The organism is Ruegeria sp. C8 (assembly GCF_056537565.1).
The window spans coordinates 394244-449157 of the sequence record NZ_JBQFRV010000001.1; the positions used below are offsets into that span (position 1 = coordinate 394244).

61 protein-coding genes and 1 tRNA gene (2 of these 62 running past the window's edge) are annotated in these 54914 nt (G+C 58.9%); 26 read left to right on the forward strand and 36 right to left on the reverse strand.

Annotation, left to right across the window (positions count from 1 at the left end; genetic code table 11):
• From ACR0KL_RS01965 to prfA, 3 genes are all read right to left on the reverse strand, one after another.
• Positions 1-504: the 5' portion of a DUF4167 domain-containing protein gene (locus ACR0KL_RS01965; RefSeq protein ID WP_170466528.1), read on the reverse strand. It extends 78 nt beyond the left edge of the window; only the first 504 of its 582 coding nucleotides appear in the window; the start codon lies at positions 502-504; the stop codon falls past the left edge of the window.
• A 241-nt stretch (positions 505-745) separates the two neighbouring features.
• A complete protein-coding gene (gene prmC / locus ACR0KL_RS01970; protein ID WP_170676218.1) occupies positions 746-1591 on the reverse strand; it encodes a peptide chain release factor N(5)-glutamine methyltransferase in 846 nt (281 codons plus the stop codon).
• On the reverse strand, positions 1588-2643 hold the full coding sequence (gene prfA / locus ACR0KL_RS01975; protein WP_170373916.1) for a peptide chain release factor 1: 1056 nt from the start codon (positions 2641-2643) through the stop codon (positions 1588-1590). The genes prmC and prfA overlap by 4 nt, the downstream gene beginning before the upstream one ends.
• 63 nt (positions 2644-2706) lie before the next feature.
• Between prfA and ACR0KL_RS01980 the strand changes: the two genes are divergently transcribed.
• Positions 2707-2988 carry a hypothetical protein gene (locus ACR0KL_RS01980; protein ID WP_170676219.1) on the forward strand — a complete coding sequence of 94 codons (282 nt, stop codon included), beginning with the start codon at positions 2707-2709 and terminating at the stop codon, positions 2986-2988.
• 7 nt (positions 2989-2995) lie between these two features.
• On the opposite strand, the gene ACR0KL_RS01985 is transcribed toward ACR0KL_RS01980, so the two are convergent.
• The 4 genes from ACR0KL_RS01985 to ACR0KL_RS02000 form a co-directional block, all read right to left on the reverse strand.
• The gene (locus tag ACR0KL_RS01985) at positions 2996-3397 is read right to left on the reverse strand and encodes a DUF1499 domain-containing protein (RefSeq protein WP_480776592.1); all 402 of its coding nucleotides are present in this window, start codon (positions 3395-3397) and stop codon (positions 2996-2998) included.
• 65 nt (positions 3398-3462) lie between these two features.
• A complete protein-coding gene (gene speB, locus ACR0KL_RS01990) occupies positions 3463-4410 on the reverse strand; it encodes an agmatinase (protein WP_170676221.1) in 948 nt (315 codons plus the stop codon).
• An 89-nt stretch (positions 4411-4499) separates the two neighbouring features.
• Positions 4500-5474 carry an agmatinase gene (gene speB / locus ACR0KL_RS01995; RefSeq protein ID WP_170466516.1) on the reverse strand — a complete coding sequence of 325 codons (975 nt, stop codon included), beginning with the start codon at positions 5472-5474 and terminating at the stop codon, positions 4500-4502.
• A gap of 11 nt (positions 5475-5485) precedes the next feature.
• Entirely contained in the window at positions 5486-6649 is a 1164-nt protein-coding gene (locus tag ACR0KL_RS02000; RefSeq protein WP_480776593.1) for a M20 aminoacylase family protein, read from the reverse strand.
• Between the two features lie 66 nt (positions 6650-6715).
• Between ACR0KL_RS02000 and mazG the strand changes: the two genes are divergently transcribed.
• The 3 genes from mazG (at position 6716) to ACR0KL_RS02015 (ending at position 9009) form a co-directional block, all read left to right on the forward strand.
• A complete protein-coding gene (mazG, locus tag ACR0KL_RS02005) occupies positions 6716-7561 on the forward strand; it encodes a nucleoside triphosphate pyrophosphohydrolase (RefSeq protein ID WP_170526728.1) in 846 nt (281 codons plus the stop codon).
• Positions 7562-7624: 63 nt separating this feature from the next.
• Positions 7625-8563 carry a nucleoside hydrolase gene (locus ACR0KL_RS02010; RefSeq protein WP_170676226.1) on the forward strand — a complete coding sequence of 313 codons (939 nt, stop codon included), beginning with the start codon at positions 7625-7627 and terminating at the stop codon, positions 8561-8563.
• Complete coding sequence (locus ACR0KL_RS02015; protein WP_170676229.1) at positions 8560-9009, forward strand: GNAT family N-acetyltransferase; 450 nt, start codon at positions 8560-8562, stop codon at positions 9007-9009. Before ACR0KL_RS02010 ends, ACR0KL_RS02015 begins: the two co-directional genes overlap by 4 nt.
• On the opposite strand, the gene ACR0KL_RS02020 is transcribed toward ACR0KL_RS02015, so the two are convergent.
• The 5 genes from ACR0KL_RS02020 to ACR0KL_RS02040 all read right to left on the reverse strand — a co-directional run bounded on the left by ACR0KL_RS02020 (position 9006) and on the right by ACR0KL_RS02040 (position 13037).
• Positions 9006-9176, reverse strand: coding sequence for a hypothetical protein (locus tag ACR0KL_RS02020; protein ID WP_170638520.1), 171 nt, complete (start codon positions 9174-9176; stop codon positions 9006-9008). The genes ACR0KL_RS02015 and ACR0KL_RS02020 overlap by 4 nt on opposite strands.
• A 220-nt stretch (positions 9177-9396) precedes the next feature.
• The gene (gene eno / locus ACR0KL_RS02025) at positions 9397-10674 is read right to left on the reverse strand and encodes a phosphopyruvate hydratase (protein WP_170676231.1); all 1278 of its coding nucleotides are present in this window, start codon (positions 10672-10674) and stop codon (positions 9397-9399) included.
• 136 nt (positions 10675-10810) lie between these two features.
• Positions 10811-11695, reverse strand: coding sequence for a DMT family transporter (locus ACR0KL_RS02030; RefSeq protein ID WP_170676233.1), 885 nt, complete (start codon positions 11693-11695; stop codon positions 10811-10813).
• A gap of 140 nt (positions 11696-11835) precedes the next feature.
• Positions 11836-12249, reverse strand: a complete 414-nt coding sequence (locus tag ACR0KL_RS02035) for a Fur family transcriptional regulator (protein ID WP_170373928.1) — start codon at positions 12247-12249, stop codon at positions 11836-11838.
• Positions 12250-12332: 83 nt separating this feature from the next.
• Positions 12333-13037 carry an endonuclease/exonuclease/phosphatase family protein gene (locus ACR0KL_RS02040; RefSeq protein WP_170676235.1) on the reverse strand — a complete coding sequence of 235 codons (705 nt, stop codon included), beginning with the start codon at positions 13035-13037 and terminating at the stop codon, positions 12333-12335.
• 157 nt (positions 13038-13194) lie between these two features.
• Here ACR0KL_RS02040 and ACR0KL_RS02045 point away from each other — a divergent pair, with 157 nt between their 5' ends.
• Positions 13195-14112: an adenylate/guanylate cyclase domain-containing protein gene (locus ACR0KL_RS02045; protein ID WP_170373929.1), complete on the forward strand. Its 918-nt coding sequence runs from the start codon at positions 13195-13197 to the stop codon at positions 14110-14112.
• Here the strand turns inward: ACR0KL_RS02045 and ACR0KL_RS02050 are convergent.
• The gene (locus tag ACR0KL_RS02050; RefSeq protein ID WP_170676237.1) at positions 14088-15506 is read right to left on the reverse strand and encodes a protein adenylyltransferase SelO; all 1419 of its coding nucleotides are present in this window, start codon (positions 15504-15506) and stop codon (positions 14088-14090) included. The two genes, ACR0KL_RS02045 and ACR0KL_RS02050, sit on opposite strands and share 25 nt — an antisense overlap.
• A gap of 87 nt (positions 15507-15593) precedes the next feature.
• Here ACR0KL_RS02050 and ACR0KL_RS02055 point away from each other — a divergent pair, with 87 nt between their 5' ends.
• The 3 genes from ACR0KL_RS02055 to ACR0KL_RS02065 all read left to right on the forward strand — a co-directional run bounded on the left by ACR0KL_RS02055 (position 15594) and on the right by ACR0KL_RS02065 (position 16802).
• Positions 15594-16016, forward strand: coding sequence for a cupin domain-containing protein (locus ACR0KL_RS02055; RefSeq protein WP_170676239.1), 423 nt, complete (start codon positions 15594-15596; stop codon positions 16014-16016).
• A 117-nt stretch (positions 16017-16133) separates the two neighbouring features.
• Positions 16134-16406, forward strand: a complete 273-nt coding sequence (locus tag ACR0KL_RS02060) for a hypothetical protein (RefSeq protein WP_170676241.1) — start codon at positions 16134-16136, stop codon at positions 16404-16406.
• A 42-nt stretch (positions 16407-16448) separates the two neighbouring features.
• Positions 16449-16802 (forward strand): hypothetical protein, encoded by a 354-nt coding sequence (locus ACR0KL_RS02065; protein WP_480776594.1) that lies wholly within the window; start codon positions 16449-16451, stop codon positions 16800-16802.
• A 59-nt stretch (positions 16803-16861) separates the two neighbouring features.
• On the opposite strand, the gene ACR0KL_RS02070 is transcribed toward ACR0KL_RS02065, so the two are convergent.
• The 10 genes from ACR0KL_RS02070 to ACR0KL_RS02115 all read right to left on the reverse strand — a co-directional run bounded on the left by ACR0KL_RS02070 (position 16862) and on the right by ACR0KL_RS02115 (position 28608).
• On the reverse strand, positions 16862-18403 hold the full coding sequence (locus tag ACR0KL_RS02070; protein WP_480776595.1) for a phospholipase D family protein: 1542 nt from the start codon (positions 18401-18403) through the stop codon (positions 16862-16864).
• Positions 18404-19167: 764 nt separating this feature from the next.
• Positions 19168-20109, reverse strand: coding sequence for an ABC transporter permease (locus ACR0KL_RS02075; RefSeq protein WP_170377319.1), 942 nt, complete (start codon positions 20107-20109; stop codon positions 19168-19170).
• Positions 20106-21149, reverse strand: a complete 1044-nt coding sequence (locus tag ACR0KL_RS02080) for an ABC transporter permease (protein ID WP_170676246.1) — start codon at positions 21147-21149, stop codon at positions 20106-20108. Before ACR0KL_RS02080 ends, ACR0KL_RS02075 begins: the two co-directional genes overlap by 4 nt.
• Positions 21139-22659 (reverse strand): ABC transporter ATP-binding protein, encoded by a 1521-nt coding sequence (locus ACR0KL_RS02085; RefSeq protein WP_170638498.1) that lies wholly within the window; start codon positions 22657-22659, stop codon positions 21139-21141. Before ACR0KL_RS02085 ends, ACR0KL_RS02080 begins: the two co-directional genes overlap by 11 nt.
• The gene (locus ACR0KL_RS02090) at positions 22656-24050 is read right to left on the reverse strand and encodes an amidase (protein WP_170676251.1); all 1395 of its coding nucleotides are present in this window, start codon (positions 24048-24050) and stop codon (positions 22656-22658) included. Before ACR0KL_RS02090 ends, ACR0KL_RS02085 begins: the two co-directional genes overlap by 4 nt.
• Entirely contained in the window at positions 24031-25014 is a 984-nt protein-coding gene (locus ACR0KL_RS02095; RefSeq protein WP_170676253.1) for a BMP family protein, read from the reverse strand. Before ACR0KL_RS02095 ends, ACR0KL_RS02090 begins: the two co-directional genes overlap by 20 nt.
• A gap of 36 nt (positions 25015-25050) precedes the next feature.
• Complete coding sequence (locus ACR0KL_RS02100) at positions 25051-26355, reverse strand: amidohydrolase family protein (protein WP_480776596.1); 1305 nt, start codon at positions 26353-26355, stop codon at positions 25051-25053.
• A gap of 341 nt (positions 26356-26696) precedes the next feature.
• Positions 26697-27158, reverse strand: a complete 462-nt coding sequence (locus ACR0KL_RS02105; protein ID WP_170676257.1) for a hypothetical protein — start codon at positions 27156-27158, stop codon at positions 26697-26699.
• A gap of 10 nt (positions 27159-27168) precedes the next feature.
• Positions 27169-27450: a hypothetical protein gene (locus tag ACR0KL_RS02110; protein WP_170676259.1), complete on the reverse strand. Its 282-nt coding sequence runs from the start codon at positions 27448-27450 to the stop codon at positions 27169-27171.
• Positions 27451-27534: 84 nt separating this feature from the next.
• On the reverse strand, positions 27535-28608 hold the full coding sequence (locus tag ACR0KL_RS02115; RefSeq protein ID WP_480554533.1) for an anhydro-N-acetylmuramic acid kinase: 1074 nt from the start codon (positions 28606-28608) through the stop codon (positions 27535-27537).
• Between the two features lie 293 nt (positions 28609-28901).
• On the opposite strand from ACR0KL_RS02115, the gene tyrS reads away from it, so the two are divergent.
• Together tyrS and ACR0KL_RS02125 are read left to right on the forward strand one after the other, a co-directional pair.
• Positions 28902-30152 (forward strand): tyrosine--tRNA ligase, encoded by a 1251-nt coding sequence (gene tyrS / locus ACR0KL_RS02120; RefSeq protein WP_170676261.1) that lies wholly within the window; start codon positions 28902-28904, stop codon positions 30150-30152.
• A gap of 109 nt (positions 30153-30261) precedes the next feature.
• Positions 30262-31023 (forward strand): DNA/RNA non-specific endonuclease, encoded by a 762-nt coding sequence (locus ACR0KL_RS02125; RefSeq protein WP_170664970.1) that lies wholly within the window; start codon positions 30262-30264, stop codon positions 31021-31023.
• A 100-nt stretch (positions 31024-31123) separates the two neighbouring features.
• Here the strand turns inward: ACR0KL_RS02125 and ACR0KL_RS02130 are convergent, their stop codons facing one another.
• Positions 31124-31873 carry a hypothetical protein gene (locus ACR0KL_RS02130; protein ID WP_170676263.1) on the reverse strand — a complete coding sequence of 250 codons (750 nt, stop codon included), beginning with the start codon at positions 31871-31873 and terminating at the stop codon, positions 31124-31126.
• Positions 31874-32072: 199 nt separating this feature from the next.
• Here ACR0KL_RS02130 and ACR0KL_RS02135 point away from each other — a divergent pair, with 199 nt between their 5' ends.
• On the forward strand, positions 32073-32828 hold the full coding sequence (locus ACR0KL_RS02135; protein ID WP_170676265.1) for a 3-hydroxyacyl-CoA dehydrogenase: 756 nt from the start codon (positions 32073-32075) through the stop codon (positions 32826-32828).
• Between the two features lie 28 nt (positions 32829-32856).
• On the forward strand, positions 32857-33393 hold the full coding sequence (locus tag ACR0KL_RS02140) for a sugar O-acetyltransferase (protein WP_480554449.1): 537 nt from the start codon (positions 32857-32859) through the stop codon (positions 33391-33393).
• 42 nt (positions 33394-33435) lie between these two features.
• Here the strand turns inward: ACR0KL_RS02140 and ACR0KL_RS02145 are convergent, their stop codons facing one another.
• From ACR0KL_RS02145 to ACR0KL_RS02155, 3 genes are all read right to left on the reverse strand, one after another.
• A complete protein-coding gene (locus ACR0KL_RS02145; protein WP_480554451.1) occupies positions 33436-35244 on the reverse strand; it encodes an ABC-F family ATP-binding cassette domain-containing protein in 1809 nt (602 codons plus the stop codon).
• Positions 35245-35312: 68 nt separating this feature from the next.
• Positions 35313-36047, reverse strand: coding sequence for a GNAT family N-acyltransferase (locus ACR0KL_RS02150; protein ID WP_170676269.1), 735 nt, complete (start codon positions 36045-36047; stop codon positions 35313-35315).
• 100 nt (positions 36048-36147) lie between these two features.
• Entirely contained in the window at positions 36148-36624 is a 477-nt protein-coding gene (locus ACR0KL_RS02155; protein WP_170466431.1) for an outer membrane protein assembly factor BamE domain-containing protein, read from the reverse strand.
• 84 nt (positions 36625-36708) lie between these two features.
• Here ACR0KL_RS02155 and ACR0KL_RS02160 point away from each other — a divergent pair, with 84 nt between their 5' ends.
• From ACR0KL_RS02160 to ACR0KL_RS02195, 8 genes are all read left to right on the forward strand, one after another.
• Positions 36709-37245, forward strand: coding sequence for a DUF177 domain-containing protein (locus ACR0KL_RS02160; RefSeq protein WP_170676271.1), 537 nt, complete (start codon positions 36709-36711; stop codon positions 37243-37245).
• 204 nt (positions 37246-37449) lie between these two features.
• Complete coding sequence (rpmF, locus tag ACR0KL_RS02165) at positions 37450-37656, forward strand: 50S ribosomal protein L32 (protein ID WP_008756996.1); 207 nt, start codon at positions 37450-37452, stop codon at positions 37654-37656.
• 24 nt (positions 37657-37680) lie between these two features.
• The gene (gene plsX / locus ACR0KL_RS02170; RefSeq protein ID WP_170548168.1) at positions 37681-38769 is read left to right on the forward strand and encodes a phosphate acyltransferase PlsX; all 1089 of its coding nucleotides are present in this window, start codon (positions 37681-37683) and stop codon (positions 38767-38769) included.
• A gap of 21 nt (positions 38770-38790) precedes the next feature.
• On the forward strand, positions 38791-39762 hold the full coding sequence (locus ACR0KL_RS02175; protein ID WP_170676273.1) for a beta-ketoacyl-ACP synthase III: 972 nt from the start codon (positions 38791-38793) through the stop codon (positions 39760-39762).
• A 96-nt stretch (positions 39763-39858) separates the two neighbouring features.
• Positions 39859-40161, forward strand: a complete 303-nt coding sequence (gene ihfA, locus ACR0KL_RS02180) for an integration host factor subunit alpha (RefSeq protein ID WP_037316145.1) — start codon at positions 39859-39861, stop codon at positions 40159-40161.
• Positions 40162-40179: 18 nt separating this feature from the next.
• On the forward strand, positions 40180-40740 hold the full coding sequence (locus ACR0KL_RS02185; RefSeq protein WP_170676274.1) for a MerR family transcriptional regulator: 561 nt from the start codon (positions 40180-40182) through the stop codon (positions 40738-40740).
• A 60-nt stretch (positions 40741-40800) separates the two neighbouring features.
• A tRNA-Pro gene (locus tag ACR0KL_RS02190) sits at positions 40801-40877 on the forward strand.
• Between the two features lie 61 nt (positions 40878-40938).
• On the forward strand, positions 40939-42018 hold the full coding sequence (locus tag ACR0KL_RS02195) for a 2'-deoxycytidine 5'-triphosphate deaminase (RefSeq protein WP_170676276.1): 1080 nt from the start codon (positions 40939-40941) through the stop codon (positions 42016-42018).
• Here the strand turns inward: ACR0KL_RS02195 and ACR0KL_RS02200 are convergent.
• From ACR0KL_RS02200 to argS, 6 genes are all read right to left on the reverse strand, one after another.
• The gene (locus ACR0KL_RS02200; protein WP_170483409.1) at positions 42015-42233 is read right to left on the reverse strand and encodes a hypothetical protein; all 219 of its coding nucleotides are present in this window, start codon (positions 42231-42233) and stop codon (positions 42015-42017) included. The two genes, ACR0KL_RS02195 and ACR0KL_RS02200, sit on opposite strands and share 4 nt — an antisense overlap.
• Positions 42234-42297: 64 nt before the next feature.
• Positions 42298-42948, reverse strand: a complete 651-nt coding sequence (gene scpB / locus ACR0KL_RS02205; RefSeq protein ID WP_170676278.1) for an SMC-Scp complex subunit ScpB — start codon at positions 42946-42948, stop codon at positions 42298-42300.
• Positions 42941-43735, reverse strand: coding sequence for a segregation and condensation protein A (locus ACR0KL_RS02210; RefSeq protein ID WP_170483405.1), 795 nt, complete (start codon positions 43733-43735; stop codon positions 42941-42943). Before ACR0KL_RS02210 ends, scpB begins: the two co-directional genes overlap by 8 nt.
• On the reverse strand, positions 43725-44732 hold the full coding sequence (nagZ, locus tag ACR0KL_RS02215; RefSeq protein ID WP_170676280.1) for a beta-N-acetylhexosaminidase: 1008 nt from the start codon (positions 44730-44732) through the stop codon (positions 43725-43727). Before nagZ ends, ACR0KL_RS02210 begins: the two co-directional genes overlap by 11 nt.
• Positions 44729-45784, reverse strand: coding sequence for an SPOR domain-containing protein (locus ACR0KL_RS02220; RefSeq protein WP_170676282.1), 1056 nt, complete (start codon positions 45782-45784; stop codon positions 44729-44731). Before ACR0KL_RS02220 ends, nagZ begins: the two co-directional genes overlap by 4 nt.
• Before the next feature lie 87 nt (positions 45785-45871).
• Positions 45872-47617 carry an arginine--tRNA ligase gene (argS, locus tag ACR0KL_RS02225; protein WP_480776597.1) on the reverse strand — a complete coding sequence of 582 codons (1746 nt, stop codon included), beginning with the start codon at positions 47615-47617 and terminating at the stop codon, positions 45872-45874.
• Positions 47618-47748: 131 nt separating this feature from the next.
• Between argS and ACR0KL_RS02230 the strand changes: the two genes are divergently transcribed.
• Positions 47749-48294, forward strand: coding sequence for a molybdopterin-binding protein (locus tag ACR0KL_RS02230; RefSeq protein WP_170676286.1), 546 nt, complete (start codon positions 47749-47751; stop codon positions 48292-48294).
• Here the strand turns inward: ACR0KL_RS02230 and ACR0KL_RS02235 are convergent, their stop codons facing one another.
• Positions 48295-49437, reverse strand: a complete 1143-nt coding sequence (locus ACR0KL_RS02235; RefSeq protein WP_170676288.1) for a deoxyguanosinetriphosphate triphosphohydrolase — start codon at positions 49435-49437, stop codon at positions 48295-48297.
• 76 nt (positions 49438-49513) lie between these two features.
• Here ACR0KL_RS02235 and ACR0KL_RS02240 point away from each other — a divergent pair, with 76 nt between their 5' ends.
• Positions 49514-49837 (forward strand): HesB/IscA family protein, encoded by a 324-nt coding sequence (locus ACR0KL_RS02240; RefSeq protein ID WP_170676290.1) that lies wholly within the window; start codon positions 49514-49516, stop codon positions 49835-49837.
• Positions 49838-50118: 281 nt separating this feature from the next.
• Entirely contained in the window at positions 50119-50898 is a 780-nt protein-coding gene (gene xth, locus ACR0KL_RS02245; RefSeq protein ID WP_170676292.1) for an exodeoxyribonuclease III, read from the forward strand.
• A 2-nt stretch (positions 50899-50900) separates the two neighbouring features.
• Here the strand turns inward: xth and ACR0KL_RS02250 are convergent, their stop codons facing one another.
• Both ACR0KL_RS02250 and dksA read right to left on the reverse strand, forming a co-directional pair.
• Entirely contained in the window at positions 50901-52052 is a 1152-nt protein-coding gene (locus tag ACR0KL_RS02250) for an FAD-dependent monooxygenase (RefSeq protein WP_170676294.1), read from the reverse strand.
• Positions 52053-52123: 71 nt separating this feature from the next.
• The gene (gene dksA / locus ACR0KL_RS02255; RefSeq protein WP_170374347.1) at positions 52124-52546 is read right to left on the reverse strand and encodes an RNA polymerase-binding protein DksA; all 423 of its coding nucleotides are present in this window, start codon (positions 52544-52546) and stop codon (positions 52124-52126) included.
• A 371-nt stretch (positions 52547-52917) separates the two neighbouring features.
• Here dksA and ACR0KL_RS02260 point away from each other — a divergent pair, with 371 nt between their 5' ends.
• The 3 genes from ACR0KL_RS02260 to ACR0KL_RS02270 all read left to right on the forward strand — a co-directional run.
• Positions 52918-53763 (forward strand): AAA family ATPase, encoded by an 846-nt coding sequence (locus ACR0KL_RS02260; RefSeq protein WP_170466382.1) that lies wholly within the window; start codon positions 52918-52920, stop codon positions 53761-53763.
• Positions 53764-53840: 77 nt separating this feature from the next.
• Positions 53841-54290: an N-acetyltransferase family protein gene (locus ACR0KL_RS02265; protein ID WP_480554456.1), complete on the forward strand. Its 450-nt coding sequence runs from the start codon at positions 53841-53843 to the stop codon at positions 54288-54290.
• Positions 54287-54914 carry the start of a DUF2927 domain-containing protein gene (locus tag ACR0KL_RS02270; protein ID WP_170676296.1) on the forward strand. The gene runs 737 nt beyond the window's last position, so only the first 628 of its 1365 coding nucleotides appear in the window; it begins with the start codon at positions 54287-54289; the stop codon falls past the right edge of the window. The genes ACR0KL_RS02265 and ACR0KL_RS02270 overlap by 4 nt, the downstream gene beginning before the upstream one ends.

Sequence of the window (54914 nt, forward strand, 5' to 3'; positions counted from 1 at the left end):
CGCGCGCGGTTTACGCGGCGGCTTTTCCTTCTTCTCAGGGGCCTGAGCACCTTTGTCTTTGCTCTCAGGGGTCTCGACCAACCCGCTTTCCGGCGCAGGCTCGGGCGCGCTGAAATCCATTACATCAGGCTGGGGCGCCTCGGCCGGGTCGGCCTGACGGGCGGCTTCACGCTCCTGACGTTCGGCGCGTTCACGGTCGCGCTCGGCCTGCCGTTCACGGTTCTGGCGCTCCTGCTCTTCGCGGCGCGCTTCAATCTCACGCTGCGCCTCGCTCAGCATCCGCAAATAGTGTTCGGCATGCTGCTGAAAGTTCTCAGCCGCGACACGGTCGTTGGACAGCTGTGCATCGCGCGCAAGCTGGTTGTATTTGTCAATGATCTGCTGCGGTGTGCCACGCACCTTGCCCTCGGGGCCCGAGCTGTCGAACACCCGGTTGACGACATTGCCGCCAGAAGGACGATTGCGGTTATTTTTGGCCCGCGAGCGGGATTTGGAAGATCTCATCTTACTTTACGTCAGCCTTATCAATTCGCTGCCGATCAACCCGTACCTTACGCTGCTCAGAGGCCTGTCCCGTAACGTGTCATCGGCTTTTTTGGGCTTGGCGTCAGGGGCGCGCTGAACCAGCGTCAACCTCTCCGACCAGTTCTGAGTAAACATGTCCTGCCGCGTCAGACAAGAGGTTTCTGGGATATTTCGCAGCTTTTTTACAAAGACAGGCGCTTTTCGGCCTCTAACGCTGCGTTCAACCCGGGATTCTGCCCAAAACAACACGGTCGCGCCCATCCAGATCAGGGATGACTCGGATATCCGACAAGCCAGCGGCGTCGAACAAGGCCGACACGTCCTTGGCCTGTGTCGGCCCGATTTCAACCAGCAAGCGCCCGCCCGCCATCAGGAAATCAGGTGCACCCGCCGCGATCCTGCGATAGGCGTCCAACCCGTCCCCTTCATCGGTCAAAGCCATGCGCGGTTCATGCTCGCGCACTTCGGGCGACAGATCCTGCATCTCGGAAAGCGCGATATAGGGCGGGTTCGAGACGATGAGGTCAAACTGCCCTTCAATCCGCTCGAACCAATCCGAGCGCACAATCTCGGCCCGGTCCTGTACATTGTGCTGCACGGCGTTGGCGCTGGCCTGCAAACAGGCCGCTTCGCTCAGATCTGCACCCAGGCCCGTAGCACTGGCGCGTTCGGCCAGCAGCGTCACCAGGATGCAGCCCGAGCCAACCCCAAGGTCCAGAACATGGTCAAACGGTTCGCTCAACGCGGCTTCGATCAGCGTTTCGGTTTCCGGGCGCGGGTCCAGCACATCGCGGCTGACGCGGAAGTTGCGACCGTAGAATTCCCGCTCCCCCAACAGATGCGACACAGGCACCCGGATCGCGCGCAGCGACACCAGTTGCTCATAGCGTTCGGCGATGTCGGGCGACAGCTCCTCGGGCGCGATCAGAGTGACGCGGCTGGCCTCAATTCGGGCCGCATGTGCCAAAAGGACCCGCGCATCGCGGGCCGGGTCATTGACACCGGCAGCACGCAGGCGGGCTGTTGCGGCAGCCATCGCCTTGGCGGCGGTCAGGGCCGCAATCATTGCGCCATCTCGGCCAGCAACCGGGCCTGATCATCCGCGGTCAGCGCGTCGATCACCTCATCCAGATCGCCTTGCATGACCTGATCCAGCTTGTAGAGCGTCAGGTTGATGCGATGGTCTGTCATTCGACCTTGTGGGAAGTTATAGGTCCGGATCCGCTCGGACCGATCGCCTGAACCCACCTGACTGGCCCGATCCGCCGAGCGTTCGCTGTCGATCCGCTGACGCTCCAGATCATAGAGGCGTGTTTTCAGCACCTGCATTGCGATCTCTCGGTTGCGGTGCTGCGATTTCTCAGAGCTGGTCACCACAAGACCGGTCGGCAAGTGGGTAATCCGCACGGCCGAGTCGGTGGTGTTCACGTGCTGCCCCCCGGCCCCGGACGACCGCATCGTATCGATGCGAATGTCATTGGCGTCGATCTGGATATCGACATCCTCAGCCTCGGGCAGAACCGCGACCGTCGCCGCCGAGGTATGAATCCGCCCGCCGCTTTCGGTTTCGGGCACGCGTTGCACCCGATGCACGCCGGATTCGTACTTCATCCGCGCAAAGACATTGTCGCCTTTGATATGGGCAACGACCTCTTTGATGCCGCCAAGGTCCGAGGCCTGTTCTTCGATGATCTCGAACCGCCATCCCCGCGCCTCGGCATAGCGTTGATACATGCGCAGCAGGTCCCCGGCGAAGAGCGCCGCCTCATCCCCGCCGGTGCCGGGACGGATTTCCAGCATGGCCGGTCGCGCATCCGCAGCGTCCTTGGGTAGCAGCGCCAGTTGCAGCGCATGTTCGGCCTCGGGGATACGGGACTGAAGCTGGGGGATTTCCTCCTCGGCCAGTTCCTTCATATCCGGGTCGGCGAGCATAGCCTCGGCCTCGGCCAGATCCGAGACCAGCTGACGCCAGGACAGGATCTGATCGACAACCGGTTTGAGGTCAGAATATTCTTTGGCCAGAGTCGCAATATCCCCGCCCGAGGCGCCATCAGCCATGGCGGCTTCGAGGTATTGGAATCGCTGGGTTATCTGCTCAAGGCGTTCTTCGGGGATCATCCGGCGGGTGTCTCTTAATCTGGGGCTTTGGTCAAGGGCCAGCCTTGTGCTAAGCTTTGGATCATGAAGGGGTTGGTTTTCATTTTATCGCTGCTCGCACTACCCGCCATGGCCGATTATGTCGGGCCAGATGGCAAGGTTCGCGATTGCTACTGCACCGACAAGTCAGGCTCGCGGATCGAGTTGGGGCAAATGATCTGCCTGCAGGTTGATGGCCGGATTTTCACCGCGCAATGCCAGATGTCGTTGAATGTGCCGATGTGGCGCGAGGTGCAGGAAGGGTGTTTGTCGTCAGATTTGGATTGGCCCGATCTGGATCAGACCCTCAAGACATCCGCGTCCTGAACGCCGCCTACATCTGCGACAGCCACCCATCAACGCGGGTCTTGTTCACTCCGAAATCTTTGCGACCAAAGCGCAAGCGGCCATGGATGCGCAGCAAGTCTCCGTCCTGCTGGGCTGTGGTGTAGTCGGGAAAGCCGATAATCTTGGTGCGGGTGATATAGGTGATCCGCCCCTCACCCACCGACCCAGCCAGAACAGTTGTACGCGGCGCGTTGCGGGCAATGGCATCCAGCGCGGCCAACCCCTCTGGCCCCGTTTCGACCACGCGCAATACGCCGCCTTGCAGATCCTGGTTGGTCTCGGCTTGAGGGGCAATGTGCCAGTCCGCCGGATCGGAGGGCGCAAGCCGGATATAGGCCCCCAGCGCGATCACCAGACCAACAACACCCAAAACCAGCATGCGTTTCATTCCACCTAAGTCCTTTTCCTGAACCCTATGCGGAACAGATGCGGTTTCAAGACGAACCCGGCCAGCTACCGTGACGTCACACCGGGTAGAATGCACAGAAGCTCGAACAGAAGATTGGCCGCCGTCAGCGCCGTGTTCCCTAACGAGTCGTAAGGCGGAGAGACCTCGACCAGATCGCAGCCCACCACGTTCACCCCTTGCAGCGCGTGGATCAGCTGCAGCGCTTGCGGGGTTGTCAGCCCTCCGATCTCAGGCGTGCCGGTGCCGGGGGCGTAGGCCGGATCCAGACTGTCGATGTCATAGGTGATATAGACCGGGTGATCGCCGACCGTCTTGCGGATTTGCGAGCCGATCTGCGTGAGGTTCTGCTGCCACAACTCCCATGCGGGAAATTGCTGGAAGCCCCAACCCTGCGCCTCGGTAAAGTCGGTTGAGGCATAGCCCGAGCCGCGAATGCCGATCTGAAAGGTCTTGTCCGGGACGATCAGCTTTTCCTCATAGGCGCGACGGAAGACAGTGCCGTGTGTCTCACGCTCGCCAAACATATCGTCATTTACATCCGCGTGGGCATCCACATGCACCAGGGCGACCGGCCCGTGTTTCGCCGCAATCGCACGCAGGATCGGCAGGGTGATGGAGTGATCTCCGCCCATCGCCACAGGGACCACATTCTGCGCGAGGATACCGTCATAGCTGTCCTTGATGATCTTGAGGCTTTCCGACAGCGAAAACGTATTGATCGCCAGATCGCCGATATCGGCAATCTGCAACGTATCGAACGGGGCTGCCGATGTAGCCATGTTGTAGGGTCGGATCATCGCGCTTTCGCTGCGGATTTGCTTGGGTCCGAACCGCGTTCCCGACCGCCACGAGGTGCCGATATCCATCGGTATTCCCAACAGCGCCACGTCCAGCCCCGCCAGCGAAGTCGACTGCGGCAGCCGCATGAACGTGTTCGGCCCGGAGAACCGCGCCAGATCATTTCCGCTGATTGGTTGATTAAATTCAGTCATTTGCGGTTGGTTCCCATCCCATCAGATCATGTTTCTCAGCACATACCGGAAACTTGGCTAACCATTGGTTAACACGCATCGATCCTCGTTTACTTTTTCTCGGCCATCAGCCGGTTCCACCCCAGCAGGCAGATGATTTGCGTGGCCACATGAGCGCCCGCAATGGCAGTCGCCCCGGAGGTGTCATAGGGCGGAGACACCTCGACCACATCCCCGCCTTTGATGTTGATCCCGGCGATGTCGCGCAGAATGATTTGCGCCTGAATCGAGGACAAACCGCCCCAAACTGGCGTCCCGGTCCCCGGCGCAAAGGCGGGATCCAGGCCGTCGATATCGAAGCTCAGATAGACGGGGCGGTCGCCGAGTATGGATTTGATCTTCTGCGCCACGGCAGCGGGGCCGGATTCATAAACTTCACGCGCGTCGATGATGTTGACGCCCAGCGTGTCCTCGTTGCTGGTACGGATACCAACCTGAACCGAGCGTTTCGGGTCCACGATCCCCGATTTCACCGCCTTGTAAAACATGGTCCCGTGATCGACACGGGACATGTCATCGTCCGCCCAGGTATCCGTATGCGCATCGAACTGCAGCAAGGATATCGGGCCGTATTTCTCGGCATAAGCTTTCAGGATCGGAAAGCTGATATAGTGATCTCCGCCCAAGGTGACCGAGGCCACGTCAGCCGCCAGAATCGTGCGGATATGATCGGTCAGCGTGTCCGGAAAGGCCGGGATATTGGCGTAGTCATAGGCCATATCGCCATAGTCGACGATCGCCAGCTCGCTCAGCGCGTCAAAGGGCCAACCATAGGGGGCGTCGGGCGATTGCAGGGCGCTTGCTTCGCGGATCGCGCGGGGGCCCAGCCTTGTGCCGGGGCGGTTCGTCACCGCTTGGTCAAAGGGTACGCCGGTGACGGCGATATCCACGCCCTTCAGATCTTTGGTGTAAAGCCGCCGTAGGAACGAGGTCGCGCCGCCGAATGTGTTCTCATAGGACAAGCCCTTGAGGTCGGGGTTAGTAAAGGCCTCATCGACCTGATGTTTTGCGTCTTCCAGTGCCATGTCTTGTCCCCTCAGCCCAGCGGCTGCGCCTTTTCCACGATCCGGGCAAAGAACGAGGCCCCGACCGGTGCGATATCATCGTTGAAGTTGTATTTCGGGTGGTGCAGCCCGGCGCCCTCACCCTGACCCAGAAACAGATAAGCCCCTGGACGCGCCTGCAACATGTATGAGAAATCCTCGGCCCCCATGTCGCGGCCCATATTGTCGACAACGCGGTCCTCGCCTGAGACCTCGCGCGCCACATCTGCGGCAAAGGCCGTTTTCTCGGCGTCATTGATCGTCGCCGGATAGCCAATCTGATAGTCCAACCTCGCCTCAACCCCGTATGAGGCCGCCTGCCCTGCCACGATCTGCTCCATCCGCTCGATCACCATCTTCTGAACCGTAGGGTCAAACGTGCGAACGGTGCCGTTAAGATAGGCGGTATCCGGAATCACATTGTTCACTGTTCCGGCGTGAATTTGCGTGACGGAAATCACCAGATCCTGCACCGCATAGTGGTTTCGGCTGACAATAGTTTGGATCGCCTGCGCAATCCCGCAGGCCGCCATCACCGGATCTTTGGTCTGGTGTGGCAAAGCTCCATGCCCGCCCTGCCCTTGCACGTGAATCTCGAACGTATCCACAGCGGCCATCAGAGGCCCGGCTGTCGTATAGAAGGCCCCCTCGGGGTTTCCCGGATCATTGTGAATGCCATAGACCTGAGAGATTTCGAACCGGTCCATGATGCCTTCCTGCACCATCACATCCGCGCCGCCGCCTTCTTCTTCGGCCGGTTGAAAGATCAGCGCCACGCGGCCCGCGAAATTCCGCGTCTCGGCCAGATAGCGCGCAGCCCCCAACAGCATCGTGGTGTGCCCGTCATGCCCGCAGGCATGCATCTTGCCGGGGTTCTTCGAGACATATTCAACGCCCGTCTCCTCGGGGATCGGCAGCGCGTCCATATCGGCCCGCAACCCGATGGTCGGGCCGTCGCCCTGTCCGTTGATGATCGCTACCATCCCGGTCTTGGCAATGCCTTCATGTAGCTCATCCACGCCGAACTCCCTCAGACGCTCGGCCACGAAAGCGGCTGTCTCGTAGCATTCGAACTCCAGTTCAGGGATCGTATGCAAGTGCTGGCGCCACTTGGCCATATCGGCGGCAAAATCGGCAATTCGGTTGACGACGGGCATCTGGGGTGGACTCCTGATCGGGACTGCGGAATGGATGCATCTGACACCGGAACGAAAGGGTTCGCAATGGCTGAAAATCCTCTGATCCATGACAGCGATGCGGGTATCGAGCGCCTGCTGGAAATCATGCGCCGCTTGCGCGACCCACAAAGCGGCTGTCCGTGGGACATCGAGCAGGATTTCGCCACCATTGCCCCCTACACGATCGAGGAAGCCTATGAGGTCGCCGACGCCATCGAACGGCAGGCCTATGATGAGTTGAAGGGAGAGCTGGGTGACCTTCTCTTCCAATCAGTCTTCCACGCGCAAATGGCTGAGGAAGCGGGGCATTTCACCTTTCAGGATGTGGTCCGAACCATGTCCGACAAGATGGTCAGCCGACATCCGCATGTGTTCGGCGACGAATCCCGAGACAAATCCGCCGACCAGCAAACCAAGGATTGGGAGACCATCAAAGCTGCCGAACGTGCGGGCAAGGAACAGAAAGGCGCGCTGGACGGTGTGGCCGCCAACCTGCCCGCCCTGCTGCGGGCGCATAAGCTGCAGAAACGGGCCGCGCGTGTGGGATTCGACTGGCCCGATGCCAGCCATGTCCTCGCCAAGATCACCGAAGAAGCCGCTGAGTTGGAGGAAGCGCGCAACGCCAAAGACGCCGACGCGCTTGAGGACGAATTCGGCGATCTGCTCTTTGTGATGGTCAATCTCGGTCGACATCTGGGGATCGAACCCGAGGCCGCCCTGCGCCGCACCAACGCCAAGTTCACCCGCCGCTTTGAGCAGGTCGAGGCCCGCCTGGCCGCGCGGGGCAAAACCCCTGCGCAAAGCGATCTGGCCGAGATGGACGCGCTGTGGGATGAGGTGAAGACTGAGGAACACCGCGCCAATGGCAAACTCCCGCCAGTTGGGGCCTGAATCAGGTGGACAAGTCGCGTGACACTTGCGACTGTCCGACCTTCACGCCCCCCGGAGACTCCAATGCCCCGCAAGATCATCATCGACACCGACCCCGGTCAGGACGACGCCGTCGCCATTCTTCTGGCGCTCGCCAGCCCCGAAGAGATCGAGGTGCTGGGCATCACTGCCGTCGCCGGAAATGTGCCTCTTGAACTGACCGCCAAGAACGCGCGGATTGTCTGTGAATTAGCCGGTCACACTGATATCCCCGTCTACGCCGGATGCGATCGCCCCTTGAACCGGCCTTTGGTCACCGCTGAACATGTGCACGGTAAAACTGGGCTCGACGGGCCTGTGCTTCCCGATCCCGAAATGCCTTTGACCGAGGGCCACGCGGTCGATTTCATCATCGAAACCCTGCGCACGCAGGAACCCGGGACAGTCACGCTCTGCCCGCTGGGGCCGCTGACGAACATCGCGACCGCCTTCCAGAAGGCACCCGATATCGTCGACCGGGTGCAGGAAATCGTACTGATGGGCGGTGCCTATTTCGAGGTCGGGAACATCACACCAGCCGCGGAGTTCAACATTTATGTCGACCCCGAAGCTGCTGATATCGTGTTTAAATCTGGCACTCATATTGTCGTAATGCCTCTTGATGTGACCCATGACGCTTTGGTTACACCGCATCGCAATGACGCATTCAGATCGCTGGATAGTAAGGTCGGTCATGCCGTCGCTGAAATGACCGATTTCTTCGAGCGCTTTGATAAGGAAAAGTACGGCTCAGAAGGCGCACCTTTGCACGACCCCTGCGTTACCGCCTATTTGATTCAGCCAGAACTGTTTTCGGGTCGCCACATTAACGTTGAGATCGAAACCAAATCAGAATTAACGCTGGGCATGACAGTCGCTGACTGGTGGCGTGTAACAGACCGAAAACCGAATGCTATATTCATGGGCGACGTGGACGCCCAAGGATTCTTCACCCTCCTCACGGAAAGGCTGGCCCGCCTATGACCGCCGCTTTAAGACTGGCTCGCCCCGAAGATCTTGACCGCCTGATGGGGCTTGTCTCTGCGTTCCACGCCGAACAAGGGATCGCACAGGACGCCGACCAACGGCGCGAGGCGCTTATGCCTTTGCTTGAGGGCATCCCCCATGGCTGCATCTACCTGATTGGCCCGGGTCGCGCGCCTTTAGGTTATATCATCCTGACCTTCGGCTGGTCGGTAGAGTTCGGTGGCATGGATGGGTTCATAGACGAAATCTACGTCCGGCCCGCCGTTCGTGGCCGTGGCATCGCGACCGAGGTTCTGCTGGAACTGCCCAAGGCTCTTGCTGAGGCAGGGCTAACCGCCCTGCACCTTGAAGTCGACCGCACGCACGAGGCGACGCAGAAACTATATCTGCGCACCGGCTTCAAACCACGCGAGCGCTACATGCTGATGAGCAAAGCGCTCTAGCGCGACTCGCCCCGGAAAATCACACTCGGGTTATAGTACATCTCCTGCACCGGATCGTCGGAGGAGACCTTTTGCCCTGTGATTGGATAGGTCCCCGGCCCTGCACAGGCCGCCAGAAATACAGTGCTGAGAACTGTCGCTACGAGAAGGAATTTCGAACCAGTCATGGTGTGCTCCTTTCTGTAATGGCGACAGTATAGAACACGAAACCGTGAGCGCTGTGTGATTAAGTTCACACATAACATCCTATAAACTTCTAAATACCTGCAAATACGGCGAATTCTCATAGCCAGAGAAATTCACTGTCGCAACAGTCCTATTGCTATCAAAAAGACCCTCTTTCCGTGGAAAGAGGGCCTCTTGCAGTGCTCAGAACCGGGTTTGAAATCACCGTTTCAGGATCGATACTCCCGCGTATTCCGCAACTTCACCCAGAGATTCTTCGATACGGATCAGTTGGTTATACTTGGCCAGCCGGTCCGACCGCGCCAGCGAGCCGGTCTTGATCTGACCGCAATTGGTCGCCACGGCCAGATCAGCGATGGTGGCATCTTCGGTTTCACCCGAGCGGTGCGACATCACGTTGGTATAGCGCGCGCGGTGGGCCATATCGACAGCGCGCAGGGTCTCGGTCAGCGAACCAATCTGGTTCACCTTGACCAGCATCGAGTTGGCGCAACCACGCTCGATCCCTTCGGCCAGACGTTCCGGGTTGGTAACGAAAAGGTCGTCGCCGACCAGCTGAACCTTGTCACCGATCGCGTCGGTCAGTGCTTTCCAGCCATCCCAGTCGTCTTCGGACATGCCGTCTTCGATCGAGATGATCGGATAGTCTTTGACCAAGGTCGCCAGATACTCGGCGTTTTCCTCTGAGGTCAGCGAGATATTTTCACCCGCCAGCACATATTTACCGTCCTTGAAGTATTCGGTCGCGGCGCAATCCAGCGCGAGGTGAATTTCCTCACCCGGCTTGTAGCCCGCTTTTTCGACCGCCTGCAGGATGAAATCCAATGCCTCGCGCGTCGACGCGATGTTGGGGGCAAAGCCACCTTCGTCCCCCACTCCGGTGGCCAGACCGGCAGCCGACAGCTCGCGCTTAAGCGTGTGGAACACCTCGGAGCCCATGCGGACCGCCTCGCGGATATTCGCGGCCGAGGTCGGCATGATCATGAATTCCTGAATGTCGATTGGGTTGTCGGCGTGCTCGCCGCCATTGATGATGTTCATCATCGGAACCGGCAGGACGCGGGCCGAGGTACCGCCGACATAGCGGTACAGAGGCTGCGTGGTGAAATCCGCCGCCGCCTTGGCCGCTGCAAGCGAAACACCCAGAATGGCGTTTGCGCCCAGACGACCCTTGTTCTCGGTGCCGTCCAGTTCAATCATAGCTTGGTCGATGGCGACCTGTTCGGTCGCGTCAAAACCCACCAGTTCCTCAGCGATCTCACCGTTGACGGCAGCAACGGCCTCGAGCACGCCCTTACCCATGTAACGTGCCTTGTCACCGTCGCGTTTTTCAACCGCCTCATAGGCGCCGGTGGAGGCACCCGAGGGCACAGCCGCGCGGCCCATTGTGCCGTCTTCCAGAATCACGTCGACCTCGACCGTCGGGTTGCCCCGGCTGTCCAGGATTTCGCGTGCGTGAATGTCGATGATGGTACTCATGAGGGCGGTCCCTGTGGCTGCATTCCGTTGCACGCGTCATAGCAGCACGGAACCAAAAGTAAACCATTTCCGTTATCGCTAACACACATATTCCCGGCCCTTTAGGGCTAACAGCGCCATGTTTGCGCCAACAGGGTTACGCGGCGGCCAAGGCCATTGCTCGCGCCAATTTGCGTTCGCGTAGAAAGGTATACAGGCCCGAGCCGATGATCAGGGACGCCCCGGCCAGTGTCATCAGGTCCGGACGTTCGCCAAAGACCAAGACACCCGCAAGGATCGAAAACAGAAGCCGCGTGTAGCGAAACGGCGTAACGGCTGAGGCTTCGCCGACGCGCATTGCGATCACGATGGCATAGTAGCCCAGAACACCGAACAAGGCCGCTCCGGCAAAAGGCCAGACCTCTGCGCTTTGCATGGCTTCCAAAGGATGGCCGCTCATGATCATCAAGGCTGCACCGCCGACAGCCAAGGCCAGATAGGCCTGCAAGGACACCACCGCCGACGAGACCTTGCTGTCCAACCGCCGTGTAATCAGATCGCGCGCCGCCACGCCAATAACTGCAGCCACTACGTAGAGGGATTCCGGGCGGAAACCTTCAAACCCGGGACGGATGATCATTAGTACCCCGACAAAGCCAACGCCAATCGCGCTCCAGCGACGCCAGCCGACCTGTTCACCCAGAAACAGCGCTGCCCCCATGGTGACCGCTAGTGGCATTGCCTGAAACACGGCCGCGACGGTCGAAAGGTCCACACGGGCCAGCGCCGTCACAAAGGCCACCGCAGCGACGGCCTCGGACATAGCGCGGATCATCGGCAAAAGCTGCCACGCCTCGGGCACAAAAATCCGTTTGCGGGTCGCGATGGCCATGACCAGAAATACGACAGAGCAGACCAGCCCCAGCATAACAAGAATCTGGCCAGGCATGATGGATGACGTCAGCTGCTTGATGAACACATCCTCAAGCGTGAAAGCCGCCATAGACGCAATAACCAGCAAAATGCCGTTGACGTTGTTCATGGGTCTGTCCGTAAAGAAACGGGCGGCACCAATTGCCGCCTTCTCACTTCAGCAAAACCGTATGTATTGCGTTAAATCAAGACCTATCACATCGCGAGCGATGAATTGTCTTGTTGCCACCCATCGCGTTTGTTGATGGATCACTCGGGCTTGATGGGAACGCCATACAGCTCCAGCCGGTGCCCCTTCAGGCGATAGCCCAATTTTTCCGCGATCTTTTCCTGCAGAGCTTCGATCTCGGGGTCGACGAATTCGATCACTTCCCCCGATTGCATGTCGATCAGGTGATCATGGTGATCTCTCTCGGCATCTTCATAACGGGCTCGGCCATCGCCGAATTCCAGACGCTCCAGAATGCCAGCCTCTTCGAACAGTTTCACCGTGCGGTAGACCGTTGCGATCGAGATACCCGAATCCAAAGCCGACGCACGGGCATAGAGTTCTTCGACATCCGGGTGGTCCGCGCTCTCCTCGAGAACCTGCGCAATAGTGCGCCGTTGGCCGGTCATGCGAAGGCCTTTGGCCTCACAGCGCGAAATGATCGTATCCGGCATGATGCCCCTCAGAAACTACTCGGGTGTCTGTCTTAGTATGTCCACACGCGCCGCGCCACAAGAATTCGACATGCCTGCGCAGATCATCCTTCAAGGCGCAGATCGGCCCAGATCGGCAAATGGTCCGAGGCGATATGGGCCGGGCGATCCTCGTGCACGCCATGCGCATGCACCTCGACCCCCTGCCCAAGGGCGATCCGGTCCAAAGCGCCCAAGGGCTGGGCAGCGGGAAAGCTGGGGAGCGGAGGCAGAAACCGCATCTCGGGCACGAGGTTATCGAGCACCGGTGAGCGCGACCATTCGTTGAAATCCCCGGCCCAGACCGTGGGCATATCCTCTAGATCCGCGCCGAACTGGCGGATATGGGTGATCTGCCGTCGACGCGAGGCGGACAGCAACCCCAGATGCATACCCATCACCCTAAGCGGCCCGATGGGGGTATCGAACTCAACCCGTACAGCGCCGCGCGGCTCGAACCCCGGCAATTCGTGATGCCCAGTCTGACGGACCGAGATCGCATCACCCCGCCAGATCACCGCATTTCCGTGCCATCCCAAACTGCCCGCCCCGCCCAGATCGACGATCTGCCATCCGGCCTCATCCAACATGAACTGAGGCAGCGCGGCAGGCCTAGGCGGCAAGCGTTTGTCAGCCTCCTGCAACACGACGATATCGGCGCGCATTCCTTCGAGAACCTGAAGAATACGCTGTGGCTGACGCCGGAGATCAAGGCCGACACATTTCTGGATATTGTAGCTGGCAAGCCGCAGAACTGAGGGTATTTTCATATCGCTTTTCAGAATCAACGGCACCGATTTGGGACCTTTGGAATGGGCACGCTGTTGCAATTCTCAGCGCGTTCCCTCAAAGGTTTATGAGCATTACATTAAATAAGTTTACACGAAATTAAGCGGGGTTAAACTGCCGCAAAAAGGAAACTCGCCCTTGGACGTTGAATCCACATTCGCCACGATGATCATTGCCGATATCGTGGGCAGTACGCCGCTCTACAAGGCGGTGGGCGATGACGAAGCCCAGCGCTTGATCCAGCTCGAGATCGACCGGCTGCGCTCGGTCCTGCAGGAATTTGGCGGCATTCCGGTCGGGCAAAAGGGCGACGATGTTCTCAGCTATTTCGAGAACCCAAGCTCGGCCTACAATGCAGCCCTGAAGCTGATCGAGCCTTCAACCCATACGCCGCTATCCGTCCACGTCGGCGTACATTGCGGCCCCATCGTGATCGGCAAGCGCGGCATCTATGGCGAGGCCGTCAACGTGACCGCCCGTTTTGCAACCGCAGCCAATCCGGGCGAGGCTTGTTTCAGCCAAGGGATCGCTGTCTTGCTGCCCGCCGAACTACGAACCACGCTTACACCGCTGGGCCAGCTTAGCCTCAAGGGGCTTACCGAGGCTCAGACAGCCTATTCGCTAATCCACCCCGAGTCTGACTCGATCATGCAGACCAGGCTGCCGCAGAATTTCGGCCGCACCGAGGAGAACTGGCAGCCCCGCGAAGGCCTGACCCTGATCCTGCGCCACGAGGACCGCGTCTGGCGCTGTCTCGGAAACGGAGAGTTCAAGATTGGCCGCGCGCCTGACTGCGATGTGGTGCTACCGCAGCCCTGGATCTCGCGCCTGCATGCGGTCCTTGCCATGAAAGCGGGTAAGCTGATCCTGACAGACCGCAGCACCTCGGGGACCTACGTGAAATCAGAATCCGGACGCGAAATCCAACTGAAACGGGAATCGGTCATGCTGGCCGATAGTGGCCTGATCTCACCGACCCTGCCCATCGACATGTCCGAGACCTGCCTGCAATTCGAGCTGCTGGGCCGCAATCAGGTTCCGCAAAACGTGGCGTGAACTACCTCATTTGCACTGGGGGGCCGTGTTAGGTCGGGATTCTCGGGCTGATCCACAAAGGGGCGTGACAACACATCGTTCAAACGATGGAACGGGGCATAGTCCCCCGTCACCGCAGCTTCGATCATCTGCTCAACGCGGTGGTTGCGCGGGATGAAGGCCGGGTTTGTCGCTGACATCACCCCGTGCGGGTCCGCCTCGCGTGACATGCGGGCCTGCCAACCCTCAGCCCAGCTATCAAACGCCTCAGGGTTCGTGAATTGGTCCCGCGCGCGCTCACCGCCCAGCGCCCTGAACGTATTGGTGAAATCCGCATGCTCCTCCGCCATACGCTTCAACAGGTCGGTGATCAGCCCAAGATCCCCCTCCTCTGCGCGCGTCAAACCCAGCTTGGCACGGAAGCGGCGCAACCACTCCTGCTGGAGCAAATCGGGCATGGCGTGTACGATCTCGGTCGCCTCTTCGACACTGTCCTGAGGATCATCGTATTGCTGGATCAAGGCCGTCGCCAGTTGCGCCAGATTCCACACTGCAATTTCGGGCTGGTTGGAATAGGCATAGCGCCCCATCCGGTCGATTGAGCTGTAGACCGTATTCGGATGGTAGCTGTCCATGAAGGCGCAAGGACCATAGTCGATGGTCTCCCCCGCGATCGAGGAATTGTCCGTATTCATCACCCCGTGAATGAACCCAACGCTCATCCACGCCGCGATCAGCTTTGCCTGCGTATCGCGAACGGCCCGCAAAAGACCCATTGGCCCTTCAGCCTCGGGGTAGTGGCGCTGGATGGCATAGTCGGTCAATTGCTTCAGACTTTCGACCTGCCTGCGCCCGGCAAATACCTGAAATGTTCCAACGCGCAAATGGCTCTGCGCCACTCGGGTCAAAACCGCCCCGGGCATCGGCCCTTCGCGGTAAACGGCTTCACCTGTTTCAACAGCGGCCAAAGCCCGCGTGGTCGGAATGCCCAGAGCATGCATCGCTTCTGAGACCACATATTCCCGCAACACCGGCCCCAGCCATGCTCGCCCATCGCCTTGCCGCGAATAAGGCGTCCGGCCCGAGCCCTTTAGTTGAATGTCACGGCGTATCCCGTCTTCGCCCACAGTCTCACCCAGCAAAACCGCACGGCCGTCGCCAAGCTGAGGATTATAAGTCCCGAACTGGTGACCAGAATACAGCTGCGCCAAAGGCTCTGCCCCGTCGGGTACCGTATTGCCCGCAAAGGCCTGTGCCATCTCCGTGACATCTCCGGGTGAGATGCGCAATATCCGCGCCAACCCCTCGTTAAACGCAATCAACTGAGGCTCTTTCACAGGAACCGGAGACTGCCGCGTGTAAAAGGCATCCGGCAAACGGGCGTAGGAGTTATCAAAGGGGATCGTAAGGGTCATGGCGCAAACATATGACCTTAGGCGATGATTGCCATAGCGGATCGTGCGGACCCATGCATAATCGCGCAAAAACCCAAAAGGCCAAACATGACCGCGCAAGAGATCATCGACCACCTGAACCTGCAAAAACACCCCGAAGGCGGCTGGTACCGCGAGACATGGCGCGCGCAAAACGAAGGCCGTGCCACGGGCACTTGCATCTATTTCCTGCTAGAGGCCGAGGAATCCAGCCACTGGCACCGCGTCGATGCGACCGAGATCTGGCTTTACCATGCAGGCGCGCCTCTGGTGCTATCGATCAGTGAATCTGACCAAGGCCCCGCCACCGATCACCTTCTCACCCCCAACCTGTCCCAAGGCGCACCGCAACTGATTGTTCCTGAAAACCACTGGCAAGCCGCCCGAACGACCGGAGACTATACTCTGGTCAGCTGCACCGTCTCTCCCGGTTTCGAATTCGAAGGTTTCGACCTCGCCGTCCCCGGTTTCGACATCCCTCGCAACCGATAGCAATTGCGGATCCAAACTTCATCTGGCTAAAAATATCCAGGGGGAGCCGCGCAAAGCGCGGCGGGGGCAGAGATCTTAGCCCGTTCGATAGTTGCACTTTCAGTTGTGGTCGAGAAGTTGTCACCCCTGATTGTTTTCTCTGGGGTATTGCCCAAGCGCGAACTTCAAAATCTGCCCAAAGCGGACGACGAAAAGATGGCCAATTGCTATCCGGTTTGTATTGCTTTTTCCAAGCAGCGGCTACTGAATTGCCGTGCGAAATGTTGCGGTAAGCCGTTTGTTCAAACCGTGATGAGGTTCGGCGGAGGAACCGTAGTGCAACTCGGCCAAGGCGGCAATGTCATTGAAAATGACAACGGAGCCGCCTTCTTCATTCGCGTAAACCAATAGTTTTTGGCAAACGGCATCATACACGGTCTGATCAGCAGCCGATTGATCGACATGGCAAAGATTGGTCTTCTCTACACGCCGAGCTGGGACAAGACAGCGTCAGACCGCATTGTTTCTGAAAAGATGATCGGCACGATCCAAACAGCGGGTGTCGCTGAAAACTACATGAAGGGAACGCTTGGGCCGCACCTTACTGAAGCATTCCGTGAACAGCCGATGGCAAACGCATACCAATGGGATGCCGTTTTTGCCGATGGCGATTTTTACAAAAGTGGGATGAATGGCCAAGGCATCTATGTCTTGCCAGGAAAAGACGCTGTCGTGGTTTGGCACGCAACCGGAGGTGCCAGTTTCGACATGGAAGCTTACGCCAGGGCCATTGTGACTTCACTGTAGGTCAGATCACGTACTGGTGTCTCTGGCTGCGGGTCAACAGATTGTCGGTCGTTTGATGACTAGAGCATCCATTCGACCGGCACCCACCTGACAACGGCCGTCAGGGCACGCTGTAAACCGGTGGTTTCCGGGTCTGCTGTGTGAATGGTGACTGTCCCATCCTGCTCTTCTTGCAGCCAGATCATCTCGCCGCTTTCGTTGAGTTCGACGCGGTAAGAAAACTCAGGCCGGTTCAATTGCTCCGCAAGCGACGCAGCAATCGTTGGGCTTTCGATCATAAGGCCCATTTCTGTATTTAGTCGCGCGGACCTCGGGTCGAGGTTGTAAGAACCTATAAATATCCGTTCTCCATCCGATCCAAAGACTTTTGCGTGTAGTCCGGACGCCGATCCAGCCAGCATCTCGGGCAGGCTGCGCTCGCGATGTTCACGCCGCAAAGCTCGAAGCTCAAGCAACTCTACACCGCTGTTCAGCAAGTCTTCCCTGTATCGCATATAAGCCGCGTGCACGGGCATCACATCCGTGGCATCCAGTGAGTTGGTTAAGACGCGGACCTTCACTCCGGACTTTGCCAACCCTTCCAGAACCTCCGCGCCTCTTTCCCCCGGAATGAAATACGCAGAGACCAAGTCCAATGAGGTCTGAGAGGTTTTGGCGAACTCGATAAGTTGTTCGACAATCAGGTCTTCACTTTCTACTTCGCCCAAACCTTTTGACGGGTCGTCGACAAAAAGTGTAACTTCGCTCCACTCGAACTTCAGATCATGTGCCGCTATCCGGTCGGCCAGTTCGTTATCCTGAATTGCCCTTTGATAGCCTGCACCAACCGCAGTCTGGCGTGCTGCATCCGCCTTTGCCTTCAGGCTTTTTCCCGCCGGAGGGTCTAAGAAGAGATCAGCATCGTACGCGGAGGCACTGTTCCAATATGCGTCGAATGATTGCGATACCTCATCCACAATCGGGCCGATAGCTATCGCGTCTACATCCAGGTAGTGCGTTCCCGCCCCGTAGTCGAAATAGATGTCACCAATGTTGCGTCCCCCAACTATCGTGGCGACCCCGTCCACAGTCATTGACTTGTTATGCATCCGCCGGTTCAGGCGACCAAAGTCAAATGCATAGGACAGAAGTTTTGGGTTCCTCAAAGTGAACGGATTGAAGATGCGTACTTTTGCATGTTGCAAGGCGTCCAGTTCGGCAAGCAAATCATCCAATCCGGAGATACCGTTATCGTCGACCAGCAATCTGACGCGCACGCCGCGCTCTGCTGCTGCCCTAAGTTCTTCAAGAAGCATCAGGCCGGTAACGTCATCTTGCCAGATGTAGTACTGAGCATCGATTGAGGATGTTGCTTCTCTCGCAAGGATCGCCCGGGCCGCAAAAGCTGCGCGTCCATTGCCCAAAGGCCTTACACCGTCAAGCCTGGGGTTACGCTCAAGTGCATTTCTAATAGTTGCGCCTAATGGTCCGTCCCAATCGGCATCTTGCTTAAACGTTGGCTGAGAAAAATTTTCTTCAGGAAGTGGAAAGGTCCACCTTAACCCGACTATGGCCACTGCCATCAGCGCCACCGAAATCAAACATATTCTGATCAGCCGCATTCAGGGTTCCGTAGTTGGCGCGCGGGATTAGCCTTACAGTTGAGATTGGCCTATCGACTGATAGTTTTTCAAGAGCCTAGGTTGGAGCAACAAATTCAGCACAGAAGTTTGTCCACTTTGGGCTCTAAGCTGACGTTCGCCACGGCAATAGCCAATCAGCTCTAGGAGCAGTCCGCGCCGTCCAAATATTCTAAACACATTTGCTTGATAGCGTGGTTATCGCCTAGGCACTCAGCTTTGTGCGGCCGCGCCAAGGTATTTGGCCACAATTGACAAGTGCAATACGGTGCCAACCAAATGTGCAATCGACGACTTGGCAGCACCCTTTGGCGCCTTCTATAGCTTTACTTTCAGTTTTACTCGAGAAGTTATCACTCCTGATTGTGATCTCTCGGGCAGTGGCCAAGCACAAACGAAAAAATCGCCCAAGGCAGCCATTTGCGTCAGCCGAATCGAAGGTTTGGTTCGAACCCTAAAACGACCAATGCGATCAGCGCAGCGTTCATCGAAAAGGGCGGAAACCGGCCATTCGCCGCGTGCGCGAGCTTGTCAGGTCGGACAGTCGGAGGCAGGCATTCAAATGACCCTAAGACCGGTTTTCAATCTGCGCGACTGAATGATGCCGGAGAGTGAAAAAACAGGTATTCTGCAGAGAATTCCGGATTGTGATCTAGGTCTTGTGCCTAGCACTTCGTTGTCTGGTCGAGTAGCTGGTTATTTGATGAGTCTATCGTATTCTAGCCAATATGTTTGAAACTATGCCACTAACGTTCGCCGCGTCGGTAGGGTGCCATCAATGCCGCGGGGACTTCGGCTCTGCGGGCGACAAGGACGAGCGCAACGATCGAAAGTACATACGGCGCCATAAGGAACAATTGATATGGCACACCCTCAACCGTTGTCTGTAATCGCAGTTGGTAGGCATCGAAGAAAGCGAACAACATCGCGCCAATCAAAGCCTTGCTGGGCCGCCAGCTAGCGAAAACTACCAATGCGATGCAGATCCAACCGCGCCCTTGCACCATGCCCGGGAAAAAGCTGTTGAACGCCGTTGTGGTCAGGAAGGCTCCGCCGACCGCCATCAAGGCCGACCCGACAACAACTGCGCCGATACGGATACGGATCGGGTTCAGCCCCTGCGCCTCAACCGCATGAGGGTTCTCTCCGGTCATACGAATAGCCAACCCCAAGGGCGTGCGGGCAAGAACATAGGCCATCACAACCACCGCAGCGAGCGCCAGATAGGTCGGCAAAGCTTGGTTAAAAAGGATCGGTCCCAAAACGGGAAGATCTGACAGGACCGGAATATCGAGCGGCTTAAAAGCCTCGATCGTAGGGGGCAAATCTCCCACCTCAACAAGCAACCTGTACAAGTAATAGGCTAAAGCGGATGCAAAAAGCGTTATGCCCAGCCCTGAGACGTGTTGCGAAAGCCCTAGTGGAACTGTCAGCATGGCATGAAGCAATCCCATCACCGCGCCGCAAAACGCTGCAAAAATGAGGCCTGCAAGCAATGGTGCTCCCATGTAGACGACAAGCCAACCGCTCATCGCCCCCATGGTCATGATCCCCTCGATTCCCAGATTAAGCACGCCCGAACGTTCGCAAAGCAACGCACCCAGAACACCAAATATGAGCGGTGTCGCAATACGCAGCACGGAAGCCCAAAGACTGGTATTCAGCAGCAGGTCAATTGCATCACTCATCTGCGCACCCGGTAGGTTGTGAAAAGAAGGGCCACGATCATGGTGAGTAGGCAAAGCGCCACAATCACATCGGCAATGAAACTGGGAACACCCGTCGCACGGCTCATGGCGTCGGCCCCGACAAAGACGGTGGCGACGAAAACAGCGGCAGCGACCACTCCGGCCGGATGCAAAGCGGCGAGCATGGCGACGACAATGCCTGCATAACCAAATCCGGGGCTCATAGTGGTGGTGACACCCGCAGTGACCCCCATGACTTCGACAGACCCGGCAAGCCCAGCCAGCGCGCCCGAAAGCAGGGCCACACCCATGATCGTTCGGGGCAGGGAAATTCCGGCAAAAGCAGCAGCGCTGGCATTTAAACCTGCGGCGCGTGTTTCAGCACCAAAAACAGTGCGCGCAAGGATCAGCCAAACAGCACCTGCCGCAGCGATAGCAACAAGCAGCCCGATATGGAGACGTGTACGGGGGATCAGATCCGGAAGGCGGTATTCACCGTCTACGGGCACCGAAGAGGGCCACCCAAAGGCCAGCGGATCGCGCATAGGACCCTCAATCATGAGACCAACGAAAAGGATCACGATGAAATTGAGTAGCAGGGTTGTCACCACCTCATCTACGCCGAAACGCAAGCGTAGAAAGGCAGGCCCTGCCAACAGGGCCGCGCCTGCCGCCATGCCTGACAACATCAAGATCGGAATACCTATCCACCCTGGAACCCCGAGTGAATGACCGATCCAAGCGGTGATTAGCGCCCCAACAAAGAACTGTCCCTCGCCCCCGATGTTCCAAAGCCGCGCTCGGAAGGCGACAGCTGCGGCAAGCCCCGTAAAGATAAGCGGAGTGGCGCGGGTCAGCATCTCGGCGATCGAAAGGCGCGAGCCGAATGCGCCATTCACCATTTCACCATAGGCTGCTAGCGGATTTACGTCAGCAGCAGCGATGAGACCTGCGGCCAAAAGCAATGCAGCAAAGATCGCGGCCAGTGGTGCAATGATCGCGAGGTGCAGCGGCACATGTGAGCGTCGTTCAAGCCGCATCGTCGTTTTCCTTCCAGACACCTGCCATCATCAAGCCAAGGCGTTGTGGGTCGGCTTCATCCGCCGATATCGGTTCTGACAAGCGACCTTTTACGATGGCCTGTATTCGGTCTGACAGGGCCACAGCTTCTTCCAATTCTTCCGAGATGAGCAGGATTGCGGCACCTTCCGCCCGCGCTGCCAAAAGCTCGGCATGAACCGAAGCAATTGCCCCTTCATCAAGACCACGCGTCGGCTGATTTGCGAGCACAAAGCGCGGCCCATTGGTCAGAACCCGGCCAAGGATCAGTTTTTGCATATTGCCGCCGGACAGCAGCCTTGTTCGCGTGTCGGGGCTGGCGCCGCGGATATCAAAACGTTCGATCAGCCCTGCAGTGTAATCCCGGGCGGCGCGTTGTCGAACAAAGCCGCGGTGCGAAAATTCCGGTGTGCGCAAGCGCTCAAGCACCGCGTTTTCCCACAAACTCAATTCGCCCACAACGCCTTCTGCATGCCGGTCTTCAGGCACCCTGCCTGCCCCCGCGCGGATCATGCCGCGCGGACCCAGATGGCCGATATCTTCGTCCAAAAGTGTTAACTGACCCGTACTCGGGTGTGCCAATCCTGACAGCAGCGCTCCGAGGGAAGACTGACCATTGCCTGATACGCCAACGATACCAAGGATTTCACCGGCATGGACAGCGAACGACATATCATCCAGCCGCAATTCACCATCTTCTTCTACGCTCACATCCTTTGCGATCAGGACTGGCGCTCCAATCTCATGGTCTTGACGCACAGGACGCTCGACCTTGCGGCCAACCATCAGTTCCGCCAACTCTTCTGGAGTGGTTTCGGGTGTTTTGCGTTCCGCGACCATCCTGCCGCCACGAAGCACCGCCACACGGTCAGAGGCTGCCATGACCTCATGCAGCTTGTGGCTGATGAAGATCAGTGAGAGACCTTCTTTCGTCATATCGCGCAGCGTCTCGAACAGGCGCATCGCTTCGGGCCGGGCCAGAACCGCAGTAGGTTCATCCAATATCAAAATACGCGCGTCGCGATAGAGCGCTTTCAGAATCTCGACTCTTTGTCGTTCACCAACAGATAGCGAACGAACCTTGGCCTCTGGGTTTACAGGCAGGCCGAACCGCTCTGAAATCTGCAACAGTTTCTTGCGTGCCTCACCACGAGCGGAACGCGTGCGCGTCAGCGGTTCGGAACCCAGCATTACGTTTTCAAGAACCGTGAGGTTGCCCGCAAGCGTGAAGTGTTGGTGTACCATTCCCACACCCACCTCGATCGCGGCGCGTGGTTGACCCGGGGGCAGCTCTTTGCCAAACACCCTGACCGAGCCTTCGTCGGCTGCGTAATGGCCGAACAGGATATTCATTAGCGTGGTCTTACCCGCACCATTTTCGCCCAGAAGAGCAAGAATTTCACCTTTTTCTAGTGTGAGGGTCACATCATCATTGGCGGTGAGTGTTCCGAAATGCTTGGTTATACCGTTTAGTTCCAGAACCTTGGTCATGTGGTCAGGCCTGCGATTGCGTGTGGAAAAGGGATTGCGGGCGCGCGGGCTTCGATAAGTGCGCCAAGTTTCAGCAGCGCTAAATCCGAGCCGGGGGGACCAATCAGCTGAACGCCGATTGGAAGACCATTTGCCATGCCAAAAGGCAGCGCCAAAGCTGACAAGCCCGCTACATTTGCAAGTGCTGCGTTCGGGGCAAAAGCCTCGAGCCGCGCCATGTGATCGTCTGGGGAGGAGCCGGACAGATCCAAAGCGCCAACAACGGGCGGCGCAGACGAGAGGATCGGCATCAGGACAGCATCGGCAGACTTAAAAAGCTTACGAGATCGATTCGTCAGACGTGCGAGTTGTCGCGAGGCCGCAAAAAGCGCCGTGGCGGACTTCGCACGGCCCTCGGCAGCCATGGCTGCGGCAAGTGGCGGAATCTCATCATCAGTGATCTTGAGCGCAGTCAGCCACTCGGCCAAGGAAACACCTAGTATGGTTCGGGCGATTGCGTGAGCCTCATCCCCAAATTGGTCAGGGGCACGAATATCGCGCACCTCACAACCCGCATCGCGTAGCGCGTCGGCAGCACTTTTCGCGGCCTTGCACTGGTCGACACCGCACCGCTCCGGCAAGGCCAATGCGACACGGGGGCGTTCTAGCGGATATACAGGGGCCATGGGCTGGACTACCGCGTCAAAGGCTGTCTTCACATCGCGGACCGACCGCGCAAGGACCAACTCAGACGCTATGCCCATCAGGTGATTGGCAAAATCAGGGCCTCCGGGCACTGCGCCGCGAGAAGGCTTGAGTCCGGTCAAGCCGCAGCACGCAGCCGGAACCCTGATGGACCCGGCTGCATCCGTGGCATGAGCAATTGCAACAATACCAGCTGCAACCGCGGCTGCGCCACCGCCGGATGAACCACCGGGTGTCAGTGCGGGGTTCCATGGATTACGGGTCACAGCCGCGCCATCGGGTTCGCATGTCAGTGAAAGGCCAAACGGCGGTGTTGCGGTCAAGCCAAAAGGGATCAGGCCGGTTCGGCGAAGACGGTGTAGCAGGTGGCTGTCGCTTTCGGGTCTACGACATCGCGCACGGATTGCCACAGATCCTGCCGCCGCCGGCAACCCTTTTGCGGAACCACCTAGGTCTTTCACCAAAAAGGGAACCCCATGAAATGGCCCGCGCTGGTCTGGTGGCAATGCGTCTGCCACCTTTGCCCCATCGCGGGCCATTTCTTCGTCCAGATATACCACGGCCCCCAAATCCGCCCTTGCGTGGCAGGCGGCAAGACTGGATTCCATCAGTTCGCAGGCAGAGATCTGCCCTGCCGCGATGGCAGCTGCAAGAGCCGTGGCATCGGTCACGTCAAGGCCCTCGGGATCAGGAGGGCTCGCTTTCATCAATCGGCACGTCCCATTCACCGGATTGAATCGCGGCCTGTTTGGCCTCCATCCCCGGGATGGCGTCGGCAGGCACTTCATCGGCGACATAGATCAGTTCATTGCCGCCATGAGCCATAAAGGAATATTCCGTGTAGTTACGACCCGTTGGGTTGCCGGCCTGAACATCCGCCACGATGGCCTCGATTGTGGGACCGTAATTCCAGATCGCATTGGCAAAAACCGTGCCCGGGTAGCGTGGAGTATAGTCGATGAGCGAACCGATGGCCTTTACACCTCGCGCTTGGGCCGCATCCGCAGTACCAATGCGCTCACCAAACAGTATGTCCGCGCCCGCATCGATTTGGGCAATCGCAGCTTCCTGCGCGCGGGCCGGATCGAACCATGCACCGATAAAGCCGTTGACGAAGGTGGCGTCTGGGTTCACTTCGCTTACGCCCATGCGGAAAGCATTGATCAACAGGTTCACCTCGGGGATTGGGTAACCACCGACCGAGCCATAGACATTGCTTTCGGACATTTGACCCGCGAGCATACCGGCCAGATAGGCTGCCTCGTGGTTGCGTGTGCCAAAGACACCGAAATTGTCACCTTCTGGCCCACCGGAAGACCCCATCAGAAACGCAGTGTCGGGGTAGTCACCCGCCACTTCGCGTGCTTCACGCTCCACAGCGTAAGATTCACCCCAGATAATTTGCGCACCTCCCTCGGCATATTCGCGCATCGCGCGGGGATAGTCGGTCGGCGCTACGCCTTCTGAAAACTCATACTCTATCAGGCCAGCGTCAGCAGCTTCCTGCATCGCCAGGTGAATGCGACTGTTCCACGCATTTTCAACCGGAGACATGTGCACGCCGGCGACACGGATCGCAGATTGCGCATTCACGCGTCGGATATAAGCCGGCAGGGCCAGCGTGGCCGCAGCGCCGATCATCAATTGACGGCGGGTTGTTGTGAGCTTCATCGGTAAATCCTCTTCTGTTGGTGGCAATTCTTCTTGTTATTGAGCTTCCTGAGTATCGGGCCTGGGCGCGTAATCTGCGGGATCCAGGGTCGTGGGACGGCCAGGCAAAGAAAGCGCGGCCATTCGTGGTTCTGTGCGGGCCAACACCTTTCCGTTTTTTATAACGGCAAGCCGGGTGGCTTTCATGCGAACTGCTTCAATTGGGTCCTGCGCTTGCAGCACAACCATATTGGCAGGGCCGCCTTCGCGGATCGTCGGGTCGGGCAAGCCCATTGCTTTGGCACCATTCTGAGTAACGGACGTAAACGCCCACTCCATCGCCGCGCGGGATGTCATCGGCACGGCATGCACGCCCATATGAGCCACTTCCAACATGTCGGCGGAGCCAAGCGAATACCATGGGTCCATCGTGCAATCCTGCCCGAAGGCGACATTTACACCTGCCGCGCGTAGCTCTGGCACCCGGGTCAGCCCCCTACGACGCGGATAGGTATCCGAACGGCCTTGCAGCGTGATATTGATGAGAGGATTGGGCACTACATTCATGCCACTTTCTGCGATTAGCGGTATGAGCTTCGATGCATAGTAGTTGTCATACGAGTGCATTGCGGTGACATGACTTGCCGTTGCCCGCCCGCCAAGCCCAAAGCGCGTGGTCTCATAGGCTAAGGTTTCCACGTGGCGCGACATTGGATCGTCGCTTTCATCGCAATGCAAATCCAGCTTCAGACCTCGGTCTGCCGCTATCTCGGCCAGTCTTCTGACCGACCGGGCGCCTTCCGACATTGTACGCTCAAAATGCGGGATGCCGCCCACTACATCGACACCCATATCAAGGGCTTGGATCAAGTATGTTTCTGCATTCTCCGCGCGGTAAAGGCCATCTTGCGGGAATGCTACCAATTGCAGATCAATATAGGGAGCGACCTGCTTGCGGACCTCCAACAGCGCTTCGACGCCAACCAAAGGTGTGGATGAAACATCCACATGCGAACGGATTGCCAGCAATCCCTGCGATACGGCAAGGTCGCAATATCGCATGGCGCGTTCAATTACTGCCTCGGGTGTCAGCAGGGGCTTCAATTCGCCCCAAAGCGCGATGCCTTCCAATAGTGTACCCGAGACATTCATGCGAGGCGTTCCAAGGCTCAGGGTCGCATCCATATGGAAGTGTGGGTCGGTAAACGGGGGCGAAACCAAGCGCCCAGCCGCGTCAATGACTTCGCCCGCCTCAGCCTCGATCTTGGGGGCAATTTCTGCGACGCGGTCACCCTTGATCGCAATATCCAACGGCCCTCGGCCATCCGGCAGTTGGGCTTGTCTAATGATGATGTCGAGCATTCATCTTCCCCCAAATTTGACCACAAGGTAAAAGTATTCTGATAAAATGCTACATTTTTTTGCTGTGTTTCAGGAAGCAGCGCTTCGGATAGTCTGACGCAATTCGAATGCCTGCAAGGCGGAATGCGAACGCAGCAATTCGTCGTATCGATGGATGGCGGCTTTGGAGCCATCCGCGCTATCCAATTATCCTGAACACATTGGCTTGATAGCGCGGCTATAGCCTTAGCATTCAGCTAGGCGCAGGAGCGCCAAGGCATCTCGCCACAATTGACAAGTGCGAGCGAGTAGCAACAAAAATGCAATCGACGGCTTGGAAGCGCCCCCAACCCCGCATGCCCCTATTTCTCGGCCCGGTTCTTCAAAAGCGCGGTCAACAAGGGCACCAGCAACGCTGGCAAAGACCCCAGCGGATTTGCCCCGATACTTTTGACCGCCTGAACCACCTCACGCGCCTCAGTGGCCATCTCTTCCATCTCGTCTTCAACGTCCGCGATTGCCATGTCGCGAACTTCCACCGCCGGGGCGATTTCATCCTCGACATTGGTCCGCCGCGCAAACAGAACAAGCAGCGCCGCCAAAAGCAAGTTCCCGGCCGCCAGCACCGCTGCTGCACCGGCGGAAGACATCAACGCGTCCAGTGCGAAAAAAATGGCAACATTCAGGGCAACCAAACCAGCCAGCGCCGCGAGACCCGCCAGCACCATCAGGATCGTCTGCTGCTGCATCACCGCAAGACGCCGACGCGCGATCAGGCGTTCCGTGCGATAGATCGTTACAAGATTTCTGCTAAACCTGCTCATCTCACCCTCTCTACCTGCTGGCCCGACCGACCACATACCCAAGCGAGAACGCAATCAGCAGAACCGTAATCGGATAGTCCTTCTGCAAACGGCCAAACTCGGCAACGACCTCCTCACCCATGGCCTCGGCCCCGGATAGATCAACGCCATGCTCCTTCAGCAATCGCCGAATCTCATCGCTGGTCTTGGTCGAGGCCTTCTCTTCCGCGCCCGCCTCGGCGCTCTCTTCCAACTTGGCGTTACGAGCCCGCAACGCCTCAAGTTCGGCTTCCAGTTCCGCTTTTGTCGCCATGAAACAAGACCCTTGTTGAAACACGTTCACACAAGCGTTGCACATTTATGCCCGCTTTTGAACCACTTGGTCCAAGTTCCCAGCTTAGCTGGCCTGATCCACCGAGACACGGCTGACAATGCCACCGCCCACCAGGGCCTGAACCCCCGTCGTTCCGGGGCATGAAGTCGGCAAACCTCGCGCCACGCGGACCGCCAGATAGGCGAAAGCCTGAGCCTCGAGCATATCGCCGTCCAGCCCCACGGCCTCGACCGGCTCAACCGGGCAATCCAACGAGACGCGCAGCATCTCCATCAGAACGGGGTTATGCCGCCCTCCGCCAGTCACCAGCACGCGCGCGGGCGGTTTCGGGCAATGCTGCATCCCCTGCGCCACACCCGCGGCACACATCGCGGTCAGGGTCGCAACCGCGTCCGCATCGCTCAACTCCTGCACCAGACGCACCATCTCGGCGAAGTCGTTTCGGTCCAAGGATTTGGGCGGCATGCGCGCAAAGAATGGCTCGGCCAGAAACAGCTCGAGCGCACCGGTTTCCACGGTACCGCCTCGGGCGACACCACCGTCGCGATCCATTGGCTGGCCCAGACGAACCTGCATCAGATCATCCACAGGCGCATTTGCCGGGCCCGTGTCAAAAGCCAGCAACGCCCCTGGCGCTTCGGGGCCATCAAAGGACGGGTCTACATAGGTCAAGTTGCCGACACCGCCGAGGTTCAGGAAACACAGCGGCTCCTGCGCATCGATCCATTTGGCACAGGCGAAATGGAAGAACGGGGCCAGAGGCGCGCCTTCGCCCCCCAAAGCCACGTCATCACTGCGGAAGTCCCAGACAACCGGTAAACCCAGCGCCTGCGCCAGTCCGACACCATCGCCCACCTGCAAGGTGCCGCGCCCACGCGGTTCATGCGCAAGGGTCTGGCCGTGAAAGCCGATCAAATCCACCTCTTCGAATTCCGACAGGGCCTCGGCATGGGCCACGGTCACCAGCTCGCCCGCGACCTCGACATCCGCCCCTTGCCATTGACCCAAGGCTGCGCGGATCACCGCACGTTCAGCCTCGGAATAGGCGCGATAGCCGGTTTCACCAAAGCTGAAGATTTGATGACCATCGGTTTCGACCACGGCGGCATCCACGCCATCCATTGACGTCCCTGACATCGCCCCAAGCGCCCGGATCGGACCTTGCATCCTGTTGGACTGCCGCACGGCTGCCTCCTGCCTGTATCAGACGTTGCACCTGTCTTCCGAACAATCAGAGCGTGCAACGGCGCCAACCTGCACCGCCGATGGCAGACAAGGCAAGCGCCTTGCGCCCGAGCTGCAAAGAATTCTGCTCCGAGCGCCCTGTATGCGACGCTGGCCCGGGGTGTTTTTCAACGCAAAAGGCACCTTCCCCTTCCCTACGCCGCCGCCTATACAGTGCCCCGCAACAGTAACCCCGAGGGCACGATATGACCTACCACCCCAAATCGGATTTCATCGCCACGATGATCGAGCGCGGCTTTCTGGCCGACTGCACCGATTATCAAGGCCTTGACGACGCGCTGATCGACGGGGTGCAGACAGCTTATATCGGCTATGACGCCACCGCGCAGTCGCTGCATGTGGGTCACCTGATGAACATCATGGTGCTACGTTGGCTGCAAAAGACCGGCCACAAGCCGATCACCCTGATGGGCGGCGGCACCACCAAGGTGGGCGATCCTTCGTTCCGCTCGGACGAGCGCCCCCTGCTGGGGCCCGAACAGATTGACGCCAATATCGCCGGAATGCAGAAGGTCTTCGCCAAATACCTGTCCTATGACGACAGCGAGACCGGCGCGCTGATGCTGAACAATGCCGAATGGCTCGACAGCCTGAACTACCTCGATTTCCTGCGCGATATCGGGCGGCATTTCTCGGTCAATCGGATGCTGTCCTTCGAGTCCGTGAAATCCCGGCTGGACCGCGAACAATCGCTGAGCTTCCTCGAATTCAACTACATGATCCTGCAGGCCTACGACTTCCTTGAGCTGAACCGTCGCTATGGCTGCGTTCTGCAAATGGGCGGCTCAGATCAGTGGGGTAATATCGTCAACGGCATCGACCTGACCCGCCGCGTATTGGATCAGGAAATCTACGGCCTGACGACGCCTCTGCTGACCACCAGCGACGGCCGCAAGATGGGCAAATCGCAGGGCGGTGCGATCTGGCTGAACGACGATATGCTGTCGCCCTATGAGTTCTGGCAGTTCTGGCGCAACACCACCGACGCCGATGTGGGTCGCTTCCTGAAGATCTTCACCGAGCTTCCGGTCGATGAGTGCGAGCGCATGGGCGCGTTGCAGGGGTCCGAGATCAACGAAGCCAAAATCCGCCTCGCCAATGAGGTCACGACCCTTCTGCATGGTGCCGAAGCCGCTACCACAGCCGAGGCCACCGCGCGCGAGGTGTTCGAAAAAGGCGGAGTTGGCGGAGACCTTCCGACCCTCACGCTCAGCGCGGATGAGCTGGGCGATGGCATGTCGATCGTGCAGTTGATCGTGAAATCCGGTCTGGCCAAGTCCGGGAAAGAGGCCAAGCGCCTGATATCGGAAAACGGCGCCAAGCTGGACGACGCGCCGTTGACGGATGCAGGCCTGATGATTGACGCAGGCGCGTTGTCCTCTCCGATCAAACTGAGCGCAGGCAAGAAACGCCACGCTCTGGTTCAGCTAGGCTGATCTTTCTCGTTTCCGGGCGCAAACACCTGCGCCCGGAACGCCTTATTTCGTTGAAGCCCAAATCTATGCTAAACTGCTGACTATTGAAGCGTTTTAGTATGATTTGAACATGGTAGTTGCGAACAAATTCACATCTTCCCGCCGCGCCGACGTTGTCTTTGAAGGCGAAAAATTCTCAACCGGCGCGGATGAGGTCACCTGCATCCTGACAACCGACAGCTTGAAGCAAAAGGGCAGCTCTCCGGCTACCGGCCATTGCGCGATTGTCGAACGGTTCAACTCGCGCTGGGATGTAAAAGACCTGATTGATCTGGCCGCGGTGCAAAAGGCCCTGTCCAGCAAGTCGACGCTACAAAAGCTTGCCAAGGCAAATTCGGTCGACAAGATTTTGGAGCTTCTGGCGCTGACAGAAATTCAGATGCTGTCCGACTACTCGGAACTGCAGGCACAGACATACATCAAAGGACACATCCTGAGCGAAAAACTTGGCGGGCCCGGCACCAATGTCAATCTGACGCCCATGTCGGCCAGCTCGAACTCGACCTACTACAGCGCCTTTGAATCCAAACTGATCAAGAGCTTGCAGGACTTCAGAAAAGAAGAAAAAGCCTCGGGCTATCGGGTCCGCGTCCGGTTTCATGCGAAGTGCAGCGGCGGCATGAAACCCTGGTGGAGCAGTGCGTCGAAGGAAACCTCGCGCATGTTGAGCAAGCTGCCGAGAACCCTGAAAGCAAGCTGGCGGGTCGACAGCTTTTTCAAAGACGGCAAACCTGGCGAGCGGATCGCAAAGTCGAAATTACCGGCATCGGCAGCAAAGAAGATGCCTAAAGCGACTGGCGCTAAACCGGTCACCTACCCGCTGGCGCTGTAAATTACCGAGATGGCGCTAGCTGTATCCGGAGTTTGATATGCTGGTGTAGGTCGCCGGATGTGGCGACCTACAAAAATTTCAGGGACTGCGTCACCATGGGCTACTTCTTGCCCTTTCCTCCGCCGTTCTTGCCGCCGCCTGTACCGCCGCCTTTTCCATCACCGCCTTTGCCGCCTCCGCTGTTTCCACCATTTCCGTTGCCGCCGCCGCCGTTTCCGGAGCCGCCGCCCTGACCATTATTCCCACCACCGTTACCGGTGCCTGGCCCTGAACCTCCGTTATTTCCACCACCGTTTCCAGGGTTTCCACCATTTCCATTGCCGTTGCCGGGACCACCGTTGCTGCCGCCATTGCCACCGTTACCGGGGCCGTCACCGCCGCCACCGTTGCCGGGACCATCGCCGCCGTTACCCGGTCCATCGCCGCCACCATCTCCGGGTCCATCGCCCCCATCACCGGGGCCGTCATCGCCGCCTGGACCACCGTCACCTGCCGGACCTACTCCGCCGCCGTTGCCCGGACCGCTAGAAGACCTGTCCTCGCCTTGGTTCGAAGCGGCCTGCACACTCGCCGTGGGCAAATCGGTCAGCAACGTGGCCAATCCCGGGCATTGCGCACCTGTTACGCTGAGGGTGGTTTCGAAATCGGCCCGCCTCTGCAGACGCTCCAGAAAGCTGGGCGTAACCTGCACGCAATCGCACAAACCTGCGTAGTCTCCGGCATTGGCGAGATCACGCGCTGTTTTCCAGTTGCAGGTTTCAGGCGCGGCTGCTGCGCTTCCGACCATGAACACCCCGACAAACGGCGCAATCGCAAGCGCGCCAAGTTTTTGCTTTGTACTCTTTAACATTTCAGCACCTCCTGACGAAAAAACACCCGACCTCGTCAGGTTGTTCATTCACGAGTTGGCGATCTACCGTGAAGCCAGTCTGAAGGGTTTCTGAGGATTTCTTCAGAACCCAACGCGGGGTCCAAAGCCAAACCTATAGACAGGACGCGGCTAAACTGTTTATTGAACATATGTTCATTAACCCGCGAGGAGGCCTATCATGAACCTGTCCGACACCGCAGCCATCATCACCGGCGGTGCGTCCGGTTTGGGCGAAGCCACCGCCCGGTACTTTGCCGCGCAAGGTGCTCAGGTCACGCTGCTGGATCGCGATGCCGAGCGAGGCGCGAAGGTCGCCGCCGAGATCGGAGGGCATTTCACTGAGACTGACGTAACCCAAGAAGCCTCGGTCGTAGCGGCGGTCGGGCTGGCCACGGCCAAAATGGGCAAGATCACCGCTGCCGTGAATTGCGCCGGTATTGCGGATGGTATCAAAACCGTTGGGCGCGATGGCCCGCACCCTCTGGACGCATTCCAGCGCACAATCGACATCAATCTGGTGGGCAGTTTCAATGTCGCCCGTCTTGCCGCAGCCCAAATGGCCCTGAATGAGCCCGACGCGGACGGTGCCCGTGGAGTCATCATCAACACCGCTTCAATCGCGGCATTCGACGGGCAAAAGGGTCAGGCGGCCTATGCGGCCTCAAAAGGCGGCGTGGTTGGTATGACGCTGCCCATGGCACGCGATCTGGCCTCAACAGGTATCCGAGTGATGACTATCGCGCCCGGCATCTTCATGACGCCCATGCTGGCCGGTCTGCCGGAAGAGGTGCAAGCCCAATTGGCCGCTGACGTCCCAAACCCACCTCGCTTGGGGGACCCGAAGGAATACGGACGCCTCGCCGCCTTCATCGTCGAGATGGGCTATCTGAACGGAGAGGTCATCCGCATCGACGGAGCGCTGCGGATGCGCTAACCCTAAGGACATGAGTGAACGGCAGAAAATGACAGCGGGTGCGTGGTACACCTGCCTCGATCCAGAACTGGAAGACTTGCGCCAGACCGCCCGTCGCGCCGTTTACGCCCACAACACATGCCATCCCGATGATCGCGGCCCTATCGCGCCTGAGTTGCGCGCGCTTTTCGCCGAAACCGGGCATATGTGCTTCATCGAAGCCCCGTTTCATTGCGCCTATGGATTCAACCTATCTCTGGGCGATCGTGTCTATTTTAACGCGGGCTGTACCATATTGGATACCGCGCCTGTCAGGATCGGCAGCGACACAATGCTCGGCCCTAACGTCCAGATCTACTGCGCTGAACACGCCAAGGACCCCGACCTGCGCGCAGACGGTCTTGAAATCGCGCATCCGGTCGCGATTGGAGAGAATGTTTGGATTGGCGGCGGCGCTATAATCCTGCCTGGTGTCTCAATCGGTGACCGGGCCATTATCGGCGCGGGCAGTGTCGTGACCAAATCTGTCGCACCCGATGAAACGGTCGTTGGCAACCCCGCACGCCCGATCCGGGGACGCGCATAAGACGACCTTGAAATTCTGAGGAAACGGGTTTCGGGTCTTTTACTACCCGCCTTCGGCCTTTTCCTCCAGCATCAGCCACTCTTCCTCAGCGACCGACAGTTTCTCCTGCCGTTCGACCAGCGCCTCGGTGGCTTTCTGGAACTTGACCGGCTCGCGCGTGAACAGGTCGGGGTCTGCCATCAGCTCTTCCAGCTTGGCAATCTCAGCCTCCAGCCGCGCAATCTCGGCCGGGAGCTTCTCCAGCCGATGCTTTTCCGAGAAGGACAGGCCTGTCTTCGGCTTGGCTTCCTGCTTCACCTTTGGCTTGGAAGCTTTTGTTTTCTCTTCTTTCTTAGGGGCAAGATCACCCCGCTGAGCGATATAGTCCGACCACCCGCCCGCATAGACGGTCGCGCGGCCATTGCCCTCCATCGCGATGGTTGTGGTGGCAACGCGGTCCAAAAAGTCCCGGTCGTGGCTGACCAGCAGAACCGTGCCGTCATAGTCGTCCAACAGCTCTTGCAGCAGGTCCAGAGTTTCCACATCCAGATCGTTGGTCGGTTCGTCCAGCACCAGCAGATTCGACGGTTTCGCCATCAGTTTCGCCAGCAACAAACGCGCTTTTTCCCCGCCGGACAGGGACTTAACAGCTGCTCTTGCCTGGCGTTCATCGAACAGAAACTCTTTCAGGTAACCCACAACATGCTTGGGCTGCCCGCCAACCATGACCTGATCGGCCTTGCCCGACACCCGCATTTCGGGGTCTCCGGTCAGACTGTCCCACAGGCTCATCTCAGGGTCCAACTGCGCGCGGGTCTGGTCAAACACCGCGATTTCGAGATTGGTGCCAAGGGTTACAGAGCCCTCATCCGGCGCCTCCTGCCCCAGCAGCATCTTCAACAGAGTGGTTTTGCCCACCCCGTTCGGTCCAACAAAAGCAACCCGATCGCCGCGCTGCGCCAATAGATCAAAGCCGCGCACGATCTGCTTGTCGCCATAGGCTTTGGACAGAGCCTTGGCCTCGATCACCTTGCGACCGGATTTCGGACCCGCTTCGAGTGACATAGCCGCCGAGCCCTGACGTTTGATCTGCGCTGCCTTTTCGGCCCTCAGGGCCTGCAACGCCCGCACACGTCCCTGGTTGCGTTTGCGCCGCGCGCTGATCCCTTCGACCGCCCATTTCGCCTCGGACTTGATCAGACGGTTCAACTTGTGCCGCTGCTGATCTTCCTCTTCCCAGACCTTGTCGCGCCAAGTCTCGAACGCCTCGAAACCCTGCTCCTGTCGCCGCACCATGCCGCGATCAATCCACAGGGTCGCGCGGGTCAATGCCCGCAGGAACGCGCGGTCGTGCGAGATCAGCACATAAGCGGCCCGCGTCGCGCCCAATTCGCGCTCGAGCCAAGCGATGGCTTCGATGTCCAGATGGTTGGTCGGCTCGTCCAGCAACATCAGGTCCGGCGCTTCGGCCATAAGTTTGGCCAAAGCGGCCCGCCGCCGTTCCCCGCCTGAGGCGGTCTCAACGGGGCGTGACGGATCGAATTTCAGTCCCTCACCGGCGCGTTCGACCTTGTACAGCTCGCCCGACTCCAACCCGCTTGAGGCATAATCGCCCAGCGTCGCGAACCCCTCCATCCCCGGGTCCTGCTCCATATACCCAACGGATTTGCCGGGAGGCACAACGATCTCGCCCTGATCCGCCTCAACCAGCCCCGCCATCACCTTCATCAAGGTGGATTTACCCGAGCCGTTGCGCCCTACAAGCGCAACTCGATCACCCGGCTGGACCACCAGATCCAAACCGGAAAACACCGGATCACCCCCGAAGGTCAGGGAAATGCCAGACATCTGCAACAAAGGAATTCTCGCCATGCCCGCCAGCTAAACCGGCAGCGCTGGCGCGTCAACGCCCACACCGTCTTGTCGTTGAAAATACGGAACTACCCGGCCACTGCCCGCAACAACCGTTTGCGGGCTGGAGGAATCGCCCCAATCTCCAACCCGGTGAAAACGTGCAACGTGTTCATATGCCGATCCACCACCGCATGATCGCTAACCCAGCCGCCCATCATCAGATAGGTGCGCAGCAATGGCGGCATTCGCAGCATCGCTTTCTTGACGTCCGGCCTGCGACGCAGCTTGGACGCAAACCGAAACACATCCGGCGCTTTCACCCGCGGCAGCCAGCGTTTCGGGGCCAAATGACGGTGTTTGAGCATCGCGAACGCGTCCAGATACTCGGCCGTCTCGGTCCCTGCGAATGAGGAACATCCAAACAGCATCTCGATCCCGTTCTGGTCCACATAGGCCGTCATCGCACCCCACGCCACACGTAGGATGTCCGGGTCTGTCCAGTCGGGGTGGATACAAAACCGCCCCATCTCGACCATGCGGCCTGAGAATCCTTCGAGGCTGGTCAGATCGTAAAACTGCGCCGAGTAGCTACGCCCGATTTCAGCACCGCTCTCCATGGTCAGCATGCGGAAACAACAGACCAGAGCGCCCTCGTCCTGCAGGTCTTCGACCAGAACATGGGCGCAAACGGGATCGAACGCGTCAGCATCCAATGCGCCGGTGCCAAACGCCCACGTTCGGAGCGCCTGCGCCGCCGCCAGATCTTCGTCACTCTGCGCCAGACGCGCCCGAAAGCGCCCTTTGCTCAACAACACAGCCATGACTGCATCCTCCGCCCTTGCCGACCGGAATTCAACCTTGTGGCTCTGCTAGCACAGCAGATGTGACTGCCTTGTGAAGGCGACGCGACAATCCTGTGACTTAGTTGGTGGCGCCCGGAATGTTAGCTGGGTTGAAGTTGCCGATATTGCCCAGCAGCTGACGCAGGAAGCCGTTGTTCTGGATACTGGATTCCGTCACGCGCCGTTCGAGGGTCACGACGACACCGTCCTCCAGACCGAACCTCTCGATATTGCGGACTACGCCGCGCTGGTCAAAGCTGATTGCAACCAACTCGCGCGATACGACCTCGGGCCGTTTGGGGCCGTAAAAGCGCACGCGAGAGGCGACGTAGTAGTAGCCCGAATCTTGCACAACGCCGGAAATTCCGGGCGCGCCGATGGCTTCGGCCACGGTGTCGCGGGTATCGACACCCACTTTGATCTCGGCCAGATCTTCGGCAGGCGGAATATAGCCGTGATTCTTGAAGGTCGGCGTACAGGCCGCAATCGCAGCCAGACAGGCAATAAAGACGAGCGATTTCGCTGCTCGTTTCACCTTGTTTGCACCCATCACCATATACACCCTCTTGCCTTGATCCGTAACGGCCCCTATCCGCTTACAGAAACCGATGCCCCGGTTCAACATAGGAAAGGGTCACGAATGAGCAACACGACATCTCTGCGGGTGGCCGACCTGCCCCAAAACACGCCAACATCCTTCGAATTGCGCCCAAACGCGACGGAACTGGACGACATCAAAGCCGCGCTTGACCTGCTGGGTCTGCGCAAGCTCAGCTTTGTCGGCAAAGTTGAGGCCGAAGGAAAGAAGGACTGGGTCCTGACCGCCAAACTGGGCGCAACTGTCGTGCAACCCTGCGTCGTGACGCTGGAACCGGTGACCACGCGTATCGACGTCCCTGTGACTCGCTCCTTCCTAGCCGAATGGGCGGACCCAGAAGATGAAGAGTTCGAAATCCCCGAAGGCGACGAAACCGAAGCCTTGGGGTCCGAAATTGACCCCACCCAAGTGATGATCGAGGCGCTGTCGTTGGCCCTCCCCCTTTATCCACGCAAGGAGGGTGCGGAACTGGAGCAGGCCGACTATACCGAGCCAGGCAAACAGGCGATGACTGACGAAGATGCCAAACCCTTTGCCGGACTGGCAGGTTTGCGCGATGCGCTGAAAAAAGACGAGTGACAGGGCAGAGATTTCCTGTCATAGCAAGCGGTCAGAAAAATCGCTTGAACATGTCGAGAATCGCAGTATTTTCGCGCGCTCATCGGATTTAGGGTTGGACAACGTGGGGCATGTACCCTAAACGCGCGTCAAACCACGATAAACGAAATATGAAACCCGGTCGGCGGCGATTCTGCTGACCCTCAGTAGACAAAGGTTGAGACCATGGCCGTCCAACAGAACAAAGTTTCCAAGTCGCGTCGCAACAACCGCCGCGCACACGACGCTCTGGTTGCTGCAAACCCGAACGAATGCCCGAACTGCGGCGAGCTGAAGCGCCCGCACCACGTGTGCGCATCCTGCGGCCACTATGACGACCGTGAAGTCGTCGCTCAGGCCGACGAAATCGACCTGGACGAAGACGCAGCCTAAGCCTGATCGAGCGCCAGCCTTCGCATGACGGAACAACCCACGCACGCCGGACGGATCATCATTTCCGTTGATGCCATGGGGGGGGACGATGGTCCCGTAGCCGTTGTTGCAGGTTTGGCGCAATCGGCGAAAAAAAACCCCGATATCGGGTTTCTGCTGCACGGTCCGGAAGACAAGCTGCGCAAGCTCGTAGCGAAACGGCGCGTCCTTGATGGGCGCGTCGATTTTCGTGATTGTCCTGACGTCGTGACGATGGAAGACAAGCCCAGCCAGGTTGTGCGCAACGGCAAACAGACCTCGATGTGGTCCACGCTTGAGGCCGTGCGTCAGGGCGATGCCCATGGCGCGGTATCCTGTGGCAACACCGGCGCCCTGATGGCGCTGTCGATGATGCGTCTGCGAAAACTGCCCGGTGTCAGCCGCCCGGCGATTGCGATTCTGTGGCCCTCGCGCAACCCTCAGGGGTTCAACGTTATGTTGGATGTAGGCGCCGATGTGCGCGCCGACGCCAAGGATCTGCTGCAATATGCGCTGATGGGCGCCTCCTACGCGCGCAACGGCATGGCGCTGCAACGCCCTCGGATCGGGCTTCTGAATGTCGGCACCGAGGAACACAAAGGTCGGGCAGAGCTGAAAGAAGCGCATGCCATGATCACCGACTTCGCCGAATCCGCGAATTTCGATTTCGTCGGCTTTGTCGAAGGCAGCGATATTCCCGGCGACAAGGCAGATGTAATTGTGACCGATGGGTTTACCGGCAACGTCGCAATCAAGACCGGCGAAGGCACAGCCAGCCTGATCGGCGATCTTCTGCGCGAAGCGTTCAAATACACACCCCTCTCTCGACTTGCATCGGTGCTGGCGATCACCTCGCTCAACCGCCTGAAAAAACGCATCGATCCGCGCCGCGTGAACGGAGGCGTTTTCCTGGGGCTGAATGGAACCGTGGTGAAATCCCACGGCGGCGCAGACGCGACCGGAGTGTCAGCCGCAGTCAAGCTGGCCTTTACACTGGCCCAATCAGGTTTTGCCGAAAAATTGGCAGCACGGGTTGCATCAACGGCCCAGCTTGCACAAGATGCCGCGCATGCCGCGCCGCAGGCGGAAAAATAACAAAAAGGCAGTACCTCAAACATGGCAGGCCGTTCAGTCGTTGTAGGTGTCGGACATTATTTGCCCGAACGTGTTGTCCCGAATTCCGAGTTTGAACAGACTTTGGATACGACGGATGAATGGATCCGAACCCGGTCGGGGATCGAACGCCGCCACTTTGCTGCCGAAGGTGAAACCACCTCAGATCTGGCGACCAATGCCGCACAAGCCGCCCTTGCAGATGCGGGGCTGGAAGCCGACGACATTGACGCCATCGTCCTTGCGACCTCAACCGCTGATCTGACCTTTCCGTCTGCAGCGACGATGGTTCAGGCCCGCCTTGGCATGACGCGCGGCTTTGCCTTTGATGTGCAGGCCGTCTGCGCCGGATTCGTTTTCGCGCTGAGCAATGCGAACGCGCTGATCCTCTCGGGTCAGGCTAAACGCGTTCTGGTGATCGGGGCCGAAACGTTTTCCCGAATCATGGACTGGACCGACCGCTCGACCTGCGTGTTGTTCGGCGACGGCGCAGGCGCCCTGATCCTTGAGGAACAGGAAAGCACCGGCACGTCGGACGACCGAGGCGTTCTGGCAACCGATCTAAACTCGGACGGGCGGTATCAGGACCTGCTCTATGTGGATGGTGGCGTGTCAACGCAATCGACCGGTCATTTGCGGATGCAAGGCAACCAGGTCTTCCGTCATGCCGTTGAAAAGCTTGCCAAAACCGCTAACACCGCACTCGATCGCGCCGGGCTGACGGCCTCGGACGTGGATTGGATCGTGCCGCATCAGGCCAATATCCGCATCATTCAAGGCACAGCCAAGAAGATGGGCCTGCCGATGGAGAATGTTGTGGTCACCGTGCAGGATCACGGCAATACCTCGGCCGCGTCGATCCCTCTGGCCCTGTCGGTTGGCAAACAGCGTGGGCAAATCAAGCAAGGCGATCTGATCGTAACCGAAGCCATTGGCGGCGGGCTGGCTTGGGGCGCGGTTGTTCTGCGCTGGTAACCGGCGCAATTCAGCTTACGCCCCCACCTGCAATTCATTGATATTGACAGTGAATTTGCCCCCGCCCTATGCTTTGACATCAACAGGGGAAAAGGTATGAGCGACAAAACACTGACCCGAATGGATCTAAGCGAAGCCGTCTTTCGTGAAGTTGGCCTGTCACGCAACGAAAGCGCGCAGCTAGTGGAAAGCGTTCTGAACCACATGTCCGACGCGCTGGTTCGCGGTGAACAGGTTAAGATTTCCTCATTCGGCACGTTCAGCGTTCGGGACAAAACCGCTCGTATCGGTCGCAACCCCAAGACCGGCGAAGAGGTTCCCATTCAACCCCGCCGCGTGCTGACTTTCCGTCCGTCGCACCTGATGAAGGATCGCGTCGCCGCCGGGAATCGCAAGTAATCCTAGGAACTCGCGGACATGAGCAAATCCCCCGACGCATTTCGCACCATAAGTGAAGTTGCGGATTGGCTCGGAGTACAGGCCCATGTCCTGCGCTTTTGGGAAAGCCGGTTTACCCAGGTCAAACCCGTGAAACGGGCCGGAGGGCGCCGGTACTATCGCCCTAATGACATGCGTCTGCTGGGCGGTATCAAAAAGCTGCTGCACGAGGATGGGATCACCATCAAGGCCGTACAGCGGATTTTGCGCGAACAGGGTGTCGCCCATGTCGCAGCGCTCTCGCCGTCTCTGGATGAGCCTGCAGTCGAGGAAACGGACAGCACCGTTGTTCCCTTTTCCGCCAAACCTGCACCTCAGACCGAACAAATCCCGATGGACCTCGACGCACCGCGAGAGGCTGAGGCACCAGAGGAAAGCGCCGAACCAGCCGATCTGGATGCCGCGCCTTTGGTTGGAGGCATTGCTTCACTGGCATGGAATCGGTCCGAATTCGATGATGAACTACTCAGCCGTATCGCGCCCTTGGCCAAGGATTTGCGCGCATGGTTGAACCGGGTGGAAACACGGGCGGCAGGATAGAAAAAAGGCAATGTTTTCCTCTTGCCCCTGCCGGGAAAACCGTTATGAACACTCCAACGTCGGGCTATGGCGCAGCCTGGTAGCGCGTCCGTCTGGGGGACGGAAGGTCGCAGGTTCGAGTCCTGCTAGCCCGACCAAATCACACCGACGTTTATGGCAGACAGGCCAGATCCCGCTCTGGCATCAGGGGGGATCGAAATGACAGGTGTATGCCCAAACCAGCAGATCGAAGCGATGATCACACGCGGTGAGATCAGTGCCAGCCCGGACGTGATCCCGGCACAGGTGCAACCCGCCAGCCTTGATCTTCGTTTGGGAACAGTGGCTTACCGCGTCCGCGCTTCATTTCTTGCGGGCGAAGGGCGATCGGTCGCCGACCGTTTGGCCGAGTTTGAGATGCACCGGATCGATATCACCGACGGAGCCGTGCTCGAGAAAGGCTGCGTCTATCTCGTGCCGTTGATGGAATCGCTCGCCCTGCCCGTTGAGACCAGCGCGGTGGCGAATGCCAAAAGCTCAACCGGGCGGCTGGACCTGCTGACGCGAACAATCACCGATGGCGGCACCGAGTTCGACCGGGTGCCCGCAGGCTACACCGGCCCGCTTTACGCTGAAATCTGCCCGCGCTCCTTCTCGGTTCTTGTACGGCCCGGCATGCGGCTGAACCAGATTCGCTTCCGTCAGGGTCAGGCCGTTCTGACCGACGCGGAATTGACCGCCCTGCACACCGAATCCCCGCTGGTCGATGGGCCTGCAGTTATTCAGGACGGTCTGGGCTTTTCGGTTGACCTGCAATTGCCTGACACCGATCTGGTTGGCTATCGCGCAAAGCCGCATACCGGCGTGATTGATCTGGACCGGATCGGCGCATACGATCCGCAGGATTATTGGGAAGAGGTGCGCACGAGCGATGGCTGCATCATTCTCGATCCCGGCGCGTTCTATATCCTGGTCAGCCGGGAGGCGGTGCATATCCCACCCATGTACGCGGCAGAAATGGCCCCCTATCTGGCCATGGTCGGTGAGTTCCGTGTTCACTATGCGGGCTTTTTTGACCCCGGCTTTGGCCACGCGGCCGCAGGTGGTGCCGGATCGCGCGGTGTGCTTGAGGTTCGCTGCCACGAAGCCCCGTTCGTGCTAGAACACGGTCAGGTCGTAGGGCGCTTGGTCTATGAGAAGATGTCCGAAATGCCCACACAGCTATATGGCGCGGGCATTGCCTCGAACTATCAAGGACAGGGACTGAAACTGTCCAAACACTTCAAGGCGGCTACCTAAAACCGCATGAACCGCCGCATCTGACGGGTCATCTGCTTGGCCTGTTTGATACTCTGCGACTGGGCCGGCCCCGGTTTCCCTTTTGGTTGGCTACTGTCCGCATCCGACGAACCGCCCATACGGCTGGCCATATCAAATCCCTTGTCGATCCCCTTGTTGACAAGACGGCGCGTGACCTGGCGGACGATCATGTCGATGATCCGATTTGCATTCATTGCTCAACTCCGTTTCCTGCGCCTAGAGATAGGGTATCTATCCGGCGGCAAAAGGGCTGTCTGATCACTCTTCCTCGAAGAGTTCGGTCTGATCTTCGTCAACTTCGTCTTCGCGCCCCTCGCCCAGTGGGATAGCACCCGGCGGCGGGCGGTTTTCCAACAAGCCAGCGGCGCGCAATTCCTTGAGGCCCGGCAGGTCGCGGGCGTTTTCCAGCCCGAAGTGATCCAGAAACTCGGGCGTGACGACAAAGGTTACCGGACGACCGGGCGTCATGCGGCGGCGGCCCAGACGGATCCACTCCATCTCAAGCAGTTGGTCGATTGTCCCACGTGAGACGGAGACACCGCGAATCTCTTCGATCTCGGCCCGCGTGCAAGGCTGGTGATAGGCCACGATGGCAAGTGTTTCGATTGCCGCGCGGCTCAGTTTGCGAGTCTCAACCGTTTCTTTCTGCATCAGAAAGCCAAGGTCAGGGGCGGTCCGGATCGCCCATGCCTCACCCACCTTGACCACGCGTACACCGCGGCCCTCGTAACGTTTCTGAAGCAAATCAACGGCTTGCGCCGCATTGCTACCATGCGGCATCCGCGCCTCAAGATCGGCATTTGTCACCGGCGTGGCGCTGGCAAACAACACCGCCTCGACCATCCGCTCCTGCTCGGCCAGAGGGGGCGCTTCGAACAGGGTGCCGGTTTCTTCGGGGGCGTCAGTCACGGGTCTCGGTCCTCTTGCGCAGATGGATCGGGGCAAAGGTGTCGCTTTGCTTGATCTCCATATGTCCTTCTTTCACCAGCTCCAGCGAGGCCGCAAAGGTTGCCGCCGTAGCCGAGCGTCGCCGCACCGGATCACCGTCCCATCCGTCGGGCAAATAGGTCTCCATATCGGTCCAGGCACCGGCAAACCCGATCAGAGGGCGCATACGCTCCAGCGCCTGCTCCATCGTGAACACCGAGTCGCGGTCCATCACAAAGGGGCGGAATTCATCGCGGGTGCGGATGCGCGCATAGCCCTGCATCAGGTCCAGCAACGTAGCCGAATAGGTGACAGTGCGAATGCGGGTGACGTCTTCGGCCTGCCCACGCTTGAAGAAATCACGCCCCAACTGGTCGCGCGCCATGAGCCGGGCGGCGGCATCGCGCATGGCCTGCAGGCGTTCGAGCTGAAACGCCAGATGCGCGGCGAGTTCCTCTCCCGAAGGCCCCTCATCGTCCGGGTCAGGCGGCAGCAGGAGGCGGGATTTGAGAAAGGCCAGCCAAGCGGCCATCACCAGATAGTCGGCGGCCAGTTCGATCCGCAGCGCGCGCGCCTTTTCGACAAAAGCCAGATATTGCTGCGCCAGTGCCAGAACCGAGATCTTGCGGAGGTCGACTTTTTGCGTCCGCGATAGGGTCAGCAGCACGTCCAACGGGCCTTCGAACCCGTCGACGTCAACGATCAGCGCTTCGGCTGCCAGCCGGTCAGCGACCGAAACCGGATCTTCGCTGAAAAGATTATCGTTCATATACCTGCCCGCCCATTAGGGCAGATAGTTCAGCCTCAGTGGCCTCGATGTCAAGTTCGGCGGGCTTTTTGCGCATGGCCAAGGCCCGATCTGCGCGGACCTGCGCCGCCTCGGTCATCTGGCCCGCGGCCGCAAGCACATCACGACGCTCGGCGAAGCTGCCGTTGCAGTGCAACACGACATCACAGCCCGCCTGCAAGGCCCGTGCCGCACGCTCGGGCACAGACCCGCTTAGCGCCTTCATGGTGATGTCATCAGTCATGACCAGCCCGTCAAAGCCGATTACCTCGCGGATGACCTTCATCATCGGGGCCGAGATCGTGGCCGGAGTCGGATCGATCTGTTCGAATAGCAAATGAGCGGTCATCGCCATTGGCAGGTCGTTCAAAGCCTTGAACGGAGCAAAATCGGTCTGAGTTAGCTCGTCGAGAGGCAGGTCGACGCGCGGCAGGTCGAAATGGGTGTCCAGCGTGGCCCGACCGTGACCGGGCATGTGCTTAACGACGGGCAATACTCCACCATCCAGATGGCCTTGCGCAACGGCGCGCCCCAGTTGAGCGATGCTATCTGGATCACTGCCGTAGCAGCGGTTACGGAGAAAGGCATGGGTTTCCGGTCGCGCTACGTCCACCATCGGGGCGCAGTTGCTGTCGATCCCCAGCTCAAACAGCTCATGCGCAATCAGGCGATAGCGCAAGTACATGGCGCGTTCCGCATGCTCTCCGGCCCGTTCAGCATGATCGAGCGGCGGCATCCATTCGCGCGCCAGAGGGGCGCGCAGGCGTTGAACACGGCCGCCCTCTTGATCAATCGTGATAGGGCAATTCCGTCCGACGACCTCGCGAAAATCATCGCACAGGGCGCGGACCTGATCGGCGCTTTCGATGTTGCGGGCAAAAAGGATGAACCCAAACGGGTTCATCTCACGGAACAGGGCCCTTTCGTCATCGGTCAGCCGCAGCGCTTTTGCGTCAGAAATTGCGGCCCCGAACGTCACCTGACGGCCACCGGGATACAGTCGGCGCCCTGCGCCACCAACGCCGCACAGAACTGGCGTGAGTCGCTTAAGTCATCAAAGCCACTCACGCGCAACCGGTAGAAAGTGCGGCCACCGCTTGAGGTTTTCTGGATAACACGCTGTTTTCCATCCATATACTCACCGAACTGACCGTTCAGACGCGCCCATTCGGATTTGGCGACATCGGCACTTTCAAAAGCGCCAAGCTGCGCCAGACGAGTGCCTTTGCTCAGCGTGTCAGGGTCTACATCCAACCCAACGGCGGATTTGACGGCCGCATTGATCGCCGCCTCAGACGTATCGGTGACCACCGCACGGCGAGCCGGGCGGGTCTGCGGGCGCAATGAGCGGCGCACGCCCGGGAGCTCGGCAATGGCCGGGTCCGGCAGGGCTGCGGCGAAATCCGCCGGGTCAATCGCAGGCTCTTCCTCGGGCGTCACCAGAGACGCCAACTGCACTCCATCCTCGGTTTGTTCATCATTGGCACGAGCCGCCTCGCCCGCGAGTTCGGCTACCAGTGCGTCCACTGCGTTCTGCCGCAGCGCCGCGGCCTCTTCGTTCGAGATAGGCTCTTCGACGACATGAACAGCTTTGGTGGGCTTCAATTCACCAGCGGGCAGGTCCTCATCGGTCAGCGAGACTGGACGCGGGGCCAGGATCAGACGATCCGCAGGAGCGGCTGCCGAGCCTTCGGCAGCAACGGCATTCACGGCCAGACCCTGATGATCCGCTGGGCGTCCGCCCGGGTTTTCGGGTTGAATGCGCATCGGACCTTCGGCGGCACGGACAACAGGCACGCCGCTGACATCGCGCATCACCAGCTTGTAGCTCCAGATCCCGATTCCGGCGACCAGCGCCAAAGACGCGACCGCCCCCAGCACATTCATCGCCTTGCCGACGCCAAAACCGCTGCGCGGCGCGGCATGGTCGGCCATTTCGTCTGGGTAATCATACCCATCATCGGCATAGGATTGATTCGGGTAATGCATCTGCCCGGGGCTTTGATGCCCCGAGTAATCGTAACTCGTCATGTCCGCCTCACCGCCCGATTGCGCCTGAAATTAAGGCGCGCGGGTCATTTCTTGTCTGCCTCAGACCGGCGGTTCGGGCGGTATTGGTTACCGCATCTCCTGCGCCGGAGTAACGCCAAGAATACCCAAGCCTGCTGAAATCACAACAGAAACGGCACGGGCCAATGCGATTTTCGACTGGCTTGTGGCAACATCGCCATCCTGGATGAAGCGCAGCTGAGTTTCTTCGTTGCCCTTGTTCCACAGAGCGTGAAAATCCCCTGCCAATTCATACAGATAGAACGCAACGCGGTGCGGTTCGTTGGTGCGGGCTGCGATCTCAACCAAGCGTGGCCATTCGGCCAGTTTCTTGGCCACAGCCAGCTCTGAGGCATGGTCGATCTTGCCCAGATCCGCGCCCACAAGGGTCGCATCGTCGGCAGCAATCTCGGCCTCGGCCGCGCGGCGCAGCACGCTCATGACGCGGGCATGGGCGTATTGTACGTAAAACACGGGGTTCTCGCGGCTCTGCTCCAGCACCTTGTCGAAATCGAAATCCAGAGGCGCGTCGTTCTTGCGGGTCAGCATCACGAAACGGGTCACGTCCGGGCCAACCTGATCGACCACATCGCGCAGGGTGACAAAGTTCCCGGCCCGCTTGGACATCTTGAACGGCTCGCCATTCTTCCACAGCTTCACCAACTGGGTCAGCTTGATGTCCAGCGATACCTTGCCGTCAGATAGCGCGGAAACGGCGGCCTTCATCCGTTTGACATAGCCACCATGATCCGCGCCAAACACGTCGATCAGCGCATCAAAACCACGGCTGACCTTGTCATAGTGATAGGCGATATCCGGGGCGAAATAGGTCCAGGCACCATCCGATTTCTTGACCGGGCGGTCGACGTCATCGCCATGCTCGGTCGATTTGAACAGGGTCTGCTCGCGCGGTTCCCAATCCTCGGGCTTTTTACCTTTGGGCGGCTCCAGCACGCCCTCATAGATCAGGTCCTTGTCGGTCAGCGACTGCAGCGCGGCCTCAATCCGGCCCGTGCCGTAGAGGGATTTCTCCGAGAAGAAAACGTCCATCTCGACGCCCAGCGCCTTCAGGTCCGCGCGGATCAGGTCCATCATCGCGTCGGTGGCGAAGTTGCGCAGATCTTCCAGCCATTCGCTCTCGGGCTTGTCGATCAGACTATCCCCGTATTTCTCTTTCAACGCCTCGCCGATCGGGATCAGGTAGTCACCGGGATAGAGACCCTCGGCAATCTCGGGGCTCAGACCATTGGCTTCGCGGTAGCGTTCGTAGGCCGAACGCGCCAGCACATCCACCTGCGCGCCACCGTCGTTGATGTAGTATTCGCGCGTCACGTCATGACCCGAATAGGCCAGCAAACTCGCCAAAGCATCCCCGAACACCGCGCCCCGCGTGTGGCCCACATGCAGCGGGCCGGTCGGGTTGGCCGAGACATATTCCACGTTGACCTTCTGCCCCTGTCCCATGGTCGAGCGGCCATAATCCGTGCCCATCTCCAACACGCGCGCAAGAACACCCTGCAAGACCGTCGCGGCCAGACGCAGGTTCAGGAACCCCGGCCCCGCAACCTCGGCGCTGGTGATCCGGTCATCGGCGGCCAGCTTGAGTGCCAAAGCGTCCGCAATGTCGCGCGGCTTCATCTTGGCGGGCTTGGCCAGCACCATCGCCGCATTGGTCGCCATATCGCCATGCGCGGCATCGCGCGGCGGCTCGACCGCCACGCTGTCAAAGCTCAACCCCTCGGGCAGCGCGCCTTCGGACTGCATCTGCGCCAACGCGTCCAGTACAAGACCGCGGATCTCGGAAAACAGGTTCATTTCGGATGTCCTTTTGCTTGCCCGGCGGTTTACCACGCAAACCGTCAAGGTCAATGGAAGGCATCGGTTTGGGCTTGGATTGTCCCCGAACAAAGCTAATTTGGGCAGGATTACAAAACCGGAGACGACCCATGCGCCTAGTCCTGCCCCTTGTCCTTGCCCTAGCAACGCCCGTATGGGCCGAGATGCCCTCGCCCAAGGGGCACGTTCTGCTGACATTGGGCGGCGCCGTCTCTGAGACCAACCTGCCAGCGCGCGGTGAAAATGACGGCGGTCTGCTTGGGTATTTGGAGGTCACGCATAACGGAGCCGCCGGTTTCGACACCGCGATGCTGGACGCGCTTGATCAGACCGAAATCACGATCCCCTACGGCCCCGAAGGCAACAAACGCGAGATCACGTTCTCTGGCCCACTTCTGTCAGCGGTGATGACCATGGCCGGGGCCGAAGGGAAAACCGCCAAACCCATGGCGCTAGACGGCTATCAGGCCGAAATTCCCTGGAGCAGTATTGAGGCCCACAACCCCATTGTCGCGACCCATGCGGACGGCAGCCCGATGGGCATCGGTGGCTACGGCCCAACCATGATCGTGTTCCCGCCTACCGACGACGCTGATCTGGCTCAGGAACAAGCCGGTCAGCAGGTCTGGGCGCTGGCCTATATCGGGATCGAATAGTTACTGGCCGGTCAGGCGCTTGTGATCCTGCAGCGCAAACCGATCGGTCATGCCCGCAATGTAGTCTGAAACGATCCGTGCCAGCGCGATCTCATCCTGCGCCGCTTCGATATCGTCATGCCAACGGGTCGGCATCTGCTTGGGATCACTCAGGTAGATCGGGAACAGATCTTCAACCACACGAGCCACTTTTTCCCGAACCTCCATCACACTGGGCGCGCGATACATCCGCGCGAACAGGAAGGCGCGGATTTCCTTGAGTTGCACCCAAAGCCCGTCAGAAAACTGAATGACCGGAGCGCCATGGTGACGGATATCCTCAACCGACTGCGCACCCGATCCGGCAATAAGCTCTCGCGACGTATCAATTACGTCCGAGACCATGACACCAAAAACCCGCCGCAGCGCCTCATGCCGGCGGCGATACGGATCAAGCTCGGGATAGGCCCGATCAACCGCCGCATAACACTCTCCCACAATCGGGAGTAGCTGGATTTCATCGTCAGAGAACAGGTCGGCCCGAAGCCCATCCAACAGATCGTGGTTGTTATAGGCAATATCGTCCGACAAGGCCGCCACCTGCGCCTCGGCGCTGGCGTGGGTGTGCAGTTCCAAATCGAACCCACCATTACATTCGGCCAGAGCCCAAGGCAGCTCTCCGGTCACCGGTCCGTTGTGCTTTGCGATCCCTTCAAGACATTCCCAAGTCAGATTGCAGCCGTCGAACTCGGCATAGTGGCGCTCCAACTTGGTTACGATGCGGATGGCCTGCGCGTTGTGGTCAAAACCACCATAGGGCGCCATCAACGCATGCAGCGCATCCTCCCCCGTGTGCCCAAAAGGCGTGTGACCCAAGTCATGCGCAAGCGCAATGGCCTCCGTCAGCTCCGGATTCAGGTCTAACGCACCCGCAATGGTCCGCGCAACCTGAGCCACCTCGATTGAATGCGTCAGGCGGGTGCGGTAGCTATCGCCCTCATGTTCGACAAAAACCTGCGTCTTGTGCTTAAGCCGCCGGAACGCGCTGGCATGAATGATGCGATCCCGATCTCGCTGAAAGCATGACCGGAAACTGCTTTCCTCCTCAGGCACCAACCGCCCCCGTGCGCGGCCTGGATCCGAGGCAAAACCCGCTCTATCCAAAAGTCTGGTCCTTGTCGCCTGTCGATAGGTTTCATATATTGTACGTTGGTTGGGAAATAAACCTTTGGAGTCCGGCATGAATCTGCCTCCGACAGTCACAGAACGAGCGTTTGAGCGCCTTGCTGAAATCGGTGCCGCCAATCAGGGTCAGGCATTGCGTGTCGCCGTTGAAGGCGGCGGATGTTCCGGTTTTCAATACGAAATCGCGTTGGACGCACCAAAAGAGGACGACCTTGTTCTCGAAGGCAAAGGCCAAAAGGTGATTGTCGACTCGATCTCCCTGCCCTTTCTGGAAAATGCGGTCATTGATTTTACCCAGGAACTGATCGGCGCGCGGTTCGTGATCGAAAACCCCAACGCGACGTCCTCCTGCGGATGCGGCACGTCGTTTTCCATGTAAACCACGTGAGGGCTTTGCCCCCACACCCCCAAGGTATTTTCAGCCAGATGAAGCAGGGATCCACTCTCCGACCTGAACGCCGGAGAGCTTCACCTGGCGCGGTCATCGGCGCCTCCGCCTGTACCGCATCTCATTGCTACAACCAAATTGGTTAAGGATCCGTTTCTTCATCTGGCCAAAAATACCTCGGAGCGCGAGGCAGAGCCTCGCAACCGCAGCCACCACCTTGCCGCTGGGATCATTCTGGGCGATAGGTTGCCAACAGCTTCGGAGGATCGCGCATGAAAATCGCCACGTTCAACATCAATGGCATAAAAGCGCGGGCCGAAGCCTTGCCACGTTGGTTGGATGAAGCCCAGCCGGACGTGGTTCTATTGCAGGAAATCAAGTCCGTCGACGAGAACTTCCCCCGAGAAATCTTCGAAGAACGCGGATACAATGTCGAAACACATGGTCAGAAGAGCTTCAACGGAGTCGCAATCCTCTCGAAGCTACCTTTGGAGGATGTAACGCGCGGCTTGCCCGGTGACGAAGAAGATGAACAAGCGCGTTGGATCGAAGCAACGGTTGTTGGAAAGCAGGCGCTGCGGGTTTGTGGCCTTTATCTACCGAACGGAAACCCAACGCCCGGGCCAAAATACGACTACAAACTGGCGTGGATGGAGCGTCTGTACAATCGCGCCCGCGCCCTGTTGACCAGCGAAGAGCCTGCGTTAATGGCGGGCGACTACAACATCATTCCCCAAGCAGAAGACGCAAAACGCCCCGATGCATGGCGCGAGGACGCCTTGTTCCGCCTCGAAAGCCGGGCTGCCTTCCGCAAAATCCTGAACCTTGGCTTCACTGAGGCGTTCCGTGCCCGTGTGCAAGGTGCAGGCCACTATTCCTTCTGGGACTACCAGGCCGGAGCCTGGAACAAGGATGACGGCATTCGCATCGACCATTTTCTACTGACCCCACAGGCCGCAGATCTGATGCGGGACTGTCAGATCGACAAAGAGGTGCGTGGGCACGAAAAACCCTCGGATCACGTGCCGGTCTGGGTCGATCTGGACACCTGAGATCAGACGGTCGGATCGTAGTTGTAGATCCAGTCGTATTTACGCGTCAGTCGCGGACCTATTGCTGCCAGAACCGCTTGCGCGGCCAAACGCATCGGACCGCGCAAATGGAAGTTTCGCGCATTTGTGGAAGCCGCAGCGACCACATGTTGCGCGCGACGCTGGCGCGCGGCTTCGTAGGCTGCAAGAGCCTGCCTCACACCCGATTGGCTGTCGAAAGAGCGTGCCAGAACCCAGGCATCCTCAAGAGCCAGACAGGCCCCTTGCGCCATGAAGGGCAACGTCGGATGGGCGGCATCGCCCAACAGGACCAAGCGTCCGTTCTGCCATCTCTCGGCTACCGGACGCAGGAACAGCGCCCACAGATGCGTTTCTTCGACCTTTGTCAGAATGTCCCGCACAGGCCCTCCAAAATCGGCAAACCGAGCGCGCAGTTCATTGGGATCGCCCTCTACGCGCCAGCCTTCCTGCTGCCAGTCCGAGCGTTCTTCAATTGCGACGACGTTCATCAGGTGCTGATCGCGCAGCGGATAGGTGACCACATGGCGCCCCGGCCCCATAGTCAGTGAGGCTTGCGGTCTCTCGACCCGGTCCTCCCAAGGCACCGTTGCACGCCAGGCGATCTGGTTGGTAAAGGCAGGAGCCTCGGGGCCATTCAGGATCGGGCGAAGGGTGCTGCGACCTCCATCTGCCGCAATGACACATTCTGCCCCCAAGCGCTCACCGTCATCCAGCACAATCTCGGCCTCGGACGGGTGTTTTCGAACCGTCTGCACGCGCGCACCAAGGCGTATGTCGACACCTGCTTCCTCTGATGCCTGTCGCAACAACTCAAGCAAGTCAGCGCGGTGATAGTAGAATGTCGGGCCCGCCGCCGGGGCTGGAATACGACTGATCACCCGGCCCTTGCGATAGTCGCGCAGAAGTGTTCCGCACGAGAATTGCGCGGCTTTAGGCTGATCCCCCGCAACCCCCAAGGCGCGCAAAACGGACATCCCGTTGGCGCTGATTTGAAGGCCTGCTCCGACCTCGGTCAGCGCTCGGGCCTGCTCTAGCACCGTCACCTGCGCCCCGCGCTGACGCAGAGCCAACGCCGCCGCAAGGCCGCCAATGCCGCCGCCAACCACGCAAAACTTCAAACCGTTGATCTTCATGGCCTTGCCTTAACGCAAAAACGCCGGAGCGACAGGCCCCGGCGTTTGAATTATTCACTTTATCAGGACGATCAATCGTCGCGATGGACCTTTTCGCGACGTTCATGCCGTTCCTGGGCCTCGAGCGTCATTGTCGCGATCGGGCGCGCATCCAGACGCTTCAGCGAGATCGGGTCGCCTGTTTTTTCGCAATACCCGTATTCGCCTTCGTCGATCCGGCGCAGCGCCGAGTCGATTTTCGCTACCAGTTTGCGCTGACGATCCCGTGTGCGCAGTTCCAGCGCGCGGTCGGTTTCCTCACTGGCGCGGTCGGCGACGTCCGGAATGTTGCGGGTGTTGTCCTGCAGCCCTTCGATCGTGTCGCGGCTGCCTGCGAGTAGTTCTGTCTTCCAGTCCAGCAGCTTGCGGCGAAAATACTCAAGCTGCAGATCATTCATGAAAGGCTCATCTTCGGCCGGACGGTAGTCCTCCGGCAGAAAAACTTCCTGCTTCATATTTGCTCCCTCGGTATGGCCTGTAACGTCGGTCACGGTTGCTTCACCAGACATTTGGCTCTCCCTTCTGCGCAGCGTTTAGCCGACGGGCACTGGAATGTCACTACACAAACGTAGAACCGACGCCCCGTCGCAAGCCTTCATCTAAATATGAGACTTAAAACAACAAATCCTTGTTTTTCTGTGAAAATCGACAGGCAATTTCAGGGCATTGTTCAACCCTCGAGAAAGACACCTGCCTGCGAATCATGCAAAAGCGGTTGGACTCGCTGGTAAATTTGATTCACCGACGCAGCGGCCCGGCTTGTCAAATTCCCCATCGCTCTGTAACCCGGACACCACAGTTTCGCCGGAAACAGCAAGAGGACCCGATGACCGCACGTTTTCAAGGCACAGCCGAATATGTCGCCACCGATGATCTGACCATCGCCGTGAACGCCGCCGTCACGCTGGAGCGCCCCTTGCTGGTCAAAGGGGAGCCCGGCACTGGCAAGACCGAATTGGCAAAACAGGTCGCCGGCGCGTTGGGTCTGCGCATGATCGAGTGGAATGTGAAATCCACAACGCGCGCGCAGCAGGGCCTTTACGAATACGACGCCGTCAGCCGGTTGCGGGACAGCCAGCTGGGCGAAGAGCGTGTGCATGACGTCTCGAACTACATCCGCAAGGGCAAGCTCTGGCAAGCGTTTGAGGCCGACGAAAAGGTCGTTCTGCTGATTGATGAGATCGACAAGGCGGATATCGAGTTTCCCAATGACCTTCTGCAGGAACTCGACAAAATGGAGTTCCACGTCTACGAGACCGGCGAGACGATCAAGGCAAAGAACCGCCCGATCGTGATCATCACTTCGAACAACGAAAAAGAACTGCCCGACGCCTTCCTTCGCCGCTGCTTCTTTCACTATATCCGCTTCCCGGATGAGGCCACGATGCGCCGCATTGTCGAAGTCCATCATCCTGGTATCAAGGATGCACTGCTGACCACCGCGCTCACGCAGTTCTACGAAATCCGCGACACGCAGGGCCTGAAAAAGAAACCCTCAACCTCCGAGGTTCTGGACTGGTTGAAACTGCTGCTGGCCGAGGATCTGAGCGCCGAAGACCTCAAGCGCGACGGGGCCAATGCGCTGCCCAAACTGCACGGCGCGCTGCTGAAAAATGAACAGGACGTGCATTTGTTTGAGCGATTGGCCTTCATGGCGCGCAGTCGACGTTGAACAGGATGTGAGCGCGGCTTGCTTCTTGGCGGTCCGGGTGTCAGCATCCCAGAAACCAAATAAGCAGGACGCATCACTTGGCCAACGACCTCAAAATCCGCCCACTGACCGCCGCGGACAAGGCCCAATGGGCCGACATGTGGCGTGATTATCTTGCATTCTACGAAACCACCCTGCCCGACGCCATCTACGAGACGACATTCGAACGTCTACTGGGCGATGACCCGCAAGATTTCTCGGGCTTCGTTGCGGAACAGGACGGCAAGCTGGTCGGATTGACGCATTTCCTCTTTCACCGTCACGGCTGGAAGGTGGAGAATGTCTGCTATCTGCAGGACCTGTTCGCCCGCCCCGAGGCGCGCGGAACCGGCGTTGGGCGCGCCTTGATACAGGCGGTCTATGATGAGGCCGATCGTCAGGGTGCTCCGTCAGTCTATTGGCTCACGCAGGAGTTTAATCACACCGCACGCCAGCTCTATGATCGGATTGGCACCCTGACGCCGTTCATAAAGTACAATCGCGCATGAAGCGATTTGCCGCCTTCGTTGCCGTATTGGCGCTGTCAGCCTGTACAACGGTCGAACGGATCGAATTGCCGGATAACGTCAAGGTCGTTGAGCAATCCCTGCCCCCTACCAAGTCGTTCTCGGCGTCGCGGCCAACGCCACCTGCGCGGTCCAATACCAACATTGCTGCCGATTTCTTTGACCTTCATTTTGCGCTGGAAAGCGGCGTTGAGCTGCCGGTTTTCACCCGGTTCGAAACACCCGTCACCGTGCGCCTGACCGGCACTCCGACGGCCAGCATGCAGCGCGACCTTAACAACCTGCTGTCTCGCATTCGGCGCGAGGCCAGGATCGACATCCGGCAAATTCCAGAGGGTCAGGCCAACATCACCATTGAGGCCGTCACCCAGCGCGATATTCAACGCATCCTGCCCAATGCCGCCTGTTTCGTGGTCCCCAATTCATCGAGCCTAGAGGAATACCGCCGCGACCGCCGCAAGCCCAAAAGCAGCTGGACCGAGTTGCAACGGCGCGAGCGTCTGGGCATTTTCATCCCTGCAGATGTCAGCCCGCAGGAAATTCGCGATTGTCTACATGAGGAACTGGCGCAGGCGCTGGGGCCGCTCAACGACCTTTATCATCTGC

What these genes read in the sequence shown, in the direction of transcription:
- prmC (WP_170676218.1), bottom strand. Translation starts at nt 1,591, where the DNA reads ATGATTGCGGCCCTGACCGCCGCCAAGGCGATGGCTGCCGCAACAGCC.
- prfA (WP_170373916.1), bottom strand. Translation starts at nt 2,643, where the DNA reads ATGATCCCCGAAGAACGCCTTGAGCAGATAACCCAGCGATTCCAATAC.
- ACR0KL_RS01980 (WP_170676219.1), top strand. Translation starts at nt 2,707, where the DNA reads ATGAAGGGGTTGGTTTTCATTTTATCGCTGCTCGCACTACCCGCCATG.
- ACR0KL_RS01985 (WP_480776592.1), bottom strand. Translation starts at nt 3,397, where the DNA reads ATGAAACGCATGCTGGTTTTGGGTGTTGTTGGTCTGGTGATCGCGCTG.
- speB (WP_170676221.1), bottom strand. Translation starts at nt 4,410, where the DNA reads ATGACTGAATTTAATCAACCAATCAGCGGAAATGATCTGGCGCGGTTC.
- speB (WP_170466516.1), bottom strand. Translation starts at nt 5,474, where the DNA reads ATGGCACTGGAAGACGCAAAACATCAGGTCGATGAGGCCTTTACTAAC.
- ACR0KL_RS02000 (WP_480776593.1), bottom strand. Translation starts at nt 6,649, where the DNA reads ATGCCCGTCGTCAACCGAATTGCCGATTTTGCCGCCGATATGGCCAAG.
- mazG (WP_170526728.1), top strand. Translation starts at nt 6,716, where the DNA reads ATGGCTGAAAATCCTCTGATCCATGACAGCGATGCGGGTATCGAGCGC.
- ACR0KL_RS02010 (WP_170676226.1), top strand. Translation starts at nt 7,625, where the DNA reads ATGCCCCGCAAGATCATCATCGACACCGACCCCGGTCAGGACGACGCC.
- ACR0KL_RS02015 (WP_170676229.1), top strand. Translation starts at nt 8,560, where the DNA reads ATGACCGCCGCTTTAAGACTGGCTCGCCCCGAAGATCTTGACCGCCTG.
- ACR0KL_RS02020 (WP_170638520.1), bottom strand. Translation starts at nt 9,176, where the DNA reads ATGACTGGTTCGAAATTCCTTCTCGTAGCGACAGTTCTCAGCACTGTA.
- eno (WP_170676231.1), bottom strand. Translation starts at nt 10,674, where the DNA reads ATGAGTACCATCATCGACATTCACGCACGCGAAATCCTGGACAGCCGG.
- ACR0KL_RS02030 (WP_170676233.1), bottom strand. Translation starts at nt 11,695, where the DNA reads ATGAACAACGTCAACGGCATTTTGCTGGTTATTGCGTCTATGGCGGCT.
- ACR0KL_RS02035 (WP_170373928.1), bottom strand. Translation starts at nt 12,249, where the DNA reads ATGCCGGATACGATCATTTCGCGCTGTGAGGCCAAAGGCCTTCGCATG.
- ACR0KL_RS02040 (WP_170676235.1), bottom strand. Translation starts at nt 13,037, where the DNA reads ATGAAAATACCCTCAGTTCTGCGGCTTGCCAGCTACAATATCCAGAAA.
- ACR0KL_RS02050 (WP_170676237.1), bottom strand. Translation starts at nt 15,506, where the DNA reads ATGACCCTTACGATCCCCTTTGATAACTCCTACGCCCGTTTGCCGGAT.
- ACR0KL_RS02055 (WP_170676239.1), top strand. Translation starts at nt 15,594, where the DNA reads ATGACCGCGCAAGAGATCATCGACCACCTGAACCTGCAAAAACACCCC.
- ACR0KL_RS02070 (WP_480776595.1), bottom strand. Translation starts at nt 18,403, where the DNA reads ATGCGGCTGATCAGAATATGTTTGATTTCGGTGGCGCTGATGGCAGTG.
- ACR0KL_RS02075 (WP_170377319.1), bottom strand. Translation starts at nt 20,109, where the DNA reads ATGAGTGATGCAATTGACCTGCTGCTGAATACCAGTCTTTGGGCTTCC.
- ACR0KL_RS02080 (WP_170676246.1), bottom strand. Translation starts at nt 21,149, where the DNA reads ATGCGGCTTGAACGACGCTCACATGTGCCGCTGCACCTCGCGATCATT.
- ACR0KL_RS02085 (WP_170638498.1), bottom strand. Translation starts at nt 22,659, where the DNA reads ATGACCAAGGTTCTGGAACTAAACGGTATAACCAAGCATTTCGGAACA.
- ACR0KL_RS02090 (WP_170676251.1), bottom strand. Translation starts at nt 24,050, where the DNA reads ATGAAAGCGAGCCCTCCTGATCCCGAGGGCCTTGACGTGACCGATGCC.
- ACR0KL_RS02095 (WP_170676253.1), bottom strand. Translation starts at nt 25,014, where the DNA reads ATGAAGCTCACAACAACCCGCCGTCAATTGATGATCGGCGCTGCGGCC.
- ACR0KL_RS02100 (WP_480776596.1), bottom strand. Translation starts at nt 26,355, where the DNA reads ATGCTCGACATCATCATTAGACAAGCCCAACTGCCGGATGGCCGAGGG.
- ACR0KL_RS02105 (WP_170676257.1), bottom strand. Translation starts at nt 27,158, where the DNA reads ATGAGCAGGTTTAGCAGAAATCTTGTAACGATCTATCGCACGGAACGC.
- ACR0KL_RS02110 (WP_170676259.1), bottom strand. Translation starts at nt 27,450, where the DNA reads ATGGCGACAAAAGCGGAACTGGAAGCCGAACTTGAGGCGTTGCGGGCT.
- ACR0KL_RS02115 (WP_480554533.1), bottom strand. Translation starts at nt 28,608, where the DNA reads ATGTCAGGGACGTCAATGGATGGCGTGGATGCCGCCGTGGTCGAAACC.
- tyrS (WP_170676261.1), top strand. Translation starts at nt 28,902, where the DNA reads ATGACCTACCACCCCAAATCGGATTTCATCGCCACGATGATCGAGCGC.
- ACR0KL_RS02125 (WP_170664970.1), top strand. Translation starts at nt 30,262, where the DNA reads ATGGTAGTTGCGAACAAATTCACATCTTCCCGCCGCGCCGACGTTGTC.
- ACR0KL_RS02130 (WP_170676263.1), bottom strand. Translation starts at nt 31,873, where the DNA reads ATGTTAAAGAGTACAAAGCAAAAACTTGGCGCGCTTGCGATTGCGCCG.
- ACR0KL_RS02135 (WP_170676265.1), top strand. Translation starts at nt 32,073, where the DNA reads ATGAACCTGTCCGACACCGCAGCCATCATCACCGGCGGTGCGTCCGGT.
- ACR0KL_RS02140 (WP_480554449.1), top strand. Translation starts at nt 32,857, where the DNA reads ATGACAGCGGGTGCGTGGTACACCTGCCTCGATCCAGAACTGGAAGAC.
- ACR0KL_RS02145 (WP_480554451.1), bottom strand. Translation starts at nt 35,244, where the DNA reads ATGGCGAGAATTCCTTTGTTGCAGATGTCTGGCATTTCCCTGACCTTC.
- ACR0KL_RS02150 (WP_170676269.1), bottom strand. Translation starts at nt 36,047, where the DNA reads ATGGCTGTGTTGTTGAGCAAAGGGCGCTTTCGGGCGCGTCTGGCGCAG.
- ACR0KL_RS02155 (WP_170466431.1), bottom strand. Translation starts at nt 36,624, where the DNA reads ATGGTGATGGGTGCAAACAAGGTGAAACGAGCAGCGAAATCGCTCGTC.
- ACR0KL_RS02160 (WP_170676271.1), top strand. Translation starts at nt 36,709, where the DNA reads ATGAGCAACACGACATCTCTGCGGGTGGCCGACCTGCCCCAAAACACG.
- rpmF (WP_008756996.1), top strand. Translation starts at nt 37,450, where the DNA reads ATGGCCGTCCAACAGAACAAAGTTTCCAAGTCGCGTCGCAACAACCGC.
- plsX (WP_170548168.1), top strand. Translation starts at nt 37,681, where the DNA reads ATGACGGAACAACCCACGCACGCCGGACGGATCATCATTTCCGTTGAT.
- ACR0KL_RS02175 (WP_170676273.1), top strand. Translation starts at nt 38,791, where the DNA reads ATGGCAGGCCGTTCAGTCGTTGTAGGTGTCGGACATTATTTGCCCGAA.
- ihfA (WP_037316145.1), top strand. Translation starts at nt 39,859, where the DNA reads ATGAGCGACAAAACACTGACCCGAATGGATCTAAGCGAAGCCGTCTTT.
- ACR0KL_RS02185 (WP_170676274.1), top strand. Translation starts at nt 40,180, where the DNA reads ATGAGCAAATCCCCCGACGCATTTCGCACCATAAGTGAAGTTGCGGAT.
- ACR0KL_RS02195 (WP_170676276.1), top strand. Translation starts at nt 40,939, where the DNA reads ATGACAGGTGTATGCCCAAACCAGCAGATCGAAGCGATGATCACACGC.
- ACR0KL_RS02200 (WP_170483409.1), bottom strand. Translation starts at nt 42,233, where the DNA reads ATGAATGCAAATCGGATCATCGACATGATCGTCCGCCAGGTCACGCGC.
- ACR0KL_RS02210 (WP_170483405.1), bottom strand. Translation starts at nt 43,735, where the DNA reads ATGAACGATAATCTTTTCAGCGAAGATCCGGTTTCGGTCGCTGACCGG.
- ACR0KL_RS02220 (WP_170676282.1), bottom strand. Translation starts at nt 45,784, where the DNA reads ATGACGAGTTACGATTACTCGGGGCATCAAAGCCCCGGGCAGATGCAT.
- argS (WP_480776597.1), bottom strand. Translation starts at nt 47,617, where the DNA reads ATGAACCTGTTTTCCGAGATCCGCGGTCTTGTACTGGACGCGTTGGCG.
- ACR0KL_RS02230 (WP_170676286.1), top strand. Translation starts at nt 47,749, where the DNA reads ATGCGCCTAGTCCTGCCCCTTGTCCTTGCCCTAGCAACGCCCGTATGG.
- ACR0KL_RS02240 (WP_170676290.1), top strand. Translation starts at nt 49,514, where the DNA reads ATGAATCTGCCTCCGACAGTCACAGAACGAGCGTTTGAGCGCCTTGCT.
- xth (WP_170676292.1), top strand. Translation starts at nt 50,119, where the DNA reads ATGAAAATCGCCACGTTCAACATCAATGGCATAAAAGCGCGGGCCGAA.
- ACR0KL_RS02250 (WP_170676294.1), bottom strand. Translation starts at nt 52,052, where the DNA reads ATGAAGATCAACGGTTTGAAGTTTTGCGTGGTTGGCGGCGGCATTGGC.
- dksA (WP_170374347.1), bottom strand. Translation starts at nt 52,546, where the DNA reads ATGAAGCAGGAAGTTTTTCTGCCGGAGGACTACCGTCCGGCCGAAGAT.
- ACR0KL_RS02260 (WP_170466382.1), top strand. Translation starts at nt 52,918, where the DNA reads ATGACCGCACGTTTTCAAGGCACAGCCGAATATGTCGCCACCGATGAT.